Here is a 57,671-nt window from a genome sequence, read left to right on the forward strand (position 1 = left end):
GCACATGGAGCAGACGGAGCAGATGCAGTGGGCGTGACGACCGACCAGGACGAGCAGACCGACGCGCCCGCGCACGGCCCCCACCACGGCGCCCGGCACCAGCGCGCGCCGGGCACCGGCGCCCTCGCGGGCCACGCTCGGCGTCGAGGCCATGGACGCCGCATCCGGCGGCGCGCTCCTGGTCGGCGTGCACGTCCCGGGCCCGGGCCACACAGCGGGTCTCGTGCGCGGCGACGTCGTGCTCGCCCTCGACGCGACGCGCCTGCGCTCGGCCACCGACCTCGCGCGGGCCCTAGCCGCCGCCCTCCCCGGCACCACCGTCACCCTCACCGTGCGCCATGCGAACGGCAGCCGCCTGCGCCTGGCCGCGACCCTCGGCGTCCTCACCTGAGCCTTGCCGCCGCGCCGGCCCACCACCGCGCGCGCCGCGGACCGTCATCGGCGCGATGGGCTCGCATCCGCCCCGGCGGAAGGGCAGGATGCTGCCCGTAGACCCTGGGAGCACCGGACCCGCGGAGGTTATGGATGACCGGCACGCCCGCGCCGCCCGACAGCGGCGGCCCCGCACCCTTCACCGCCGACGACTACGCGGCCCGGATGCGGCGCGCCGCGGAAGCCGCCGACGCGGCCGGGCTCGCCGGGCTGCTGATCGCACCCGGGCCCGACCTGGTGTGGCTGACGGGATACCGGCCGGTGGAGACCGAACGCCTCACCCTGCTGGTGCTGCGGGCGGGACACGAGCCCGTCCTCGTCGTGCCCACCCTGGAGGCGCCCGACGCGGCGGCGGCGGCCGGTGCGCCCGCGCTGACGCTGCGCGACTGGACCGACGGCAAGGACCCGTACGAGGCCGCCGCCTCCCTGCTGCGCCCCGACGGCCGCTACGGCATCAGCGACAACGCCTGGGCCCTGCACCTGCTCGGCCTGCGCGAGCGGCTCCCGCACGCCGGGCACGTCGCCCTCACCCGCGCCCTGCCGATGCTGCGGGCCGTCAAGGACGCCGCGGAACTCGACCGGCTGGCGGCCGCCGGGGCCGCCGCGGACGCCACGTACGAGGAGATCAGGAAGGTCCCCTTCGCGGGCCGTCGGGAACGGGAGGTCGCCGCGGACCTCGCCGGTCTGCTGCGGCAGTTCGGACACACACAGGTCGACTTCACCATCGTCGCCTCCGGGCCCAACGGCGCAAATCCCCACCACGAGGCCGGGGAACGCGTCATCGAGCGCGGTGACATGGTCGTCCTCGACTTCGGAGGCCTCAAGCACGGCTACGGCTCGGACACCTCCCGCACCGTCCACGTCGGCGAACCGACCGACGAGGAGCGCAGGGTGCACGACCTGGTGCGCGCGGCCCAGGAGGCGGGCGTCCGCGCGGTCCGGCCGGGTGCCGCCTGCCAGGACGTGGACCGTGCGGCCCGCGCGGTCATCGCCGACGCCGGGTACGGCGAGTACTTCATCCACCGCACCGGGCACGGCATCGGCGTCACCACGCACGAGCCGCCGTACATGATCGAGGGAGAGGAACAGCCCCTGGTGCCCGGCATGTGCTTCTCCGTGGAGCCCGGAATCTATCTGCCCGGCCGCTTCGGTGTCCGGATCGAGGACATCGTGACGGTGACTGAGGACGGCGGGCGCCGCCTCAACAACACCCCCCGCCAGATGGCGGTGGTCGACTGAGAGGGCAGGGGCCGGCCGCGCGCCCCGACCGCGAGACGTCGGACGGCCGGCCCCGGCACCCGCAGCTCCCCGCAGGCCCCCGAGACGACAACGGCGCGATCATGACCCAGGCACCGACACCGACGGCGGAGACCGTACGCCGACTGGTCCGCTCCCTGCTTGTGGAGGGGGACCTTCCAGAGGCGGACGGACCGGATGTGACGCCCGCCGCCGAGGGCCCGGGACACTCCACCTGGTGGGTGGGCACACGCCATGTGCTGCGGCTGGCCACCGATCGCGACGCCTCCGCGCGCCGGCGCCGCGAACTGCGGCTGCGCCCCCTGGTACGGCCGCACGTCCAGGTCGCGGTCCCGACGAGCGTCGCGCACGGGGAGTGGGCCGCGGGGCTCAGCTACACCCTGGACACGCGGCTGCCCGGCAGCACCGGCGAGGAACCGGACGTCTCCGCGCTCGGCGAGGCGGACCTCGCGGCACTGCTCACCGGGCTGCGCGAGGTGCCCGTGCGGCAGGCCGAGGCGATCGGCGTGCTCCGGGTGCCGCCCCGCTCCCTGGAGGCGCTGCGGTCCGCCGCCGCGAGCGCCGCCGACCGCCTCGCGGAGGCCGACGAGTTCGACCCCGCGCGGCTCGCCCAGCTCACCGCGCCCGCCGCCCGCCAGCTGGTCACGCAGCCCGGCGCCGCCGTCCTGGTCCACCACGGCCTCAGCGGCGACCACCTCCTGGTGAGTGGCGACGGGCGGGTGCGCGGCGTTCTCGGCTGGGCCGACGCGGTCATCGGCGACCCGGCCGAGGACATCGCCATGCTCGCGATCGCCGTCGGCGCACCCGCGGCGGTGCGCGCCGCGACCCTCGCGGGCTACGGTGCCCGCCCCTGCCTGCGCGGCCTGTGGCTCGCCCGCTGCGACACGCTCACCCGCCTCACCGAGGGCCTCGAGGGCGGCAAGGCCACCCCGCCGCCCGTTCTGCGCGCACGGCTGCGGCGCGCCTGGGAGGCGATCCTGCTGGAGCGGGTCACGGAACTGCCCGGCGACGAGACACCGTAGGCGCCCGGGCCCGGGACGACCGTCCCCTCAGCGGTCCCGGCGCCCCGTCACCCCCGTGCCGCTCCCCTCACCCCTGGGTCAGCACCACACACGACTCGCCCGGAAGGCGCAGCACGCCCTCCTCGTCCGGCGGCTGCACGGGCTCCCACGCGGCCAGTACACGCGCGTGAGGGACGCCGAGGGCGATCCGCGCGGGCTCCCCGGCCAGGTTCAGGGCGACCCGGACATCGCCGCGGCGGAAGGCGAACCAGCGGCCCTCCTCGTCGTAGGCGACCTTCACGTCCTCCAGGTCGGGGGCGGTGAGATCGGGCTGGGCGCGGCGCAGGGCGATCAGCTCCCGGTACCAGGCCAGCACGCGAGCGTGGGGCTCGCTCTCCGGCTCGGACCAGTCGAGGCAGGAGCGGTCGCGGGTCGCCGGGTCCTGGGGGTCCGGCACGTCCTCCTCCGCCCAGCCGTGGGCGGCGAACTCCCGGCGCCTGCCCCGTCGTACGGCCTCGGCCAGTTCGGGATCGGTGTGGTCGGTGAAGAACTGCCAGGGCGTCCCCGCGGCCCACTCCTCGCCCATGAACAGCATCGGTGTGAACGGTGCGGTGAGCACCAGCGTCGCCGCGCACGCCAGCAGCCCGGGGGAGAGGGAGGCCGAGAGCCGGTCCCCGAGGGCGCGGTTGCCGATCTGGTCGTGGGTCTGGGCGTAGCCCAGCAGGCGGTGCGCGGACACGCGGGCACGGTCCAGCGGGCGCCCGTGCCGCCGGCCGCGGAAGGTGGAGTAGGTGCCGTCGTGGAAGAAACCGCCCGTCAGCGTCTTGGCGAGGGCCGCGAGGGGCGCCCGGGCGAAGTCCTCGTAGTAACCCTGCGATTCGCCGGTCAGCGCGGTGTGCAGGGCGTGATGGAAGTCGTCGTTCCACTGGGCGTGCAGTCCGAGTCCGTGCTCCGCGCGCGCGGTGACGACCCGGGGGTCACCGAGGTCCGACTCGGCGATCAGGAAGAGCGGCCGACCGGTCTCGGCGGCCAGCGCGTCCACCGCCGACGACAGCTCCTCCAGGAAGTGCAGCGCGCGCGTGTCGTGCAGTGCGTGCACCGCGTCCAGGCGCAGCCCGTCGAGCCGGTAGTCACGCAGCCAGGCCAGCGCGCTGCCGATCAGATACGCGCGCACCTCGTCCGACCCCGGCGCGTCCAGGTTCACCGCGGCGCCCCAGGGCGTGTGATACGTCTCCGTGAAGTACGGGCCGAACGCGGGCAGGTGGTTGCCGGACGGGCCGAGGTGGTTGTGGACCACGTCCAGCACGACCCCGAGGCCGAGTTCGTGGGCCCGGTCGACGAACCGTTTCAGCGCCTCGGGCCCGCCGTACGGCTCATGCACCGCCCAGAGGCTGACGCCCTCGTAGCCCCAGCCGTGCCGCCCCGGGAACGGGCACAAGGGCATCAACTCCACGTGCGTGACGCCCAGTTCCACAAGGTGTTCCAGCCGCCGCGCCGCCGCGTCCAGCGTGCCCTCGCGGGTGTACGTCCCCACGTGCAGCTCGTACAGCACCGCGCCGGGCAGTCCGCGCCCGGCCCACTCGGCACGCCATGCGTACCGCCCCTGGTCGACGACCGCGCTCAGCCCGTCCGGACCGTCCGGCTGACGGCGCGACCGCGGATCGGGCAGCACCGGGCCGTCGTCCACGGCGAACCCGTACCGCGCGCCGTCCCCGGCCTCCGCCTCACCGGTCCACCATCCCGACCGCTCCGGATCCCGTGCCAACGCCCGCCTGTCGCCTTCACAGTGAAGCGTCACCCGGGCAGCCTGCGGTGCCCACACCTCGAACCGCACGGACGGTCCCCCCTCGTCTGCTCATCGTGATGTAGCGCGTCCATGGTGCTTCATACGAGATCAATCGGCCGCCGTATCCACCCTTTTGACACGCCCGAAGGACCCCGACGGCGCCGGCGATCCTTTTGTCGTTTCCTGGACACGAAACGCCGGCTGACCGACAATCAGCCCCGTGACGTCGTCTTTCGAGTTCCATACGTACCCGGCGCGGCTCTCGGACGCCGAACGCGACAGGGCGCTGAAGGCGCTCAGCGACGGCGTCGCCCTGGGGCGTCTGTCGCACGACACGTTCCTGCGGCGCATGGAGCTGGCCCTTGTCGCCCGGCAGCCGCACGAGCTGGCCGCGCTCACCGCCGACCTGACCACCGACAAGCGCTGGTCGCGCCTCGTCTTCGGGACCGTCGAGGCGGTCTCCGGTTTCACCGTGCGGCTGCGCCGGGCCTGGCAGGCCGAGCGGCTGCCGAAGCTGCTGCTGCCGAGCCCGGGCCACCCCTATCCGCTGCGGATCGGCCGTGATCCCGCGAGCGGACTCAGGCTCAGTCACGAGACGGTCTCCCGCGTGCACGCCGAACTCCGGCACCAGGGCGGGCTGTGGGTGCTGCGCGATCTCGGCTCCACCAACGGCACCACCGTCAACGGCCGCCGGGTGATCGGCGCCGCGGTCGTCCGCGACGGGGACCAGGTGAGCTTCGGGAGGATGACCTTCCGGCTGGCGGCGCAGTAGCCGGCCACCGTGCGGCGCCGGAGCGGCCCCCGGCGCCCGCCGTGCCGCACCGGGGCTCGTTGCGCCGTCAGAGTGCCGTCCCACCCCCACCCCCGCCGCGTACCCGCCGCGGTGTTGACGAAGCCTCCCGGGCCGTGACTGACTGTGCGTACACCGTGTACACCAGGTGAATCGACGGCACCACATAGTGGAGGTGTGCCCTGTCGCCACTCCTCCGCTACCCGACGGTGGACGAGCTCGGCGCGCACGCGGCCGCGCTCGTCGCCCGCCGCCCCCGCGATGCCCGGTTGCGCCGTGTGGGCACGTCACGGGGCGGCACGCCCCTGTGGCTGCTCTCCGTCGGCCATGGCGGCCGCCACGCCCTCGTCGTCGCCGGACCCCATGCCAACGAACCCGTCGGCGGAGCCACCGCCCTGCGCCTGGCCGAACGGGTGCTCGCCGACCCCCGCCTGAGCACCGGCATCGACACCACCTGGAACCTGCTGCTCTGCCTCGACCCCGACGGCGCTCGCCGCAACGAGGGCTGGCTGGCGGGCCCGTACACCCTCGGCCGGTACTTCCGGCACTTCTTCCGGCCCGGCTTTCTCGAGCAGCCCGAGTGGCTGCCCGACGGCGCGGAGCGCGCCGCCCTGCCCGAGACCCGCGCCCTGCTGGACCTCCAGGACGAACTGCGGCCCTTCTTCCACTGCTCCCTGCACGGCGTCGACGTCGGCGGCGGCTTCGTCGAGCTGACCCGCGACCTGCCGGGCATCGCCCAGCGGCTCGCCGAGGCCGCCGCCCGGCTGGGCATCCCCCGGGAACTCGGCCCCTACGACACCCTGTACTGGCCGGCCCTCGGCCCCGCCGTGTACCGCATCCCGCCACCCCGCCGCGGCGACCTGGCCGCGGCGATCACGGAGGCCGCGGTCGAGTCGACCTGGTTCCACCCGCACCGCTACGGCACCGTCACGGCGGTCGTCGAGGCACCCATGTGGGGTGTGACGGCCGTGGAGGACGCCTCGCCGCTCCCCGACCCGGAGGCGGTGCTCCGGGCCGTCAGCGGGACGCTGCGCCGTGACACCCGGCTGCTGGCGGGATTCCTGGACCGCATCCGCCCCCACCTGGCCGCGGTCCCGGACGCCGACCGGCTGCTCGCCCCGGTCGACGACTATTTACTGGTCGGCCCCGGACTCGCCGACTCCTGGGACCCCGACGTCCACGGCGCCGGGCAGCGGCCCCTGCCGCCCCTCGACACCGCCCGACTGACCGCCCTGGGGATTTCCGGGCGGCGCGTCGCGCTGCGCACCGCCGGACTGCTCCACCAACTCGCCCGGGCCGCCGGGCGCGAGGCGGGCGGGGTGCTGCCGGAACTCGACAGGCTCATCGACGCCTGGTGCGCCGACTACCGCGACGGCTACCGGGCGCGCTGGATCCCGGTCGCGCGACAGGCCGAGTACCAGGCGCGCGTGGTGCTCGCCGCCGTCGAACTCGCCGGGCGGTACGCGCCCGTGCGCTCCCATTCGGGTGAGTCCGGCTGGGGCCCGGAGGCCGCGGTGCCGATGCATACGGAATGACGACGAAGACCACACTGGCCCTGCGCGGTGCCCTGATCGCCGCGGCCGTCCTGCTCCCCGTGGTGCCGGCCCAGGCCGCGCCCCGGCCGGCCGCCACCGGCAACTGGCTCTATCTGACCGTCACCAACGGCGACGAGCGCTCCCGGGACATCAGCGGAACGCTGCTGCTGTGCGACCCGCCCCAGGGGCACTCCGAGGCCGCCGAGGCCTGCGCGGAACTCGACGCGGTGCAGGGGGACATCGGCCGTATCCCGCCCGACGACTCCCTCTGCCCGATGCTCTACGCCCCCGTGACCGTCTCCGCGCGCGGCGAGTGGGACGGCCGTCCGGTCGAGTACAGCCACACCTTTGCCAACGCGTGCGAGCTCCAGGCCAGAACCGGATCGGTGTTCGCGCTCGTGGACCGAGGGGTTCCGGGCGTACGGGACCGAGCGGTTCCCGGAGTGCAGGGCCGGGCGGTTCCGGGCCTACGGCACCGGGCGGTTGCGGGCGCAGGGCACTGAGCCGCGCCCCGCGCGCGTGGACGGGGTCCGGCAAGCCACGCGCGCGGGGCGGTGCCCGTGTCGCCCGGCGACGGCGCAGGCGCTGTCAGCGGCGGGGCGCCGGATCCGGTTCGCCGGGCGGCGGGCCCCTCAGTCCCCGGCGACTCGCTCCAGCAGTGCGACCGGCAGCCGTGTGAAAAGGTCCTCCACGCGCGCGTGCCCCTCGAACCGGCGCTCGGGGAGGAGCACGTCCGCCCACCGGCCGGGCGGCAGCGTGAGGGACGTGTCGTGCCAGCCGCCCGCCTCCGCGAGACGCAGCGACAGCCGGGTGACCACCGTGAGCACCTCCCCGGACCGCACGAAGGCCACGCAGTGCGCGGCGGCCGGGCCCTCGGCCCCGAGCGGGGTGTAGGCCCCCGACGCGCCGAAGACCTCCGGGCGCCGCCTGCGCAGCCGCAGCGCGGCCCCCGTGAGCTCAGCCTTCTCCGAGGACGCCGCCCGCGGTGCGAACGGCAACCGGTTGTCCGGGTCGACCAGCGCCCGGTACTCGCCCTCCGTGCCCTGGTAGACGTCCGGCACGCCCGGCATGGTCAGCTGGACCAGTGCGGCCCCGAGGACGTTCGCCCGGATATGCGGCGCCAGCGCGTCCCGGAACTCCATGACGGGCCGCCCCGGTGCACCGCACGGCCCCTGGGCGACGAACGCCGACACCGCCTCCTCGTAGGCCGGTTCCGTCTCGGTCCACGTGGTGTGCAGCCCGGCCTCCCGTACGTGTTTGAGCAGTGCCCCGGACAGGCGCTCCCGGTCGGCCCGGCCGAGCCCGAAGAGCGTCTGCCAGGCGGCCCACGCCAGGTGTGGATCGGGCCCCGTGCCGCCCGCGCGGGTCACCTCGGCCAGCACGTCGGCCCAGCGCTCCGGGCACTGGGTGAGCACCGAGACAGCGGCCCGCACGTCCGCACTGCGCTTGGTGTCGTGCGTCGACAGCACGGTCCCGGTGGCGGGCCAGTCGCGCCGCACGCGCGCGCAGTACGCGTGGAAGTCCTCCGGGGCGACGGCCGGGGCGCCGGGATCGCCACCCACCTCGTTCGCGGACAGCAGTGGCACATAGCGGTAGAACGCCGTGTCCTCCACGGACTTGGCGCGCAGCGCCGACGCCGTCTGCGCGAACCGTGCCCGGAATTCGGCGTGGAGGGGCCCGTCCCCGGCACGTCCCAGCGCGAGGTCCCGTACGACGGTCACCGCGTGGGCCTCCTCGGGCACGGTGAAGGCCGCGCGGGCCTCGGCGGCGGCCTCCTCGGTGACGACCGCGGCGGCGTCCTTCGAGGTGTACGGCCGGTACACCTCCAGGCGGACGAGGAGTTCGCGCAGCGCGGTCCGCAGCGCCCAGGGCGCGTGGTCGCGCAGCGCGGGGTCCGGGGAGGTCTCGCACAGGCGGCTCGCCACGCGCGTGAGGCGGTCCACCTCGGCCGCCAGCTCGTGGGTGACCACCCGGTAGGCGGCGCGCCGCACGGTGGAGGCCCAGTGCCCACCGCGGTCGCCCAAGGGGGCCGCGAACCGCCGGTAGTGGCCGAGCAGGTCTCCGGCGCCCACGGGGTCCGCGAACAGCCCGTCCACATGACGCAGGGCGTCGTACCCCGTGGTGCCCGCGACCGGCCAGGAGGAGGGCAGGTGCTCGTCCGCCGCGAGGATCTTCTCCACGACCGTCCACCGCCCGCCGGTGGCCTCGTGCAGCCGGCGCAGATACCCCTCCGGGTCGGCCAGCCCGTCAGGGTGGTCCACGCGCAGACCGTCGATCACATGCTCGTCGAGCAGCCGCAGGAGCGTCGCGTGGGTCGCCGTGAAGACCTCCGGGTCCTCCACGCGTACCCCGATGAGCTCGGAGATGCTGAAGAACCGCCGGTAGTTCAGTTCCGTACGGGCCAGCCGCCACCACACCGGGCGGTACCACTGGGCGTCGAGCAGCTGCGGCAGCGGCAGCGTCGCGGTGCCCTCACGCAGCGGGAACACATGGTCGTGGTAGCGCAGCACATCCCCGTCGACCTTCAGCTGCCCGATCTCCTCGCCGAGCCGGCGCCCGAGAACGGGCAGCAGCAGTTGCCCGCCCCCCGCTTCCCAGTCGATGTCGAACCAGCGTGCGTACGGCGACTCGGGTCCCTCGCGCAGCACCTCCCACAGGGGGCGGTTGTGGCGCGGGGAGGCCGCCATGTGGTTGGGCACGATGTCCACGACCAGGCCCAGCCCGTGCTCCCGGGCCGTGCGGGCCAGGGCGCGCAGCCCCGCCTCACCGCCGAGTTCCTCCCGTACGCGCGCGTGGTCGACGACGTCGTAGCCGTGTGTCGAGCCGGGGACCGCCTCCAGGACGGGGGACAGATGCAGATGCGAGACGCCGAGTGCGGCCAGGTACGGCACGGCCGCCTCGGCCGCGCCGAACGGGAACTCCGGCTGCAGCTGGAGCCGGTACGTGGCCGTGGGCACCGGCGGGGCGGGACGCTCAGGTGTCATGAAACCTACGTACCCGTCCCGCCGGCTTTAGTGCCGGAAACGCGCCGCCGGACCCCTGGGGGGTCTCGTTTGGATCAGCCCGGGTCCGCGACGCCCGGTGCGGCACCTCGCCGCGTTGTCGGACCACCCGAATGCATCCGGTACGCGGGAGGCCCCCCGCCTTGCGATCTTCCCCCGGCTACCGCTGGGAGGTGCCCCCTGCCCCGGACGCCGCGGCCTGATCCGAACCGATCCAAACGAAAAACCCCCTAGGCGGGCCGCTGGAGCACCACGAGGCTCCGGTCCACCAGGGTCAGCCGGCCCCCCGCCGCGACCTTGTCGCCGGTGCCCGGTACGAGCCCCTCCTGGAGGGAGGTGTCGACGACCACCTGCCACTGGCGTCCGTGGTCGACCGGCACCACGAATTCCAGCGACTTCGGCGAGGCGTTGAACATCAGCAGGAAGGAGTCGTCGGTGATGCGCTCCCCGCGCGGGCCGGGCTCGGAGATCGCGTTGCCGTTGAGGAACACGGTCAGCGCGCCCGCCTGTGCCGACGTCCAGTCCCGCTGGGTCATCTCCTGGCCCTGCGGGGTGAACCAGGCGACGTCGGACAGCTCGTCGTTCGTGCCCTGCACCGGGCGTCCGTGGAAGAAGCGGCGCCGGCGGAAGACCGGGTGGTCCCGGCGCAGCCACACCATCGCGCGCGTGAACTCCAGCAGCTCGCTGCCGTCCTCGGGCCACTCCACCCAGGACAGCTCGTTGTCCTGGCAGTAGGCGTTGTTGTTGCCCCGCTGGGTCCGTGCGAACTCGTCGCCGTGGCTGAGCATCGGCACGCCCTGGGAGAGCATCAGCGTGGCGATGAAGTTCCGCATCTGGCGGCCTCGCAGCTGAAGCACCGCCGGGTCGTCGCTCTCGCCCTCGGCCCCGCAGTTCCACGACCGGTTGTAGCTCTCCCCGTCGCGGTTCTCCTCGCCGTTGGCCTCGTTGTGCTTGTCGTTGTACGCGACGAGGTCGTGCAGCGTGAAGCCGTCGTGGCAGGTCACGAAGTTGATCGAGGCGAGCGGTCGGCGGCCGTCGTCCTGGTAGAGGTCCGAGGAGCCGGTCAGCCGGGAGGCGAACTCCGCGAGCGTGCGGGGCTCGCCGCGCCACAGGTCCCGTACGGTGTCGCGGTACTTGCCGTTCCACTCGGTCCACAGCGGCGGGAAGTTGCCCACCTGGTAGCCGCCCTCGCCCACGTCCCAGGGCTCGGCGATCAGCTTCACCTGGGAGACCACCGGGTCCTGCTGGACCAGGTCGAAGAACGACGACAGCCGGTCGACCTCGTGGAACTGGCGGGCGAGCGTCGCCGCCAGGTCGAAGCGGAATCCGTCCACGTGCATCTCGGTGACCCAGTAGCGCAGCGAGTCCATGATCAGTTGCAGCACGTGCGGGGAGCGCATCAGGAGGGAGTTGCCGGTGCCGGTCGTGTCCATGTAGTAGCGCGGGTCGTCCGTCAGCCGGTAGTACGAGGGGTTGTCGATGCCCCTGAAGGAGAGCGTCGGGCCGAGGTGGTTGCCCTCCGCGGTGTGGTTGTAGACGACGTCGAGGATGACCTCGATGCCGGCCTCGTGCAGCGCCCGAACGGCCGACTTGAACTCCAGGACCTGCTGGCCGCGGTCGCCCCAGGAGGCGTAGGCGTTGTGCGGGGCGAAGAAGCCGATGGTGTTGTAGCCCCAGTAGTTGGCGAGGCCCATGTCCACCAGACGATGGTCGTTGACGAACTGGTGTACGGGCATCAGCTCCAGCGCGGTGACACCCAGCTCGGTCAGGTGTTCGATGATGGCCGGGTGGGCGAGCGCCGCATAGGTGCCGCGCAGCTCGTCGGGGAGCGCCGGATGGCGCATCGTCAGGCCCTTCACATGGGCCTCGTAGATCACCGTGCGGTGGTACTCGGTGTGCGGCCGGCGGTCGTCACCCCAGTCGAAGTACGGGTTGATCACCACGGACGCCATGGTGTGGGGTGCCGAGTCCAGGTCGTTGCGCTTGTCGGGTGAGCCGAAGGGATAGCCGTACACCTCCTCGCCCCATTTCACGCTGCCGCTGATGGCGCGTGCGTACGGGTCGAGCAGCAGCTTCGCCGAGTTGCAGCGCAGCCCGCGCTCGGGGGCGTACGGGCCGTGCACCCTGAACCCATACCGCTGCCCCGGCATCACGCCGGGCAGATACGCGTGCCGTACGAACGCGTCGGTCTCCCGCAGTTCCACCGCCGTCTCCGAGCCGTCGTCGTGCAGCAGACACAGCTCGATCCGGTCGGCGGTCTCCGAGAAAACCGCGAAGTTGGTCCCTGCGCCGTCGTAGGTGGCGCCGAGCGGATATGCCTCTCCAGGCCAGACCTGCATGGACACGACTCTCCCAGTTGTCCTGGCCCCGAGGGGCGCCCTGAAGCCGAGTCTTCCCCGAAAGTGAGGGAACCTCCTATGACTTACACCCCTCTTAACAGCCGACCAGTGCATACGTGGTGCCGCGCAGCCACCTGTGCGACCGCGTATGCCGAACCAGTGGGGCTCGATCCACTCCCAGTGACACAGGGGGAGTAGGGGGAAATGTGCGCAGGATAGTGCGCCGCCATCTGGGCAAGGTGGTGGCGGGTGCGGCCATCGCGGTGACGGGGACCGCCGTGATGGTCGGGATCACGCTTCCGGGCTCGGTGTCGGCCGAGGAGTCCGGAGGCGGGGGCGGCGGACTCGCCGCCCGGCAGACCGACGGGCGGGAGCAGCAGGCGGCTCCCGGCGTCGTCGAGCAGGCCCCCGCCGAGGGGGAGAAGGGCAAGGGCGGCGACCCGCTGACCGGCGACGAGATCAAGCGCGTCGAACGCATCGCCCTGACCCGGCAGCAGTTCGCCGCAGCGGAGGACGTCGAGGGCGGTAAGGGCCCGCAGCGGCTGAGCGTCGGCCTCGCCGAGCCGGACCCTGACCACTTCGACGACCCGCGTGCGCCGCGCCGCGCGGACGTGACGTTCTACGACTACAAGGACGACAGTCTCGTCACCAGGACCGTCAACCTGGACACCGGGAAGGTCGAGGGGACCGGCACCCAGTACGGCGTGCAGCCGCCCCTCGCCCCGGACGAGAACGCCGAGGCGGCCAGGCTGCTGATCGCGGATCCGCTCGGCGCGGGCCTCAAGGCCGACTACAAGGACGCCACCGGCAAGGACCTCACCTCCCCCGGCCAGCTGATGCTCACCGGCATCGTCTACCGGGCGGTCCCGGGAGCCCAGCCGGCCGTCCTCGACCAGTGCGGGCGGCACCGCTGTGTGCGGCTCTTCCCGAAGGTCCCGAACGGCTCCTGGATCGACAGCCGTTCCTTCGTGATCGATCTGAGTGCCCGGAAGGTCGGCAAGCTCGCTTGAGCCACGCGCCGCCGCCCGCCGCACCGGACCTCTTCCCGGATCGCGGGCGCGTCGTCCCACCTTCCTGACCCCTCACCTTCTCGCCTCGTCTTTCTCGCTTTGTGCAAGAGGAGTCTCTTCGTCATGCGCGTGAACAGAAACAGCCGTGCCCGCAGGCGGGCCCTGACCGGCCTCCTGGCGGCCGGACTCGCCTTCGGGGGCACGGCCGCCGCACCGGCCGTCGCCCAGCCGCGGGCCGCGGCCCAGCCGGCCGCGGAGTGCAGTGCGGCCTACCGGATCGAGCAGAAGCTCTCCACCGGCACCACCTGGCGGATGTGCTGGCGCTACGACACCTACGCCGGTCTCGTCCTGGACCACGTCTCCTATCAGCCGCCCGGCGAGGCCCGTCCGATCAAGGTCCTCAACAGCGCGCGGCTGGCCCAGATCGACGTTCCCTACGACGACGGATCGGTGGAGTACAGCGACCTGACGGGCGCCGGCTTCGCACAGGGGCTGTCCGCGATGACGCCCGCCGAGTGCCCCGGCGGCACCATCAAGAAGGTCAAGGTGCCGGGCGCCTGGGATCCGCGGCACCCCGACGTCAACGGCCTGTGCACCACGACCCGTTCGCGCGGCCACGCCTACCGCCTTCAGAGCGACACCGGGAACAAGGTCTACCAGGCGCAGGGCAAGGACCTGCTGATCTACACCGTCAACAAGGTCGGCTGGTACGAGTACATAACCGAGTGGCGTTTCCAGGACGACGGCACGGTCAACATGAACGTCGGAGCCACCGGCAGCCTCTCGCCGTTCGACTACGACGCGGGCGACGGCCGCGGCTGGCCGATCGGCAAGGGCGCGAGGGCGTACGCCACCAGCCACAGCCACAACGTCTTCTGGCGGCTCGACTTCGGCCTCGACGGCTCCTCCAGGAACCGCGTCGAGCAGTACGACTCCCAGGTCAGCCCGCCGGCGCGCGGCGCCCAGGCGCCGAGCAACAAGACCACGCGCACGAAGATCACCAAGGAGCTCGCGGGCGACGTCAAGAACATGCGCTGGTGGCGGGTCGTCAGCGACACCGGCAAGAACAAGGACGGTCACGCGCGGTCGTACGAACTCGTCCCCGGCGCCAGCACCAAGTACCTCGGGCACGACTTCACCCGCCACGACGTCTACTTCACCGAGTACAACGGGTGCGAGCGGTTCGCCAGCGACAACCTGGGCAACTGCGGTGCCCGAGCGGGCAAGTCCGTCGACAAGTGGGTCAACGGACAGACGCTGACTCACCCGGTGGTGTGGGTGAACGTCGGTTTCCACCACATCGCGCGCGACGAGGACCAGCAGCCCATGCCGGTCCACTGGCAGGGCTTCTCGATCGCTCCGCGCGACGTCACGGCTATGAATCCCCTCACTCCGCGGGCCCTGGCGGGTCAGAACGGGCAAGTGCGCCCCGGCAGTTGAGAAAACCGCCCTCTCCATCCGGCTGCGTCCCGCCGCTCTCCCGGAGTACTCTTCCTTGATCGTTGGACTGGGGCCCGGCCCCTGAGGAGGCTCGGGGGAGCGGAAGGCGGTGCGCGGGTGGGCTCGGGAGGGCTGGAGCTGCCCCCTGGTGACGAGGGTCACGAGGGGAGCTCCGCGGATGTCCCGCCCGGGGCGGTGTCCCTGGCACGGCCGATGGAAACGGGATCCATCGGACCGGAACTGGACTGGAACGCCGAGGCATGGCGCGAGGTGCGCACCCGTGCCCAGCGGGCGGGACGCGCCTACATCTGGCTGAATCTGGTCGAACAGCGGCTGCGTGCGGTCGTGGCCGCTGTTCTCCGTCCCGTCTACGAACCCGTCCACGGCGACGACTGGGTGGTCGCCGCGGCCGGGCCGGCCGGACAGGAGTGGGTGCAGCGCGCCGTCGCGGTACGCGAAGTCAGCCGCCGCAAGGGCTATCTGCTCGACCCCGCCGACGACAACGTCCTCAGCTTTCTGACGCTGCCGCAGCTGCGCGAGCTGATGGTGCAGCACTGGCCGTGCTTCGAGCCGTACATAGACGAGCGGCGCGACGTCGAACTCGCGCTCGACGAACTCGAAGTGACCCGGAATGTGGTCTCGCGCAACCGGGCCCTGTCGGAGGCGGTGCTCGCCCAGGCCGAGCGCGCCTCCGCCCGGCTGCTGGAGATCCTCGGCGCGGGCGGCGACGTGCCCTCCGCGCGCCGTCTGCCCGTCGACGCGGTCGAGGACCTGGTGGGCGACCGGTACGCGGACGTGGTCGCCGTCCATCCGGACCGGGTACGGCTGCTGCGGCAGTTCCCCGCCGAGGACATCTTCGGCGGTGCCCGCCGCCTCGACGCCATCGGTATCGGCCTCAACCTTCTCGTGCAGAACTTCTCCGGGCGCCGGCTGGTGCGCCTCGCGCAGTCGGGTTGCCGGGTGCGCCTGCTGTTCCTCAACCCCGCCTCCAGCGCGGTCAAACGGCGCGAGCGGGAACTCGGCATCAAAAAGGGCGAGCTGAGCCGGGCCGTCGAGATGAACATCCTGCACATGCGCCGGGTGCGCGCCAGGCTCCGCGACCCGGGTGCCTTCGAGATCCAGGTCTTCGACGAGACGCCCCGCTTCACCGCGTACCTCGTGGACGGGGACGGTGCCGACGGGATCGCGGTCGTGCAGTCCTATCTGCGACGCAGCCGCGGTATGGAGGCGCCGGTGCTGGTGCTGCGCAACGGCAACCGGGTCGTCAAGTCGGACGAGGTCGACGAGGGCGGGCTCTTCCCGACCTACCGTGAGGAGTTCGAACTGGCTTGGGCTGATTCACGCCCCGTGTCCTGAACTGTCCCATGGCGGACGCCTGCGGGGCACCGAGCGGAACGCTGTCCTCGGATTGTCAGTGGCGCATGCGAAGGTGGAGGCCACTGGGGGAAAGCACCACCGAGAAGGGGGGCCGCCATGGCCTGGCACCGACAGCTGCTGATCGGCTTCGACCTGGAGACGACCGGGACGGATCCGTACGAGGCGCGCATCGTCACGGGGGCGGTGATCGAGGTCAAGGACGGGAAGCCGCTCGGCCGACGCGACTGGCTGGCCGACCCCGGCGTGAAGATCCCGGCGGACGCGGTGGCGGTGCACGGGATCAGCAACGAGCGGGCGGCCGCCGAGGGCAGCCCGGCCGACCGGGTAGCGGACGCCATCGCCGACGTCCTGGTGGGGTACTGGAAGACGGGCGTCCCGGTCGTCGCGTACAACGCGTCCTTCGACCTCACCCTGCTCACGGCCGAGCTGCGCCGGCACGGACTGCCCTCGCTGCGGGAGCGCCTGGGTGGACCGGCGCCCGCACCCGTGATCGACCCGTACACCATCGACCGCCGAGCCGACCGCTACCGCCGCGGCAAGCGCACCCTCGCGGCGGTCTGCGCGGAGTACGGCGTCGTGCTGGAGTCGGCGCACAACGCCTCCGCGGACGCCCTGGCCGCGGCCCGGCTCGCAGGCGCGATAGCCGACCGCCACCCGAAGATCGCGGCGCTCGGCCCGGCGGAGCTGCACCGCCTCCAGATCGAGTGGCACGCGGACTGGGCGGCGGACTTCCAGGCGTTCCTGCGTCGCAAGGGCGACACGGAGGCCGTCGTGGACGGGGCGTGGCCGCTGCGGGAGCCGGCGGACCACAAGGTCTGACGGTCAGGCACCGGCTCAGAAGGGATACCAGCGCACGGTCTGGTCCCCGTCCCGCAGTGAAGCCACCCGCCGCTCGAACTCGGCGAGCGCCTTGGGGTTGGTCGGCGCGTGCTGCGCGACCCAGGCGCAGCTGGCGGTCTCGCGCGCCCCGCGCAGCACGGAGCATCCCTCCCATGCGCGCACGTCCCAGCCGTAGGTCCGGGTGAAGGAGTCGTACGCATCGGCGGGCAGCCCGTAGCGATCCCGGGACAGGGCCATGACCACCAGGTCGTGCTCGCGCAGATCCGAGGCGAAGGTCTCCAGGTCCACCAGGACCGGTCCGTCCGGGCCGATGTGCACATTGCGGGGCAGCGCGTCGCCGTGGATCGGGCCGGGCGGCAGATGCGGCGTCAGGGCCGCAGCCGCGGCGGCGAACCCGTCCCGGCGCGCACGCAGATACGCCGCGTCCGCCGGGTCGATCGCGTTGCCCGCCAGCCGCAGCCAGCGCTCCACCCCGCCCAGCAGATCGCGGGACGGCAGATCGAACGGGGGAGAGGGAAGTGCGTGCACGACACGCAACAGTCCGGCCAGGTCCCGGGGCTCGGCGGGGCGAACGGGATCCGGCAGCCGGTGCCACACCGTCACCGGGTGGCCCTCCACCAGGAGCGGTCGGGGATCGGCGGCCCGGACCGCGGGGACGCCCTCCGCGGCGAGCCAGACGGCGATGTCCAGCTCCCGCCGTGCCCGGTCCAGGAGTTCGGCGTCGCGCCCCACCTTGACCACCAGATCACCGGCGGCGAACACGGCGTTCTCACCCAGGGCGAGGAGCCGCGCGTCCCCGGCCGGGCCCGGCAGCACGCCCGCCGCCGCCAGCACCTCGCGCGCCGTTGCCTCGTCCATGTGTTCCCCTCCGTGCCTCGACCCGGCCCTTGCTCCGCTCGCGAACGACCGCCGAGCACATCCACCCGGGAGCGTCTCCCCGGCCGTCCGCCCGCCAGTGTCGCATTCACCCAGCTCGCACCAGGTGCACGGGTCAGCGACGACGGCGCACCGGCCTACCGCCCCGGCGCGGTGGCCGCTCGTCCGCTCGGACCGGCCTTCCGTCCCGGCACGGTCGCGGCGGTCACGGCACTGTGGCCGGGGTGCGTGCACCCCGGCCTCGTGTGCCCTAAGAGGTCCTCGCACTATGAGCGTCCGACCCGTGCTTGCATAGGCAAGGACCCCTAGGAGCTCCGGACAAAATGGGCGCCCGGCTCGCGGCGGGTTCAGGGTCCGTGAGGCCGCTCTATGGTGTCCGCATGACGACGATGTACGCGGCACTGCTGCGCGGGATCAACGTGGGCGGCAACAAAAAGCTTCCGATGGCCGACCTGCGTGCCCTCATGGAGGGGCTCGGCTACGAGGGCGTCCGCACCCACCTCCAGAGCGGCCAGGCCGTCTTCGCCTGTGACCACGGCGACGAGGAGTCCCTGGCCGCCGAGCTCACCGAGGCGATCGAGCAGCGCTTCGGCTTCCTGGTCGATGTCATCGTGCGTGACCACGCCTATCTGACGTCCGTACGCGACGCCTGTCCGTTCCCCGCGGACCGAGTGGAGGGCAGGCAGCTGCATGTCACGTACTACTCGCACCCGGTCGACGCCGAGCGGTTCGCCGAGATCGACCCGGCCGCGTATCTGCCGGAGGAGTTCCGGCTGGGCGAGCGCGTCCTCTATCTCTACGCCCCCGACGGGCTCGGCCGGTCCAAGCTGGCCGAGCAGCTGTCCAGGCCCCGGCTGACCAAGGGGCTCATCGCCACCACACGGAACTGGAACACCGTCGTGAAGCTGGTCGAGCTGACCGCCCACGGAGGGTGACCTCCGGCGGTCCGCGTCATGACCTCTCCGCCACCGGCGGAGAGGTCAACGGACGGCTGTGCGAGGCTGTTTGACATGCGCTACATCATCATCGGAACAGGGGCGGTCGGCGGAACCATCGGCGCGCGGCTCGCCGAGGCGGGGCGCGAGGTGGTCCTCGTGGCGCGCGGCGCGCAGTTCACCGCGCTCAGGGAGCACGGACTGCGCTTCCGCGCCCCGGACGGCGAGCGCATCCACCGGCTGCCGGTCGTCGCCGGGCCGGACGCTCTGGGCGAGCTGCGTCCGGACGACGTGCTCGTGCTGACCGTCAAGACGCAGGACACCGAGGCCGCGCTGGACACCTGGGGCCGGGCGCCCGTGGCGGGCGGCGGGACGGCCGCCGAGCGGCTGCCCTTGCTCTGCGCGCAGAACGGCGTGGAGAGCCCCCGGCTCGCGCTGCGCCGCTTCCGCCGGGTGTACGGCGTCTGTGTCTGGCTGCCGTGCACGTTCGTCGAACCGGGGGTCGTCTCCGCGGCGGGCACCCCGCTCACCGGCATCCTGCACCTGGGCCGTCACCCTCGCGGCACCGACGACACCGTCCGCCGGATCGCCGCCGACCTGGAGAGCGCCCGGTTCGAGGCACCGGTCGTGGAGGATGTGGCGCGCTGGCAGTACGCCAAGCTGCTGGGCAACCTCGCCAATGCCCTGGAGGCGGTGAGCGGGACGATCGCCGGCCAGGAGGCGCAGCGGCTGTACGAACGGGTGCGCGCCGAGGGCGAGACCGTGCTCCGGGCCGCCGGGATCCCGTATGCGAGCGTGACGGAGCAGAAGGAGGCGCGGGGCGACAAGGTGCGTCTGGAACCGCTCGGTGGCGCCGAGCGGGGCGGTGGCTCCTCCTGGCAGTCGCTCGCCCGCGGCACCGGCACGATCGAGTCCGACTACCTCAACGGGGAGATAGTCCTTCTGGGCCGGCTCCACGGCGTCCCCACCCCGTTGAACGAGCTGCTGCAACAGCTCGCCACCACGTTCGCACGTGAGCGGCGTCCGGCCGGGGCGCTGCCGTTGGACGAGCTGGCGCGACGCGCCGAGGAGGCGGAGCGGGTGGCCGGGGCCGCCGCGCCCGTCCGGGAGGGCGCGGCAGACCGTTCCTGACACTCGGGGGCCGGGCCGTGCCGGGCCCGGCACGGCCTCGGGGCCGTGCCAACCTGTTTCGTCAGGCTCCGAGGGCCGTCAGTCTCGGCAGCCGGGCCTGGTCGTAGCGGTCCACCACGACCCGCGCCACCTCCGGCGCGGGCCCCAGGACCCCGGCGAGGACGTCCGCCTCGGCGGCGCCCCGCGCGATGCGGTCCGGCAGGAAGCCGGGGGCCAGGACGTACGGCGCCACGGCCACGCGGGCGCAGCCGGCCGCCCGCAGTTCGCGCACCGCGTCCTCGGTGCGCGGGAGGGATGCGGAGGCGAACGCAGGCCGCACGGCGCACCAGCCGGTGTGCCGCCACTCCCGCGCGATGTCAGCGATCACTGCGATCGCCTCCGGGTCCGTGGACCCCGCCGAGGCCAGCACGACCCCGGTCGAGGACTTGTCGGCGGGGGCCAGCCCCGCCTCGTACAACCGCCGGTCCAAGGCGTGCAGCAACAGCGGCGAGGGGCCCAGTACGTCCGCCTGCCGGATCCGCAGCCGGAAAGGCGCCTCCCGCAGAACCGCCGGGATGTCCGCCTTGGCGTGGAACGCGCGGGTCAGCAGCAGAGGGAGAGCCACGACATCGCGCACACCCTCAGCCGCCAGGGACTCCAGCACCCCGTGCACCGAGGGCACGTTGAAGTCCAGGAAACCGGTCTCCACGCGCAGCCCGGGCCGCAGCGACCGTACCCGCCGGACGAGGGCGTGCACGGTGGCGGCATGCCGCGGATCGCGGCTGCCGTGGGCGATGACGAGAAGAACAGGGTTCGGATGCATGGGACTTCGGCTCTTTACGGACGTCAGCTCTTCACGAGGAGACCGCGGCTGCGCAGCACCCACCGCTCCAGCGGACTGAAGATCAGCAGGTCGATCGCGATGCCGACGATCAGGATCAGGATCACGGCCTCGAACACCATGGACATGGAACTGGCGTTGCGGCCGTTCTCCAGCAACGCGCCCAGGCCGATGCCGAGGTCGGGCGAGGAGGCGATGATCTCCGCCGCCATCAGCGAGCGCCAGGAGAAGGCCCAGCCCTGCTTCAGCCCCGCCAGATACCCCGGCAGGGCGGCCGGCATGACGATGTGCCAGGTGCCCCGGAGCCCGGTGGCGCCCATCGTCCGCCCCGCCCGCAGGAACAGCGGCGGCACCTGGTCGACGCCCGACACCAGGCCGTTGGCGATCGACGGCACGGCACCGAGCAGGATCACCGCGTACATCATCGAATTGTCCAGACCCAGCCAGATGACCGCCGGCGGCACCCAGGCCACCGACGGGAGCGACTGCAGACCGGACAGGATCGGGCCGATGGCCGCGCGCACCACCTTCACCCGGGCCACCAGCAGACCCAGCGGGGTGCCGATCGCCAGGGCGAACAGGAAGCCCAGCAGACCGCGCGAGACGCTGGTCCAGATGTAGCCGAGCAGTTTGCCCTGCAACCAGGCGTCCCGCACCTCGCCCCACACGTCGGCGGGAGCCGGCAGCTTGGCCGGATCATCGACGATCTTGAAGGAGACCAGCGCCTGCCACACCACGAGGACCACCGCGATCGCGAGGACCGGCGGCAGGATCTTGCCGGTGAAGGTCTGCCGGAAGGGCGTCCGGCCGGTGTCGGACACCTCCAGGGCGTCGAGGCCCGCCTCCAGGCCGCCCAGCCCGGCCCCGGCGCCGCCCTCGACGGGCGAGCCCGCCGTCGTGTCGGTGGTCTCAGTGCTGGCCATGACGGCGGATCTCCCCACGCAGTACTTCGGTGATCTCGACGGACAGCTCCGCCACCGGGGCGTCCTCGATGCGGCGCGGCTGCGGAATGCCGACCGTCCACTCGCGCGCCACCCGGCCCGGACGGGAGGAGAGGAGCACGACACGCTGCGCCAGCCGGACCGCTTCGCGCACGTTGTGCGTGACGAAGAGGACGGACAGGCCCGTCTCCGCCCAGATGCGGGTCAGTTCGTCGTGCAGCACGTCCCGGGTGATCGCGTCGAGCGCCGCGAACGGCTCGTCCATGAGCAGCAGCTGGCTGTCCTGGGCCAGGGCGCGGGCCAGGGCCACGCGCTGACGCATACCGCCGGACAGTTCGTGCACCCGCTTGCCGTAGGAGCCGCTCAGGCGGACGAGTTGGAGCAGTTCCTCGGCCTCGCCGCGCCGCTCGCTCTTAGGAACCCCCCTGAGCTTCAAGGCGAGCTCGATGTTCTTGCCCGCGGTCAGCCACGGGAACAGGGCGTGTTCCTGGAACATCAGGGCCGGGCGCCCCTGGGTCGTGATGCTGCCGGCGGAGGGCTTGTCGAGCCCCGCCACCAGGTTCAGCAGGGTGGACTTACCGCAGCCCGAGGCCCCCAGGAGGGTGACGAACTCACCCGGCGCGACATCCAGGGTGATGTCGTCGAGGACGAGCTGCTGCCCGGCGGGCCCGGCGAAGGACTTGGAGACGTGTTCGATCCGGGCGGCATGCTCCACCGACGCGGCGCTTTCGGCGGCCTTGGCGAGGGCGGTTGCCATGGTCGTCACCTCCTGGGTACTCATCGGGACGGGCTTACTTGACGCCGAGACCGGCGTCGTCGACCGTGCTGTCGCCCTCGGCCTGGAGGACCTTGTTCAAAAGGGTCAGATCGTAGATGCCGTCCAGCTTCGGGGCCTGAAGCAGACCGGCCTTGACCGCGTGCTGCGCCTCGGTGTCGAGGGTCGAGGCCAGCGGGTCGTCGGTGATCTGGATGGACTTCCACGCCGGGTCCAGCACCTTCGCCGGCAGGGCCTTGCCGGAGTCGGCCTCCAGCTGCTTGTTCGCCGCGGCCTTCGCCTCGTCAGGGTTGGCGTTGATCCACTTGTTGGTGTCGACCGATGCCTTCAGTACCGCCTCGACGGCCTTCGGGTGCTCATTGAGGAACTTCTGCGACACGACGATGTTCGTGATCACGAACTTCTTGTCGGGCCACAGCGACGACTCGTCCAGGAGGACCTTGCCGCCCTCGGCGACCAGTTTGGACGCGGTCGGCTCCGGCACCCAGGCGCCGTCGACCGAGCCGGACTTGAAGGCGTCCGGAGTGACCTTGTTGTCGGTGCGGACGACGGAGACGTCGCCCTGGCCGCTCTCCGCGTCGACCTTCCAGCCCTGCTCCGCGATCCAGTTGAGGAACGCCACGTCCTGCGTGTTGCCGAGCTGGGGCGTGGCGATCCTCTTGCCCTTGACGTCCTTCAGTGACGCGATCTTCTCGGGGTTGACCACGAGCTTCACCCCGCCGGACGCCGAACCGCCGATGATGCGCAGGCTCTTGCCGTCGGACTTGGTGTAGCCGTTGATCGCGGGCGAGGGGCCGATCCAGCCGATGTCGATGGAGCCGGAGTTGAGGGCCTCGATCTCGGAGGGACCGGCGTTGAAGACCTGGTACTTGGCCTGCGTGGCACCGAGCGACTTCTGGAAGAAGCCCTTCTGGACGCCGACGAGCGCGGTCGCGTGGGTGAGGTTGCCGAAGTAGCCGATCTTCACGGAGTCGAGCCCGTCGATCTTCTTGGCCCCGGCAGCGACCTTCTGGCTGGAGTCGCCCGTCTTGGCCTCGGACCCGTAACCGCAGGCGGCGAGGGTGAGGAGGGGGAGAGCGGCGAGTACGGCTATGCCGCCGCGGAGAACGGATGAGCGGGTGGCAGGCACGGGAGGCTGTCCTCTCGTTGGCCCGGCGGTCACGGCCTCTCAGGTCGTGGCCGGGGGTTCGGCAAGGGTCTTCGTCGCTTCCGGAACGATGGGGACGGGGCGCGCAGGCGGTGCGCGTACGTCATCGCGCACATCGCGCCACTCCGCCCTGCCCGCTGCCGAGGGCGCCGCTGCCGACACGGCCGCCCTCCTTCGCGAACATCGAGTAGAAGCAGGTGGTGGTCATGATCAGAAGTCCCACCCGTCGTCGTCGGCGTCGTCCTTCACCGGCTCGGGCGCGGCGAACGACTCACCGACCATGCCCGCGGTGAGCGTGGTGCCGTCGGCCGGGTCGATCAGGATGAACGAGCCGGTGCGGCGGGAGTCCGCGTACGAGTCGATCGGGAGCGGCTCCGCGGTACGGATCTTCACCCGCCCGATGTCGTTGGCGATGAGCTGTCCCGGGTGCGGGTGCAGGGACAGGTCGTCGAGGGTGAGACGGGACGGGATGTCCTTGACGAGCGCCTTGACCGTGCGGGTGCCGTGCTTGAGCAGCACCCGGTGGCCGACCGTCAGCGCCTGGTCGGCGACGTGGCAGACCGTCGCCTCGATGTCCTGGGTGGTCGCGGGCGCGTCCTCGCTCGGCACGATCAGGTCGCCGCGCGAGATGTCGATGTCGTCCTGGAGCAGGAGGGTCACCGACTGCGGGGTCCAGGCCACCTCGACCGGCTCGCCGAGCAGGTCGATACTGGTGATCTTCGTGGTCCGGCCGGAGGGCAGGACGGTGACCTGCTCGCCGACGCGGAAGGTGCCGGCCGCGATCTGGCCCGCGTACCCCCGGTAGTCGGGGAGTTCGGCGCTCTGCGGGCGGATCACGTACTGCACGGGCAGCCGCGCGTGGCAGTGCGCGAGATCGTGGCTGACCGGGACGCTCTCCAGGTGCTCCAGGACGGTGGGGCCGCCGTACCAGTCCATGTGCGCGGACGGCTCCACCACGTTGTCACCGGCCAGCGCCGAGATCGGGATGGCGGTGACCTCGGGGACGCCCAGCTCGGTCGCGTACGCCGTGAACTCCTTGGCGATCGCCGCGAACGCGGGCTCCTGGTAGTCGACGAGATCCATCTTGTTCACGGCGAGGACCACGTGCGGGACGCGCAGCAGGGCGGCGATCGCGGCGTGGCGGCGGGTCTGTTCGACGACGCCGTTGCGGGCGTCGACGAGGATCACCGTCAGCTCGGCGGTGGAGGCGCCGGTGACCATGTTCCGTGTGTACTGCACATGGCCGGGGGTGTCGGCGAGGATGAAGCGCCGGCGGGGGGTCGCGAAGTAGCGGTACGCCACGTCGATGGTGATGCCCTGCTCGCGTTCGGCGCGCAGCCCGTCGGTGAGCAGAGCGAGGTCCGGGCCGTCCTGGCCGCGGCTCGCCGAGGCGCGCTCCACGGCCTCCAGCTGGTCGGCGAGCACCGACTTGGAGTCGTGCAGCAGCCGTCCGACGAGCGTGGACTTGCCGTCGTCGACCGAACCGGCGGTGGCGAACCGCAGGAGGGTGGTGGCGGAGAGTTCCGTGGTCGTGGTCATGCTAGAAGTACCCCTCGCGCTTGCGGTCCTCCATGGCGGCCTCGGAGAGCTTGTCGTCGGCGCGGGTGGCGCCGCGCTCGGTGAGCCGGGAGGCGGCGATCTCGGCGATCACCTGCTCCAGGGTCACCGCGTCCGAGTCGACGGCACCCGTGCAGGACATGTCGCCCACGGTCCGGTAGCGCACGAGGCGCCTCTCGACCTTCTCACCGTCCTTGGGGCCGCCCCACTCGCCGCCGGTCAGCCACATGCCGCTCCGCCGGAAGACCTCACGCTCGTGGGCGAAGTAGATCTCGGGCAGTTCGATGCCCTCGCGGGCGATGTACTGCCAGACGTCCAGTTCGGTCCAGTTGGACAGGGGGAACACACGGACGTGTTCGCCGGGCGCGTGACGGCCGTTGTAGAGCTGCCACAGTTCGGGGCGCTGGCGGCGCGGGTCCCACTGGGAGAACTCGTCGCGCAGGGAGAAGACGCGTTCCTTGGCGCGGGCCTTCTCCTCGTCCCGGCGGCCCCCGCCGAAGACGGCGTCGAACCGCTCCGCCTGGATCTTCTCCGTGAGAGGGAGCGTCTGGAGCGGGTTCCGGGTGCCGTCGGGGCGCTCCTTGAGGACTCCGCGGTCGATGTAGTCCTGTACGGACGCCACGTGCAGCCGCAGGCCGTGCTTCTCGACGGTGTGGTCGCGGTATTCCAGTACCTCGGGAAAGTTGTGCCCCGTGTCCACGTGCAGCAGCGAGAAGGGCACCGGCGCCGGCGTGAACGCCTTCAGCGCCAGGTGCAGCATGACGATGGAGTCCTTGCCGCCGGAGAAAAGGATCACCGGCCGCTCGAACTCGCCCGCCACCTCACGGAAGATATGGACGGCCTCGGACTCCAGGGCGTCCAGGTGGGACAGGGCGTACGGGCTGTCGGTGCCCTCTGTGGCCTTGGCGACGGTGGTCGTCATGCCAGTCCCCTTTCGCTGAGCAGCGCGTGCACCGCCGCCGCCGACTCCCGCACGGTCTGGTTCTGGGACTCGATCCGCAGATCGGGGGACTCGGGCTCCTCGTACGGGTCGTCGACCCCCGTCAGGCCCGTCAGCTCGCCCGCGGCCTGCTTGGCGTACAGGCCCTTGACGTCACGCACCGAGCACACCTCCACCGGTGTGGCCACGTGTACCTCCAGGTACGCCGTCCCGAGCTGCTGGTGGCGCTTGCGCACCGCCTCCCGGCTGTCCGCGTACGGGGCGATGACCGGGACCAGCGCCTTGACGCCGTTACGGGCGAGCAGTTCGGCGACGAACCCGATCCGCTGCACGTTGGTGTGGCGGTCCTCCCGGCTGAAGCCCAGCCCCGCCGAGAGGAACTCGCGGATCTCGTCCCCGTCGAGCACCTCCACCCGGTGGCCCTCCTCACGCATGCGGCCCGCCAGCTCGCGGGCGATGGTGGTCTTGCCCGCGCTCGGCAGACCCGTGAGCCAGACGGTGGCTCCGCTCGTCACGTATGTCTCCTGAATCTCTGTCATGGTCAGCCGTGCAGCCCGCACTCGGTCTTGGCGCGGCCCGCCCAGCGGCCGGCGCGCGCGTCCTCGCCCGCGAGGACCCGGCGGGTGCAGGGGGCGCAGCCCACGGAGGCGTAGCCGTCCATCAGCAACGGGTTGGTGAGGACGCCGTGTTCGGCGACGTACGCGTCCACGTCGTCCTGGGTCCAGCGGGCGATCGGCGAGATCTTCACCTTCCGCCGCTTCTCGTCCCAGCCGACGACCGGGGTGTTCGCACGGGTGGGGGACTCGTCGCGGCGCAGTCCGGTCGCCCAGGCGTCGTAGCCCGTCAGGCCCTCCTCCAGGGGCTGGACCTTGCGCAGCTTGCAGCACAGGTCGGGGTCGCGGTCGTGCAGCCTGGGCCCGTACTCGGCGTCCTGCTCGGCGACCGTCTGCCGCGGGGTGAGCGTGATGACGTTGACGTCCATCACGGCCTCGACCGCGTCACGGGTGCCGATGGTCTCCGGGAAGTGGTAGCCGGTGTCGAGGAACACGACGTCGACACCCGGCATCGCGCGGGAGGCGAGGTGGGCGACCACCGCGTCCTCCATCGAGGAGGTCACGCAGAAGCGCTGGCCGAAGGTGTCGGCCGCCCATCGGAGGATCTCCAGGGCGGAGGCGTCCTCCAGATCGCGGCCCGCCTGCTCGGCGAGCGCCTTGAGGTCGTCGGTGCCGCGTTCTTCCTGAGTCGTCGTCATATCTCGTTCCCTCCCGTGTCGTCATGCTGAAGTCCCCGGGCCAGCAGGCCCAGGAACTTCAGCTGGAAGGCTCGGTTGCAGGCCCTGCACTCCCATGCGCTTCCCCCGCTCTCGGCTCCGCTCGAGCGGGTGGACCCCCGTCCCTGCTCACTCGGCCGCAGATCCTCGTCGCCGCAGTAGGGGCAGTAGAAGGGAGCCGCGCGCTCGCTCACGACAGGGCCTCCTCGGAAGCGCGGGCCGCCCAGGTCGCGAACCGCTCGCCCTCCTCGCGCTCCGCCTGGAACCGCTTGAGGACGCGTTCGATGTAGTCCGGCAGTTCCTCCGAGGTGACCTTCAGACCGCGCACCTTGCGGCCGAAGCCGGCCTCCAGGCCGAGCGCGCCGCCCAGGTGCACCTGGAAGCCCTCGACCTGCTGGCCCTTGTCGTCGAGGACCAGCTGACCCTTGAGGCCGATGTCCGCCACCTGGATACGTGCGCAGGCGTTCGGGCAGCCGTTGATGTTGATGGTGATCGGCTCGTCGAAGTCCGGGATGCGGCGCTCCAGTTCGTCGATCAGGGAGGAGCCGCGCGCCTTGGTCTCGACGATGGCGAGCTTGCAGAACTCGATGCCGGTGCAGGCCATGGTGCCGCGCCGGAACGACGAGGGCCGCACGGTGAGGTCGAGCGCCTCCAGGCCCTCGACGAGCGAGTCGAGCTGGGTCTCCTCGACATCCAGCACGATCATCTTCTGCTCGACGGTCGTCCGGACCCGGCCGGAGCCGTGCGTCTCGGCGAGGTCCGCGATCTTCGTCAGCGTTGTACCGTCCACGCGGCCCACCCGCGGCGCGAAGCCGACGTAGTAGCGGCCGTCCCGCTGCCGGTGCACCCCGACGTGGTCGCGCCAGCGCTCCACGGGCTGCGCGGGCGCCGGGCCGTCGATCAGCTTGCGGTGCAGGTACTCGTCCTCCAGTACCTGGCGGAACTTCTCCGCGCCCCAGTCGGCGACCAGGAACTTCAGCCGGGCACGGGTGCGCAGCCGCCGGTAGCCGTAGTCGCGGAAGATCGAGATGACGCCCTCGTGGACGTCCGGCACCTCGTCCAGCGGCACCCAGGCGCCGAGGCGCTGCCCGATCTTCGGGTTGGTGGACAGGCCGCCCCCGACCCACAGGTCGAAGCCGGGGCCGTGCTCGGGGTGGACGACGCCGACGAAGGCGACGTCGTTGATCTCGTGCGCCACGTCGAGCAGCGGTGATCCCGAGATCGCGGTCTTGAACTTGCGCGGCAGGTTCGAGTACGCCTTGTTGCCGATGACCCGGCGGTGGATCTCCTCGATGGCCGGGGTTGCGTCGATGATCTCGTCCTCGGCGATGCCGGCGACGGGCGAGCCGAGGATCACGCGGGGCGTGTCACCGCAGGCCTCGGTGGTGGACAGCCCGACGGCCTCCAGACGGTTCCAGATCTCGGGCACGTCCTCGATCCGGATCCAGTGGTACTGGACGTTCTGCCGGTCGGTGATGTCGGCGGTGCCGCGCGCGAACTCCTGCGAGATCTCGCCGATGACGCGCAGCTGCCGTGTGGTCAGCCGGCCGCCGTCGATGCGGACGCGGAGCATGAAGTACTCGTCGTCCAGCTCCTCCGGCTCCAGGATCGCGGTCTTGCCGCCGTCGATCCCGGGCTTGCGCTGGGTGTACAGCCCCCACCAGCGCATCCGGCCGCGCAGGTCGTTGGGGTCGATGGAGTCGAAGCCGCGCTTGGAGTAGATCGTCTCAATGCGTGTCCGCACATTGAGACCGTCGTCGTCCTTCTTGAACTGTTCGTTGCCGTTGAGCGGGGTGAGGTGACCCGCCGCCCACTGCCCCTCGCCACGGTGACGGCTCACCTTGCGGCGGGGCGCGGCGGAATTCTGCGGGGTGGCGGCCATGGTGAGTACGTCCTTCGGACAGACGGGGCAGCGGCTCTGACCTGCGCGTGCGGGCACACGTCACAACGTGCGCGGCTCTGCGCGGGGTGGAGATGAGGAAGGAAAACCGGAACTGGCTGGGGTCTCAGCTCGCCGGACAGATGGCGCTGGACATGCGGCCGAGATCGACGTGCCGTCGACTCACCAAGGCGATTCCAGTTCCAGACATGACGGAAGCGTGTCACGGCGTATTGAAGGCAGTCCAGCTTCGTCCGTCATGTGGACACCCTTGTCCCGGAATGCGGAATGCGGGTGTCCTGGGTCACAGGGCCGCAAGAGGCTGGTGTCGATGCAGGTCAGGCCAAGTAGGCCCCGGCCCAGGGACCGGGCGGGGGCACGTCGGGTTCCTCCTCGACCTTTGTGTCGAAGAGCCGGAAGCCCCGGCGCTGGTAGTTGTCCATCGCGTGTTCGCCGTCCTTGCTGCACGTATGCAGCCACACCCGCTTCGTCGGGGCGCGCCCCGGCCAGCGGTCCGCGAGGTCCCAGGCGCGTGCCGTGCCGTACGACAGCAGGTGCCCTCCGATCCGCCGCCCACGGAAGGCCGGTATGAGCCCGAAGTAGGCGATTTCCACGACCCCCTCGTCCGCCGGGTCCAGCTCGACGTACCCGGCCGGCGTGCCCCGGTCGAGGGCGACCCAGGTCTCCACGCCCGGCCGGGCCAGGTACTCCTGCCAGCGTGCGTAGCTCCAGCCGAGCCGGTCGGTCCAGCGGATGTCACCGCCGACCGACGCGTACAGGAAGCGGCTGAACTCGGGTGAGGGCACCTCCGCGTGGACGACCCGGACATCGCCCTCCGGAGCCGTGGCAGGCCGCAGATCGGCCGGGGAGGTCTGTTCCAGGGACCATGTGGTCACGGTGAGGGTGCTCATGCGGTCAGGGAATCACGGGCGCGCGCGGCGGGCGGAAGGGGGTCCGGCGTCCGCCCTGCCGGGCGGCTCCGCACGCGCTATCCCAGCGCGTCGTCCACTGACTCCAGCGGTACGGCGAACAACACGCGCCCGTCGGCCGAGGCCGTCCCCGAGCCGTCGTCCTCGTCGGCCGCTCCCTCCGTCAGCGTCCACAGTTCCCCCGTCTGCTGCCAGTACGACAGGGACGTGGTGTGGCGGCCCCAGCATGCGAGGGTCTCGTCGGCCGCGCAGGTGGCCGCCTTGGCCCCGGACGTGGTCTGCCGCCACAGCGTTCCGTGCCGGCCGCCGACCGTGGGCGCGTGGTCGACGTACCAGTCCGCCCGGGCCGCTCCTGCACGCTTGTGCGACAGCACGCCCTGCACTCCGGTCGCGTCGGTCTCGTAGGTCTCGATGGCCCGGACGTCGCCGTGCGCGCCCGTGGCCAGCAGTCCGTCGTGGCCGGGCGCGGTGCTGTAGGCGTACCGCCACAGACGAGCCGGCCGGCTGGTACCCCCGGGCGGGGACCACTCGCTGGCCACCAGGCTGTCCGGGGTCGATGTGCGGTCGAGGGAGAGGGCGGAGAAGCAGGGGACGGTGCGCTCGTCCGCCGTCGAACAGGGGCCGCCGGTCAGGCGGTAGGAGCCGATCGCGGGCAGCACGTACTGGTAGCCGTGTGCCGAGTAGCCGCCCTTCACCCGGCCGATGGCGTCACGGTCGACGTCCGTCTTCAGGATGCGGCGCAGATCGAAGACGATCAGGGAGTCGCGGGCGGTGACGATCAGCTTGTCCTGGTACCACACCATCCCGGACATGCGCGTGCGTACGGCCTCGAAGTCCTTGCCGCCGGCGCTCGGGGCGACCAGCAGGACCCAGCGGTAGGCGAGGTGCGCCGGGTCGTCCGCGTCGATGAAGGCGACCCGGGCGAGACCCCGGCCGGCGGCCGGGGCGCCGGGGCGGCGGTCGTCGTGCGTCCAGCCGGACAGGATGACCCGGTCGGAGCCCCAGCGGCCGTCGTCGTGCGCGTCCCCGGAGGTGGTGACGGACCGCGGCAGCCACTGCGTGGTCGTCGCGTCACCGTTGTCCCAGCAGTAGGCGCGCGTGGCCGTCGGCTTCACCGGCAGCGCGGCCGTCTCGGCGGCGTCGCACGCGGACTGGTCGCGCATCGGGTGGTCGGCGGCCCGGAGGACGTCGTGGACGCCCACGCTGCCGCCCATGGCACGTGTGAGCGAGTCGAGTGCGCGCTGGTCGGTGAGGTTCTCGTGGAGACCGAGCCCGGCGGAGTCGGCCGCCGCGGTGACCGGGGTCAGGCCCCCCGGGTTGTCCCCGCCCGCGGCCTGCGAGGTGCTGATCAGGGTGGCGGCGGCGGTGAGCGCCAGCGCGGTACCGGTCAGCGTGGCCCGCAGCGCACGGCCCCGGCGTCTGCGGCGGTGTCTGCCACGGTGCGTCATACAACCTCCCGGCGTAGGCCAACTGCTCCTCGCGATCCGGACGTTGACCGGGGGAGCGGGTGGGGTGGCCTGTGCAGGGGATGCTACGGCAGATGGATACGGGACCGGTCGAAGACCCGGGAAAAGGAGGGTTATCCCCACCATGAGGGCTAGGGTGCCGCCTCACCGGACTCCGGACTTCGGTGTCGCGGCGGCGCGGCTCTGCGATGTGCTCCTGGCCCGTACCACCCCCGGTGCCACCGAGTGCGGCAGCAGGTCGTCAGGGTTCCGGGGGAGCAGCAGGTCCACCTCCGCCGCATCGCAGAAACGATACGGCCGGTGCTCCAGAAAGGCCCCGAGATACCGCCTGACACGGGACATCTCCGCACGCACCGTGACCGCCCGCGCGGGATCCCCGAACAGGTCGGCGGCCAGGTCGGCGGCCGAGCGGCCCGTGCGGTGGAGGGCGAGGAGGCAGAGCAACTCGGCGTGCCGCGGGCTCAGTTCATGGGACCAGGAACCCGTGTCACCGGACACCGTCACCGACCAGCGGCGCGGGTGCGCCACGTCCAGGGCCACGCGGGTGGCGCGCTCCGGCTCGGGCGTGTCCGCCGCGCGGATCAGCCAGCCGCCCGGCAGCGGCTCCACGGTGCAGGGCCCCAGTGTCGGCAGCAGACAGCGGCCGGGGGCGAGCGACTCGGGCAGGGCCACCCGGGCCACGTACGGCATCCCGGTCATCGCTGCCGTCCAGCCGTCCTTGTCCACGGCCAGTGCCCGGCCGCCGAGCCTGGCCAGCGGCGGCGCCGCCATCGCGCGCAGCCGGTCCAGCGCGGTCAGGTGCAGCTCGCGCAGCCGGGCCTCCGCGAGCTTGGCCACCGCGTTGACCCAGGCGAGCGTCGCCGGGTGCATCGTCTCCAGCGGGCCGCTGACGTCCACGACACCGATCAGACGGCCGTCGCGCGGGTCCGTGATCGGGGCGCCGGTGCACGTCCACGAGGTGTGGGAGCGCACGAAGTGCTCGGACGCGAAGACCTGCACGGGGCGCCGGGTCACCGCCGGGGTGCCCACGCCGTTCGTACCGACGACCCCCTCGCCCCAGTCCGCACCTGGCTCGAAACCCAGGCCGTCGGCCCTGCGCAGGACCGACGGGCTGCCCTCGCGCCACAGCACCCGCCCGTCCGCGTCCGCGACCACCATGATGTGCTGGGCGACGTTCGCGACCGACAGCAGGCCCTCCCGCAGCACCGGCAGCACATGCCTGAGCGGCGAGTCGCGGCGGCGCCGCTCGATCTCGCCAGGGCTGAGCGGAGCGGCCCGCACGTCGTGGTCGGGGTCGAGGCCGCCGCGCCGCACCCGCCCCCACGACGCCTCGATCACCGGGCGCGGCGGGACGGGCGCCCGCCGCCCCGACAGTGTCGCGCTGCGCACCTCGCTGAGTACGCGCGCCGCCTGCCCGACGTCCAGTGCGGCGAGCCGCGGGACGCCTTTCGCCGAGTGCGCCACTGGAATCCTCCCCCAAGGACCTGCCGCAGATGGTGGCTCGTTCGCCGTGGGGACCTCGAGGACTCTCGTCACCGGTGCGCCTCTACGGCTCACTCGCCGTGCCCGTCGACCGTTTCCGGCCAGTTGCGCCCGGTTGCGTGTGGACGGTGGTTCTCATACTGCCCTGTGTCCGAGATGGAGGGGCGCACTCCGGCCAACTCAGCGCGGCGAGTTTGCAACCCTCTGCAACCCTGGCGGACGTCCGCGGGGTGGTTGAAACTTGTGCAACGCCGTTTCGGCGGCGTCCGTGCTCCTCGAGGGGCCAGGAGAGCGGGGGTGGTGCCGTGTCGGCGCAGCACCACCCCCGCGTGGACGCCACCCGGCGACTCGCGATCGGTGTTGAGGCGGCCGGCGTCAGACGGCGGGTTGCGCCCGGTCCAGGCGTCAGACGGCGGGTTGCGCCCGGTCCAGGCGTCAGACGGCGGGTTGTGCCCGGTCCACCACCGCGGCCAGATCCAGGGTGTGCGGCAGCGTGCCGAAGGCCGTGCCCCAGTCGCCGCCCAGCCGGGACGCGCAGAAGGCGTCGGCGACCCCCGGCGGCGCGTACTGAACCAGGAGCACTCCCTGGAGCACCAGCGCCACCCGCTCCACCAGACGGCGCGCCCGTGCCTCGATGCCCTCCAGGTCCGCGAGTTCGGTGAGCAGGTTCTTGATCGCGCCGTCCAGCCGGTGGTCCGCGCCGCGTGCCCGGCCGACCTCGTGGAGGAAGGCGTTCAGTGCCTCCGGCTCGCGTTGTATGGCCCGCAGCACGTCGAGCGCCTGCACATTGCCCGCGCCCTCCCAGATCGAGTTCAGCGGCGACTCGCGCAGCAGCCGGGGCATGCCCCACTCCTCGACGTAGCCGTTGCCGCCGAGACACTCCGAGGCCTCGGCCACCACCGGGGTGCAGCGCTTGGTCACCCAGTACTTGGCGGCCGGCACCGCGAGCCGCAGGAACGCCCGCTCCTGCTCGCTCCCGTCGTCGTACGCCGCCGCCAGCCGCAGCGCCAGCGTCGTCGCCGCCTCCGACTCCAGGGCCAGATCCGCCAGCACATTGCGCATCAGCGGCTTGTCGACGAGCTTGCCGCCGAACGCCTCGCGGTAGGTGCAGTGGTGGATCGCCTGCACCACCGCCTGCCGCATCAGCGACGCCGAGCCGAGGACGCAGTCGAGCCTCGTGGCCGCGACCATCTCGATGATGGTCCGCACCCCGCGCCCCTCCTCGCCGACCCGGCGCGCCCACGTGCCGTCGAACTCGACCTCGCTGGAGGCGTTCGACCGGTTGCCGAGCTTGTCCTTGAGCCGCTGGATCATGAACACGTTCCGGGTGCCGTCCTCCAGCACACGCGGCACGAGGAAACAGGTCAGTCCTTCCGGTGCCTGCGCCAGCACCAGGAACCCGTCCGACATCGGCGCCGAGCAGAACCACTTGTGGCCCGTCAGCTCGTATGCCCCCTCCTCCGCGAGCGGCCGGGCCGCGGTCGTGTTCGCGCGGACGTCGCTGCCGCCCTGCTTCTCCGTCATCCCCATGCCGAAGAGCACACCGGCCTTCTGCTCGGCGGGGCGCAGCTCCTGGTCGTAGATCGTGGAGGTCAGCCGGGGCTCCCACTCGGCGGCGAGCGCCGGGTCCACGCGCAGGGCGGGCACGGCGGCGTGCGTCATCGACAACGGGCAGCCGTTGCCCGCCTCGACCTGCGTCCAGATCACGAACGCGGCCGCGCGCCGCACATGGCCGCCCGGCCGCGCCCAGGCCGCGGTCAGCCCTGCGGCGACACCCTTGCCGAGCAGCCGATGCCAGGCCGGGTGGTACTCGACCTCGTCGATGCGGTTGCCGTAGCGGTCGTGAGTCCGCAGTTTCGGTGGGTACTCATTGGCCTGGACACCCCACTCCTGCACCTGGGCGGAGCCGGCGCTGCGCCCGAACCCCGACAGATCGGCGCGGGCCTCGTCGAGGAGGGCGGGGTCCAGATGCCGCTCGACCGCTTCCACGAGGGCGCGGTCGGCGGTGAAGACGTCGTATCCGACCAGCGGCGGAGCCTGGTTGGTCACGGTGTGCGTGGTGGCTGCCATGGGGCGAACCTACCCCTCGGTACGCCCCGGGTCACCCGCACGGCAAAGGCGGGCGGCCCCGCCCTCCGGGAGGGCCCCACCGGGAGATGAGCGCGGGACCGGGAGGCGGATACCGTAAAGGCGTGCAGTCAGCAGCAAGTGAAACCCCCAAGCGGCCCTCCGGAGGCCGACTCCACCGGGCACGCGCCCTGTACCGGAACGTCTCCAAGCGCAGGACGGCCTGGCTGCTGCTGAAGGACACGGTCAACTCGTGCATTGAGTACCGCATCCTCGGTCTCGCGGCCGAGGCGGCGTTCTTCACGCTGCTGTCCGTGCCGCCGCTGCTGCTCAGCCTCATCGGGCTGCTCGGCTATGTCGACGCCTGGACCGGCGCCGACACCATCCAGAGCCTGGAGCGCAACCTCCTGGAGGCCTCCCGGACGGTCCTGTCCGACAAGGGGGTCACGCAGATCGCCCAGCCGATCCTGCACGACGTGATGAAGGGCGGCCGGCCCGACGTCATCTCGATCGGCTTCCTCTTCGCCCTGTGGTCGGGATCGCGGGCGGTGAACGTGTTCATCGACACGATCACGGTGATGTACGGGCTCGACGGCACCCGGGGGATCGTGAAGACCCGGCTGCTGGCGTTCGTCCTGTTCATCGTGGCACTGCTGATCGGCTCGGTCGCCCTGCCGCTGATGGTCGCGGGGCCGGACGCCGTGGTGAACGTGGTGCCGTGGTCCACGACGGTGGTCCAGATCCTGTACTGGCCGGTGGTCATCGTCCTGTCGATCGTCTTCCTGACGACCCTCTACCACGTGTCCGTGCCGGTGCGCTCCCCCTGGGTGGAGGACGTGCCCGGCGCCCTGGTGGCCCTCGCGATGTGGGTGCTGGGCAGCTTCCTGCTGCGCATCTACCTGACCCACACGATCGAGGGCCCGACCATCTACGGTTCGCTCGCCGCGCCCGTGGCCGTGCTGCTGTGGATCGGAGTGTCCGCCTTCGCGGTGCTGGTCGGCGCCGCCGTCAACGCGGCCATCGACCGGGTGTGGCCCGCCGCGGCGACGGCCGCGGCCCGCGCGGCGAACGCGCGGCTGCGGCAGGAGCAGGCCGCCGAGTACGTGGCCCGCGCGGCCGCGGCCCACGCCGCCGACCCCGACGACCCGGACATGCCCTCCGAGTTCCCGGAGCGCTGGTCCCGTTTCCTGCCCCCCGAGGACGTGACGTCACGCCTGCGGACGCATACGCGCACCGCGCCCGATCAGCCCGGGAAGAAGGGGGAGGGCGCGGGGGACTGACGGCCGCCGCACCGCGCGGGAGGGTGGCCTCGCGGAGCCGCTCCGGGCGTAGCCTGGCCCACGTGGCCGTTGACGAACACTCCGCGGTGCTCGCCCCGGCGTCCACGGCCCCCGGGTATGCCGAACGGGCCTCGCGGCTCGTGGGGGCGGTCGTCTGGACCAACACGCCGTCCGCCGTGGGCCGCCCCGTGTTGCCCGATGGCTGTATGGATCTGCTGTGGACCGAGGGCAGGCTGCTGGTGGCCGGTCCTGATACGCACGCGTACCACCCCGGGAGCTCACCCGCGCGCTGGGCCGGCGTCCGCTTCCACCCCGGCACCGCCCCCGCCCTGCTGGGCGTCCCGGCGCACGCGCTGCGTGACCAGCGGGTCGAGTTGGCCGACCTGCGGCCCGCCGCGGAGGTGCGCCGGCTCACTGGACGCGTGGACGCCGCCGCCGACCCCGCGCACGCGCTGGAGGAGATCGCCCTGGAGTGGGCCGCCAGGTCGCCGCGCCCCGACCCGCTGCTCCGGGCACTGGTCGCGGCCCTTGACGCGGGTCGCCCGGTCGCCGCCATCGCGGACCGACTCGGCCTGAGCGTAAGGCAGTTGCATCGCCGCTCGCTTGCCGCCTTCGGCTACGGGCCGAAGACGCTGGCGCGCGTCCTCCGGCTACAGCGGGCGCTCGCGCTGGCGCGCTCCGGGATGCCTCTCGCCGAGACCGCGGCTCGCGCGGGCTTCGCCGATCAAGCCCATCTTTCCCGCGACGTGAGGGAGTTGGCGGGGATGCCACTGGGTGAGCTACTGGCCCGGGGGTAGGTCGGCGAACAGGTCGACGCCGTTGCCGTCCGGGTCGTGCACCACCGCGTACCGCATGCCCCACACCGCGTCCCACGGCTTGAGTTCGCCGTGGTACCCGGAGCTCACCAGGTCCCTGTAGACGCCGTCGACCTCGGCGGGGGAGTCGCAGCGGAAGGCGAGGGAGACCCGGCCGCCGCCGGACGGCGGCCTCCAGCCGGGGTGGAAGGAGCGGATGATCTCCTCCGTGTCCAGGGCCAGCCGCAGCCCGCCGGGCAGCGCCGCCTCGACGTGTGGCTGGTCCTCGGCCCCCTCGGGAAAGACGAGTCCGAGGCGGCGGTAGAAGGCGAGGGAAGCGGCCAGGTCGGAGACGGCGAGGCCGATCACGGCGCATCGTGGAGTCGTACGAGTCATGCGGCCACCGTAGGCAGGCCGCCGGGACCGGGTCTTGAACGAATCGGACGTGGACCTCCGGACGGGCTTCGCACCTCGGTGGGACCTGTCCCTAGGCTCGGGCCATGTCCTTCCGTGTTCTGGTGTACACCCGGACCACCGGTTACCGGCACGACTCCATCCCGGACGCCGTCGCCGCCGTCCGCGCCCTCGGTGCCGCGTACGGGTTCGGTGTCGATGTCGGCGACGACCCCGGCCTCTTCGAGGAGCCCCTCGACGCGTACGCGGTCGTGGTCTTCCTGTCCACCAGTGGCGAGGTTCTGACGCCCGGGGGCCGTGCCCGGCTGGCGGCGTTCGTGGAGGGCGGCGGTGGTTTCGCGGGCGTGCACGCGGCCGCCTGCACCGAGGAGGACTGGCCTTACTACGGTGAGCTGTTGGGGGCCCGGTTCGCACGGCACCCCGCATACCAGCCGGGCAAGGTGCTGGTGGAGGACCGCGGTCATCCGGTGACCGCGCACCTGCCCGCCGTCTGGGACTTCACGGACGAGTGGTACGACTTCCGCTCCAGTCCCCGCGGCGGGGTGCGCGTTCTCGCCTCCGCGGACGAATCCTCGTACCAGGGCGGCGGGATGGGCGAGGACCATCCGCTCGTCTGGTGCCGCGGGCAGGGCGCGGGGCGGGTCTTCTACACGGCTCTCGGCCATGCCTGCGAGGCCTACGCGGACCCCGCCTTCCGTGCCCATCTGCTCGGCGGTATCCGTTGGGCGGCCCGGGCGGAGTAGAGCGGTGGATGCCGTCGCCGGGGTCCGGCCGGGTGGAAAGGGCGAGATGCCCGGTGGGGCGGGGATGTGATGAGACGCCCCGTCGGACGGGGAAGTGATGAGATGCGGTGAGTCGGGCAGGTGGGTCCCCGGGCGGTGAGGAGAGACCGTATGGAGCGTGCGGACGAGGCGACCACGGCGCCGGGGAACACGGCGGACCCCGTGGTCCGCACTCCCTACGGAGCCGTACGCGGACGGTACGAGAACGGGATCGCCGTCTTCCGCGGTATCCCCTTCGCCGCCCCGCCGTTCGGACCCCACCGTTTCCGCCCTCCCGTACCGCCCGAGCCCTGGCACGGGGTGCGGGACGCGGGCGCGTTCGGGCCGACGCCACCCAAACCGCCGTACTCGGAGTCCTTCGCCCGCTACCTGTCCGACCCGGTGGTCGAGGGCGAGGACTGCCTCAACCTCAACGTGTGGACACCGGCACCGGACCCGGGGGCCCGGCTCCCGGTCATGGTGTGGGTCCACGGCGGCGCGCTGACCCGGGGCTCCTCCGCCGTGCCCGTCTACGACGGCAGCTCCTTCGCCCGGGACGGCATCGTCCTCGTCTCCTTCAACTACCGCCTCGGCGTGGAGGGATACGGCCTGTTCCCGGACGCCCCGCCCAACCCCGGGCTGCGCGACCAGCTCGCCGCGCTGGAGTGGGTGCACGAGGCCGTCACCGCGTTCGGCGGGGACCCGGACCGCGTGACCGTCTTCGGCGAGTCCGCGGGCGCCATCAGCATCGGCGCGCTGCTGGCGAGCCCCCGTGCCCGGGGGCTTTTCCAGCGGGCCGTGCTGCAGAGTGGGCCACCCGAGTCGACGCAGCGGGACAAGGTACGGCGTTTGGTGCGGCGCATGGCGACCCGGCTGAAGGTGCCGGCCACCGCGGCGGCGTTCGCCGCCGTGGACCGCGCGCTGCTGGCCGAGACCCAGGCGGAGGTGGGCCGCCGGGCCAGCCCGATCCTCGGCGGCCCCGCCTTCGGGATCGTCGTCGACGGCGACCTGGTGCCCCGTGACCCGCTGGAGGCGCTGCTCGACGGCGCCGCCGGGGACGTGCCGCTGCTCCTCGGCTGGACCAGCGAGGAGTACCGGCTGTGGCTCGTACCCACCGGGCTGATCGAACGCATCGACAGGCTCGGCGCGGTGGCACTGGCCGGGGCGATGGCCCGCTGCCACTGCGGCCCCGAGGTGCCGCGCGGCTACCGCATCGCCCACCCGGACGCCCCGGTCTCCGACCTGGTGGGCCAGATGGTCACCGACCACCTGCTCCGGTTTCCGCTGCACCGGCTGGCCGGCTCCCGCACCGGCGGGGGTCGCGCCCCCTCCTACGTCTACGAGTTCGCCTGGCGCTCCCGCGTGCCCGGCCTCGGCGCCTGTCACGCCCTGGAGCTGGGCTTCGTGTTCGACAGCGCGGAGGTGCCGGAGTCGGCGAAACTGGCCGGCCCCGGCGCGCCCCGTGCACTCGCCCGCGAGATGCACACGGCGTGGGTGCGCTTCGCGAGGGACGGCGACCCGGGCTGGCCGGCCTGGGACACCACCCACCCCGTACGCGTCTTCGGCGGCGACGGCGCCCCCCTGGCCCACGGCCCCCGGGACGCGGAGATGGCGCTGTGGGAGGCGGCGTCCACCCGGCCGGAGGCCGCGCCCACCGCGTCCGGCGCGGGAAGCGGCACGCTCCTCAGGGGCGCGACTCCGCTGTCGGCCGTACGGCGCTTGCGTCGGCCCGGGGACACCCCCCGGCAGTGAGGCGTCAGGGACGGACGGGTGCGGCGGGGCCCGGGCCTACGCCCTCTCCGTCGACCTTCCCAGCGCGCCCGCGATCGACGTGATCGCCTCCGGGCCCACCCGGCAGCATCCGCCGATCAGCCGGGCCCCGGCCGCGCGCCAGCCCGTGACCTGGGCGGCGGTGAACGTGCTGCGGCCGTCCCAGGCGCGGGACCCGGCGTCCCACCTCTCACCGCTGTTCGGGTAGACCACCACCGGCTTGCCCGTCATCCGCGCGGCCGTCTCCACCGCGGCGTCCACGTCCTCGGGAGCGCAGCAGTTCACGCCGACCGCGATCACCTCGTCCGCGTCGGCGGCCAGGGCGAACGCCTCCCGAAGCGGCTGCCCGGCGCGCGTGCGGTCGCCGGAGACGCTGTACGACAGCCAGGCGGGGACGCCCAGACCGCGCACCGCCCGCAGCAGGGCCGTGGCCTCGTCCGCGTCGGGGACCGTCTCCAGGGCCAGCACGTCGGGACCGGCCGCGGCCAGCACCTCCAGGCGCGGGCGGTGGAAGGCCTCCAGCTCGGCGACGGTGAGTCCGTAGCGGCCCCGGTACTCGGAGCCGTCCGCGAGCATCGCCCCGTACGGGCCCACGGACGCCGCCACCCACAGCGGCCGCACGACGCCCCCGGCGCGCGCCCGCGCCGCCGCCTCGCGGGCCAGGCCGACGCTCAGGGCGAGCAGCCCGGCCGCGCGGCCATGGTCGATACCGCGCTTCGCGAAGCCTTGGAAGGTCGCCTGGTAGCTGGATGTGATCGCCACGTCCGCGCCCGCCTCGAAGTACGCCAGGTGCGCCTCGGTGATCGCCTCGGGCCGCTCCGCGAGCAGCCGCGCCGACCACAGCGCGTCGCTCAGGTCGTGCCCGGCGGACTCGAGCTGGTTCGACAGGCCGCCGTCCAGGACGACCGTCCCGGCGGCGAGGGCCTCGGCGAGGGTGGGAGTGGTCTTGCCGGCCATGACATGACGCTAACCGAAGGACGGGCGGACGCCCCGGCGCGTCCGGTAGGTGGGCAACCGGCCGGGCGGCCGTCCGTCGGTTTCGGACCCGAACTGATCCAGACGAAACCCCCTAGCCGACCCGGATGCCCACGATGCAGGTGTCGTCGTCGGTGTCCGACTTGCTGTACGTCAGGAGGCGGTCCAGTTGCTGGTCCAGCGTGGGGGGCACCATCCGCGCGGCGGTCAGCAGCTGGGCCAGGGACTCCTCCACGGAACGGTCACGGCGCTCGATCAGACCGTCCGTGTACATCAGCAGCGTGTCGTCGACGGCCAGCTGGACCTCGTGCTCCTCGTACACCGTGTCCGATACGACACCCAGCAGCATGCCCCTGACCAGGGGAAGCGGCGCCGCGTCGGTGCCGCGCACCAGGACGGGCGGCAGATGGCCCGCCCTGGCCCAGCGCAGGGTGTGGCGGTGCGGGTCGTACAGTGCGCAGACCGCGGTGGCGGTGACCGCGCCGGTCAGATGGTGGGCCACCATGTTGAGCCAGGACAGCAACTGGCCCGGCCCGGCGCCCGTCACGGCGAGCCCGCGCAGCGCGTTGCGCAGGACGACCATGCTCGTGGCCGCCTCGATACCGTGCCCCGCGACGTCGCCCACGCACAGCAGCACCAGCCGGGACGGCAGCACGACCGCGTCGTACCAGTCGCCGCCCACCAGCTGTTCCGTCTCGGCGGGCCGGTAGCGCACCGCCACCTGAAGGCCGTCGGCCTCCAGAGGGGCCTGCGTCGGCGGCATGATGGCGTGCTGCAGCTGGAGGGCGAGACGGTTGCGTTCACTCGCCTGCTGTTCGGTGTGCGCGAGCTGGTCGCGGGTCGCGGCGAGCGCGACCTCCGTCCAGTGCTGGGCGGAGATGTCCTGATAGGCGCCGCGCACGACGAACAGCCGCCCGTCGGAGTCGAGGACCGGTTCGGCCACCACGCGGATATGGCGGGTCACCCCGTCGGGGCGTTGCAGCCGGAAGGCCGTGGACGCCGACCGTCGGTGGTGGAGCAGGGTGCGCAGGAACCTGCCGATGGCGACGGCGTCGTCGGGGTGCGCGTGTGCGCTCAGTTCCTCCAGGGGCACCGGAAGGCTCGACGGGGACCTGCCGTAGAGGGCGAACAGCTGGCCGTTCCAGGTGATCTCGCCAGTGAGCAGATTCTCCTCGAAACCGCCGATGCGGCCGAGGCGCTGGGCGTGCTGGAGCAGACTCGCCAGACGGGCCGCCTCGTCCTCGATGCGCCAGATGAGCAGCACGCTGTTGGCGTGCCGGCTGATGCTGATGTCGGCGACCGCCGACAGCGGGACGTCACCCACCAGGGCGGTGAGCCTCATACGGTGGGCGCGGAAGGGCTCGCCCGTGGCGTAGACCCGCTCTATCCGGTCGAACAGCTCGGTGGGCCCGGCGGCCATCGGGTACGCCTCCAGCAGCAGCGCCCCGTTGATGACGCCCCGTGGGCGGCCCGCGGGGTCGAGGAAGCGGCTGTTGGCGTGCTGGATGCGGAAGTCGACGAGGTCCCCGTCGGCGTCGAGGTGCGGCACCAGTACCAGGGCGGGGTCGTGCAGCCCGTCCGCCAGGTCCATCAGCTCCGCGGCGTCCGGTACGACGCGGGGCTTCGCGTTCTCGTCGGGGCGCAGCCGCGCACCGGTCTCCAGGGTGTGGGCGCACAGCTCGGCCAGGGCCTCGATCTGACGGACGATCTGCGGCGGTTGCGGGTCCAGCGGCGCGGGCCAGGCGATCTCCAGCACCCCGTGGATGCGTCCACCGGTACCGGCGGGCAGGGCCACCCTTCCGCCGTCCGGGTGGTGGTGCTGGCCGATGGAGGGCAGACCGGTCTCGGACAGGGAGGCGATCCACTGTCCCGCTCGCTCGGCGAGACCGTGACGTGCCACGGTCGCCACGCCCGGGGGCACGTACCGCCAGCGGTCGGCCTCGGCCGCGGAGAAACCCGCGCTGCCCGCCAGCGTGAGGGAGCCGTCCGAACCCACGGCCCAGATGGCCACGGCCTCCGCGCCGAGCGGGGCCAGGGCGTGCTCCAGCAGGGAGTCGGCGACGGCCTGGGTGTCGTCGGCCGCCAGCGCGCCGCTCTCGGCGGCCCGCAGCCGTACGGCGGAGGACCGGTCCTCGCGCGAGCCCGGGTCCGCGGTGCCCTCCGGGCCGTCCTGGGCCGCCGCGACGGCCAGGAAGGCGGAGGTGACCTCCGAGAGCCGGTCGCGGGACGCCTGGTTGATGACCTCGACCGCGAATTCGAGCGGTGTCGCGCCCGCCTGCTCGGTCAGCTCGGCGAGTTGCCGGGCCGCTTGCGCGGGTCCGCAGCGCAACCGTTCCACCAGGATGCCCTTGGCGAGCTCGATCAGGGCCCGCCCGTCGGCCTCGGCGTGTGCCGCCAGCACCTCATGCCGTAGCCGTTCGACGGTGGCCGCCAGCCTTCCGACGGGCGAGGCGGAGGGCTGCGCCGCGTCGGCGCGCGCCCCGGCACCCGTCTGTGCGGTGCCGCCGTCCGGGCCGACGACGGCGGACTCCGAGCCGGCCGCGTGCGGGGCGGCGGGGCCGGAGTGCTCCCGGGTGGCGGGGAGGAGGCGGGGGCCGGCGGCGGTGAGCCTGGTGTCGGTGGCGGTCGGGGTGTCCGTCGCCGTCTCGGAGGCCGTCGGGTTCGTGGCCGCCGGATCCGTGGCCGCCCGGTCCTTGGCGGCCGGACCGGGGGCGGCCGGACCGGGGGCCGGGTGCGGCGCGGTGGGCTGCCCGGCCACCGGGGTGCCGGTCGTCGGCTCCACAGGTTCCCTCGGTTCGATGCCTGCCGGACCGGTGGAGGCCCGCTCGGGGGGCTGCTGGGGATTGCTCACGGTTGGCCTGTTCCTCGGCTGCTGGGGCGTCCGGGGACGCCATGCTGAGGGCGCCGGTGGGCGCCCGGTCGGCAGGTGCACACGGCGGGCGTCTCCTCTCAGGCGGGCAGCCAGCGTCGGACACAGGCGATGAGATCGTTGGTGTCGACGGGCTTGGTGACGTAGTCGTTGGCCCCGGACGCGAGGCTCTTCTCCTGGTCGCCCGGCATGGCCTTCGCGGTGACGGCGATGATGGGCAGGTCCGCGTACTGGGGCATCTTGCGGATCTCGGCCGTGGCGGCATAGCCGTCCATCTCGGGCATCATCACGTCCATCAGCACCACCGCGATGTCGGGGTGGGAAAGCAGCGTCTCGATGCCCTTGCGGCCGTTCTCCGCGTGCAGCACACGGAAGCCGTGCAGCTCCAGGATCCCGCTCAGCGCGAAGAGGTTGCGCGCGTCGTCGTCGACCACGAGCACCGTACGGCCGAGGAACGCGTCGTCCATCGGCTGCGTCGCCGCGTGCTGCGGCTCCTCGGCGCGGACCAGGGACAGCACGTCTCCCGGCTCCTCGGCGGACAGGTGCAGGGTGATGTGCTCGCGCAGCTCGTCCAGGCTGGACAGGAAGTCCAGCGGCCGGCCCCCGGAGCGGGACCGCAGGGCCTGCTCCTGGGCCAGGTCCACCCGGTGGCCGCTGTGCACGAGCACGGGCACGCTCGCCAGCGCGGAGTCGCCCTGCATCGCGTCCAGGAACCGCGGAGCCTCCCCGTCGGGCATGCCGAGTTCGAGGACGACGCAGTGGCACGGTTCGGCGGCCAGCGCGCTCGCCGCCTCCTGCGCCCCGATGGCGGTGATGATGTCGATCGCGCCGCGCGCGTCACCGGTGTCGCGGTCGTGCGCGATGTCCGAGACCGCGCTCTCCGCGACAAGGGTCAGCAGACCGCGTGGGCGCTCCTCGACGACCAGCAGCCTCCGCCGGCGCTGCCCGGGCACCGCCGGCGGCACGGAGGAGTCCGGATGCGGGGCGGGCACCACCTCGGAGGGCACCGCGGGGATGACCTGCTCCGACGGCCGGCCGCTGCCGTCCAGCAGCTCCTCGAAGTCGGCGCGCGCCACGGGCAGGTAGAGGGTGAACGTGCTGCCCTGGCCCGGTGTGCTGTCGACCGTGACGGCGCCGCCGAGCAGATGGGCGATCTCCCGGGTGATCGACAGGCCGAGGCCGGTGCCGCCGTACTTCCGGCTGGTCGTTCCGTCCGCCTGCTGGAACGCCCCGAAGATCGTCTCCAGTTGCTGTTGGGGGATGCCGATGCCGGTGTCCTTCACCCGGAAGGCCACGATGGTCCCGCCGCGGACGACGCCCTCGGGCACCTCCTTGTCGGCGGCCGGCTCGATGCGCAGCTCGACGCTTCCCTGCTCGGTGAACTTCACCGCGTTCGAGAGCAGATTGCGCAGGATCTGACGCAGCCGGGAGTCGTCGGTGAGCAGGTCGGCCGGAGCGCCCGGAGCCGTGGTCACCGTGAAGTCCAGGCTCTTCTGGGTGGTCATCGGGCGGAACGTCGCCTCGACGTACTCCAGCAGCTGCCGCAGCGAGACCCGTTCCGGGCTGACGTCCATCTTGCCCGCCTCCACCTTCGACAGGTCGAGGATGTCGTTGATCAGCTGGAGCAGGTCGGAGCCCGCGGAGTGGATGATGCCCGCGTACTCGACCTGCTTCGGGGTGAGGTTGCGCGAGGGGTTCTGGGCGAGCAGCTGGGCCAGGATGAGCAGGCTGTTCAGCGGGGTGCGCAGCTCATGGCTCATGTTCGCCAGGAACTCCGACTTGTACTTGGAGGCCAGCGCAAGCTCCTGGGCGCGGGTCTCCAGCTCCTGCCGGGCCTGTTCGATCTGGAGGTTCTTGGCCTCGATGTCGCGGTTCTGCGAGGCGAGCAGGGACGCCTTCTCCTCCAGCTCCGCGTTGGAGCGCTGGAGTTCGTCCTGCTGGACCTGCAGCTCCTCGGAGCGTGCCTGGAGTTCGGCGGTCAGCCGCTGGGACTCCTCCAGCAGCTCGTCGGTACGTGCGTTGGCCACGATGGTGTTGAGGTTGACGCCGATGGTGGGCATCAGCTGGCCCAGGAAGTCCAGGTGGATCTGGGTGAAGCGGGTGACCGAGGCCAGTTCGATGACGCCGAGCACCTGGTCCTCGACCACGATGGGCAGCACCGTCAGGGCGCTCGGCACGACCTGGCCGAGACCCGAGGAGATGGTCACGTACCCCGGAGGAAGCTCCTCCACGGTGATGGGGCGGCGGTTGCGCGCGGCCTGGCCGACCAGGGAGCGGCCGACGGGGATACGGGTGGGCCGTTCCTCGTCGTCCGGGAAGCCGTACGAGCCGACCAGCCGCAGTTCGGGCCGGCGCTCGGTGTCCTCCGCGAGGTAGAAGGCGCCGTACTGGGCCGACACCAGGGGCGTCAGCTCGTCCATGATCAGCTCGGCGACGACGGGCAGGTCTCGGTGCCCCTGCATCAGGCCGGAGATCCGGGCGAGGTTGGTCTTCAGCCAGTCCTGCTCCTGGTTGGCCCGCGTGGTCTCGCGCAGGGACTCCACCATGGAGTTGATGTTGTCCTTGAGCTCGGCGACCTCGCCGGAGGCCTCCACGGTGATCGAGCGGGTCAGATCGCCCTCGGCGACCGCGCTCGCGACCTCGGCGATGGCGCGGACCTGCCGGGTGAGGTTCCCGGCCAGCTCGTTGACGTTCTCCGTCAGCCGCTTCCAGGTGCCCTCGACGCCTTCCACCTCGGCCTGCCCGCCGAGCCGCCCCTCGCTGCCGACCTCCCGCGCCACGCGGGTGACCTCGGCGGCGAACGACGAGAGCTGGTCGACCATCGTGTTGATGGTGGTCTTGAGTTCGAGGATCTCTCCGCGGGCGTCGACGTCGATCTTCTTCGACAGGTCGCCGTTGGCCACCGCGGTCGTCACCAGCGCGATGTTGCGCACCTGGCCGGTGAGGTTGTTGGCCATCGAGTTGACGTTGTCCGTGAGGTCCTTCCACGTGCCCGCCACGTTGGGCACGTGCGCCTGGCCGCCGAGCCGCCCCTCGGTGCCGACCTCGCGGGCGACGCGGGTGACCTCGTCGGCGAAGGCGGAGAGTGTGTCGACCATGGTGTTGATGACGTCCGCGAGGGCCGCGACCTCGCCCTTCGCCTCGACGGTGATCTTCTGCGACAGATCGCCGCGCGCCACGGCGGTGGCGACCTGCGCGATGGAGCGGACCTGGCCGGTCAGGTTCGACGCCATCACGTTGACGTTGTCCGTGAGGTCCTTCCACGTGCCCGACACGCCCCGGACGATGGCCTGTCCGCCGAGGTTGCCCTCGGTGCCGACCTCGCGGGCGACGCGGGTGACCTCGTCGGCGAAGGCGGAGAGCTGGTCGACCATCGTGTTGATGGTGTTCTTGAGTTCGAGGATCTCGCCGCGGGCGTCGACGGTGATCTTCTGGGAGAGGTCGCCCTGGGCGACCGCCGTGGCCACCTGGGCGACGTTGCGGACCTGCGCGGTGAGGTTGCCCGCCATGAAGTTGACGGAGTCGGTGAGGTCGCGCCAGGTGCCCTTGACACCCTTGACGTCCGCCTGGCCGCCGAGCCGCCCCTCGGTGCCGACCTCGCGGGCGACGCGGGTGACCTCGTCGGCGAAGGCGGAGAGCTGGTCGACCATCGTGTTGATGGTGTTTTTGAGTTCGAGGATCTCTCCGCGGGCGTCGACGGTGATCTTCTGGGAGAGGTCGCCCTGGGCGACCGCCGTCGTCACCTGGGCGATGTTGCGGACCTGGGAGGTCAGGTTGCCCGCCATGAAGTTGACGGAGTCGGTGAGGTCGCGCCAGACACCGCCGACGCCGGGCACCTGGGCCTGACCGCCGAGCCGCCCCTCGCTGCCGACCTCCCTGGCGACCCGGGTGACCTCGGCGGCGAACGACGAGAGCTGGTCGACCATCGTGTTGACGGTCTCCTTCAGCTGGAGGATCTCGCCGCGCGCGGGCACGTCGATCTTCTGCGAGAGATCTCCCTTGGCCACCGCCGTCGCCACCTGGGCGATGTCGCGGACCTGGGTGGTCAGGTTGCCCGCCATGGCGTTGACGGAGTCGGTCAGGTCGGCCCAGGTGCCGGAGACCCCGGGCACCTCCGCCTGGCCGCCGAGCGTGCCCTCGGTGCCCACCTCGCGCGCCACACGCGTCACCTCGGAAGTGAACACGGACAGCTGGTCCACCATGCCGTTGAAGACGGTGGCGATGTCGCCGAGCAGGCCCTCGCCGTCGGACGGCAGCCGTGTGCCGAAGTCGCCGTCCCGTACCGCGGTCAGTCCGGCCAGCAGCTGCCGCAGCTCCTGCTCGCCCGGAGCCCGCCGTGCGGTCTCGGTCGTCTTGCTGGTCATGCGCACCCTCGTTCCGCTCCCCAGGAGTCCCCACGCCGAGGACTCGGAACCGCGCCGGGTCCATGGCCGGCCCCATTCATCGCCCCCGCATTTCCGCAGTTCACGGACTGCCCGATGAGAAAATCGGTCGCAGGGTAACTCAGTTGTCGTGCGACAACCAAAGTCTCGCGCAAAGATCTCAGCCGGTCGCGTCGGTAGGCGAGAAGTGCGCATGCCGACGGCGATCGGGGGTACTGAGGAAAGTTTGCCGCCGATACCGTGGGCGCGATCGTGCTTTCACGGTGATTCCGGCAATGGGGCAAGGCCCGCCGGACCCGTTGACCTCTTCCCGGGACGCCCTTACCTTTTCAGCGTTCGGTGTGACGGATTTGGTTCGAAATATCGAACACTCCTGCCCCTGTGCCACACCGACGTGACCACACGCACGCGTCCGTTCACGGTGTGCGGTGCATTTGGGTCTGGTGTGTGACGCCCTGGTGGCGCAGGATTTGATACCGGAGGGTCTTTCACGTTAGCCGTGGGACTCCGACGCGCGGGGCGAGCGCGCCGCCGCGCCCCCCGCCCGCAAGCCCCTGGGGCGTCCCGACCGGAACCGGGGCGCCCCAGGTCCTGTCGCCTCTCCGCGCTGTGGACCGGCAGGCCACGTCGCACCGGAGATCAGCCGTCGGCCTTCTTCTTCTCGCGGGGCCAGTGTTCCAACGCCGTGTGCAGAGCCTCGACGGCCTGGTCCCAGGACGCCTGTACGTCCCTCGGGGCGCCGAAGCCGCCGCTCGCCTCCAGGGCGCAGTAGCCGTGGAAGGTGCTCCGCAGCAGGCGGACGGCGTCGGTGAGGTCGGGCTCGTCGAGGCCGTAGCCGCGGAGCATGCCGCAGGTGATCTCGGCGGTGCGGCGCAGGGCGGGGGAGTCGGCGACGAGGGACTGGTCGATGCGGATCTGGGCGGCCGCGTACCGGCCCGGGTGATTCAGCGCGTACTCCCGGTAGGCGCCCGCGAAGGCGGCCAGCGCGTCCCTGCCGGCCCGCCCGGCGACGGCCGCCGCGATGCGGTCGATCATCTCCGCGCCCGCCAGCAGAGCCAGGCGTGTCCGCAACTCGCCCAGGTTCCTGACGTGCGAGTACAGGCTCGCGTCCTTCACCCCGAACTGCCGCGCCAGGGCGGACAGGGTGAGCTTGTCGAAGCCGACGTCGTCCGCGAGCTCGGCGGCGGCCGCGACGATCCGTTCGACGGTGAGACCGGCACGGCCCATGGCCAGCTCCTTGCCTAGGCGAGGCGGCCGGGGTCGTGCGTGGCGAACCCTACGAACTCCTCCCACGCGGTGGTGGTGAGGGCGAGCCGGGGGCCGGCGGGGTTCTTGGAGTCGCGGACGTGGATGGCGGTGGGGCCGGTGGCCACCTCGACGCAGTCGCCGTCACCGCTACTGCTGTAGCTGCTCTTGAACCAGGCCAGTTCGGTGGTGCTCATAGCGCTCCTCGCATCCGTTCGAGCAGGCTCCGGGAGTCGCCCGGGGAGAGAGCCTGTGAGCGCAGTTTCGCATAGCGCATGTGGAGCACACTGATTGCTTTCGGGTCCGCGACGAACTGGCCGCTTCGCTGTCCTTCGCAGTACCCGAACCACTCGTTCTCCGGGGTTTCCAGCAGTTGGATGGGACCGGCCAGCCCCGCATGGGCGCCGAGTGACATGGGGAGCAACTGGAGCTCCACGTTACGGGCCTTCGTAATCTCCAGGATGCGGCAAATCAGCTCGCGAGTGATGTCCCGCCCGCCGGTGCACCGTTGGATGACGTACTCCTCCACGACGAAGCTGAACGCCGCGTCGGGTCGGTCGGTCAACAGGCGCTGTCGTTCCTCGCGCGCGGCGAGCTGGGCCTCGATCTGAGAATCCGTGAGTACAGGCACGCGCTCGTCGAACAGCACCCGCGCATACGCCTCCGTCTGCAAAAGCCCCGGCACCAACCGGCTTTCGAACGTGTACAGACTGATCGCCTGCTCCTCCAGCTCCGCCCACTGCCGGAACCAGGACGCCAGCCCCTTCTCCCGCCCGACGTGCTTGTAGGCCCCCTTCAATGCCCCGAACGCGTCCAGCACCTCTTCCGCGCGCTCCACGAAAACACGTGGCGGGAAGCGCCGTCCCTGCTCGATCGACGCGACCGTCGACGGCTGGTACCGCACCAGCGGCGCGTACTCCTCCTGTGTGAGTCCCGCGCGCTTGCGGAAGGCCTTGTGGACCGCCCCGAAGCCTTTCAGACTGTCGGACGACCCCGGCTCGTTCGTGGTGCCGATGGTGCTGTCGGTCATGGCGCGAACCCCCCGAGTGCACTGGTGCCAACCCCGCCAAGTCCCTTATGGTCACGCACCGTTATGCGCACTGTCCACTCGGTGAACTCGTACGGTCAGCGGCGTACGAGTGCCGTACCTGGTGCGACTGCCGTGACCCGGCGACGGTTGGGCCATGCACGCAGACCCACAGCTCCACGACCCCGTCACCGTACGTACGTTCACCCAGCTCTTCAGCTGTACGCCGCGCGGCGCGCGCCTCGCGCGGCGGCTCGTGGCGAACCGTATGGACGTCTGGGGATTCCCGTACGACAGCGGTCCCAGCGAGAACGTGACTCTCGTCGTCGCCGAACTGGCCGCCAACGCCGTCCGCCACGGCCGCGTGCCGGGTCGTGACTTCCGCGTGCGGCTGGTGCTGCGGGACGGTGTCGTACGCGTCGAGGTGGCCGACGGGCGGACCGAGCGGCTGCCCGTGCTGCGGGAGCCCGGGGGCGAGGGCGGGCACGGGCTGCTGATCGTCGCCGCGATCGCCGAGCGGTGGGGCGCGGACCCGCGGCCGGGCTGCGCGTACAAGGTGGTCTGGGCGGAGGTGCGGGTGCGGCGACGGTGACGTCGCCCTGCTCACGCCGGTACGCGTACGCCGTCCTGAGGCCGCCGGCGAGGCCGCCTGACGGGGCCGGGCGGACCCGACGGGCGGCCTCCGGACCGTGTCCGTCGGCCCGTCAACCGATCGGCGAGAAGACGAAGGTGAACTCCGCGGGCTCGGCCCGCAGGAAGTACCGCGGCAGCGGGCCGGGACCGCACGACTGGGAGCCGATGCCGTGCTGGCCGTGGTCGAGGTTCACCCACACCGTGTCGCCGGGCGTCAGGTCGGTGAGGTGGCGGGCCGCGTCCAGCTGCTCGTTCGTCCAGCGCCGGGCGCTGAACCAGAACTCGGGGTCACCCTCGACCCTGAGGCAACCGATCTCCACCCAGCGGACGTCGGCGCGGGCGCCGTTCTCCTGCGGGCGGACGTACGGCGTCTGCAACTCCTCGACCGTGGACTCCCAGCGGCCGATCCGGGAGGCCGACCTGGAGTCCGGGTACGCCTCGCCGGGCCCGCCGCCGAACCACCGCACGCGGTCCGCCGGGCCCGGCAGCCCCAGCCGGATGCCGAGCCGGGGCAGCGGCACCGCCCAGTCGCCCTCGGGCACGACGGACACGGTCAGCTTCAGCCGGTCCCCGTCGGACGTCCAGCGGTACACCGTGGCGAGGCCCACGTCCCGGGCGGCGGGCGCGACCCGCGTCCGCACGGTCAGCGCGTCGTCGCCCGGCTCCACGGCGTCCAGCCGGTGCCGCATGCGGTGCAGTCCCAGCTTGCGCCACAGCGGGCCGTGGCGGAGGTCCGGCTGCCATGCGGCGCCGTCGTCGTTGTCGGTGGGGGCCCGCCACACATCCAGGCGCAGACCGGCCACGTCCACTCCGCCGACGGCCCTAAGCGCGCCGGTGCGGCCGTCGAAGGAGGCCGGCCCCAGGGTGATCCGTCCGTCGTCGAGGGCCGGGGCCAGGCTCGGGGCGACCCGCACCGAGGGCCGCCGGGTCACGGGGAACTGGCCCCACGCCACCTCGTGCCCCTTGGGCGCCCATCGGGTGTCGGCCGCGAGCACCGCCCGCACCGTCCAGTGGGCTTCGGCGTCACCCGCCTCGGGCGGCTCCGGCAGCTTCACGTCCGCCGACTCGCCCGGAGCGAGCACCGGCACCGGCAGCACGCCCGACGCGACCGTCTCGCCGTCCGCCTGGAAGGACCACTCGAAGGCCAGTGCCGAGAGGTCGGCGAAGTCGTGCCCGTTGCGGATCCGTACGGTGCCGCCGCGGCCCTCGCCCTCGATCCGGACCGGCTCGATGACCTTCTTGTACTCGGTCAGGCCCGGAGAGGGCCTGCGGTCGGGGAACAGCAGCCCGTCACAGACGAAGTTCCCGTCGTGCAGCTCCTCACCGAAGTCGCCGCCGTAGGCGAAGCCGAACCGGTCGTCCTTGATGCCGTGGTCGATCCACTCCCAGATGAAGCCGCCCTGAAGCCGGTCGTATGCCTCGAAGAGCCGCTGGTAGTCGGCGATGCCGCCGGGGCCGTTGCCCATGGCGTGCCCGTACTCGCAGAGAACGAAGGGGAGTTCGCGACGCCTGCCGTTGCCGCCGTCCAGCCTCCGGCCGATCCTCTCGACCTCGTCGTGGAAGGCGTACATCCGCGAGTACATGTCCGTGTCCCGGCAGGTGACGTCACCCTCGTAGTGCACGAGCCGCGAGCCGTCCCGGCCGCGGATCCACTCGGCCATCGCCGTCAGGCCGCGGCCGGTGCCGGCCTCGTTGCCCAGGGACCAGACGACGATCGACGGGTGGTTCTTGTCGCGTTCGACCATGCGGGCGGCACGGTCGAGGAGTGCCGGGGTCCAGCGGTCGTCGTCGACGGGGTTGTCGCGCCAGGCCTGCTCGGTGAAGCCGTGGGTCTCCAGGTCGCACTCGTCGATCACCCAGAGGCCGAATTCGTCGCACAGGTCCAGGAAGGCGGGATGCGGCGGGTAGTGCGAGGTGCGTACGGCGTTGACGTTGTGCCGCTTCATCAGCAGCACGTCCTCGCGCATGGTCGCCAGGTCGAGCGCCCGGCCCTTCTCGGGGTGCCACTCGTGCCGGTTGACGCCCTTGAAGAGCACCGGCCTCCCGTTGACCTTGATCAGGCCGTCCTCGAGCGCGACCGTGCGGAAGCCGATCCGCAGCGGCACCCGCTCACCTTCGGTGGCCAGCACGCCGTCGTACAGCTTCGGGGTCTCCGCCGTCCACGGCTCCACGGGAACGGTCACCGGCTCGCCGGTCGCGACGTCGATGCCGAGGGCGGGCACGGTGACCCGGCCGTCCACGTCCGAGTCGACCTTCAGCGTGCCCTCGCCTGAGAGGTGGTCGTACGAGGAGTGCACGAAGAAGTCGGGGACGCAGCCCTCCGGTCGGTGCAGCAGCGTCACGTCCCGGAAGATGCCGGGCAGCCACCACTGGTCCTGGTCCTCCAGGTAGGAGCCCGCGGACCACTGATGGACCCGGACCGCGAGCACATTGCCGGTCGGCCTCAGCAGATGCCCGACGGCGAACTCGTGCGGCAGCCGGGATCCCTTGAACTCGCCGATGTCGGTTCCGTTCAGCCACACCCGGGCACAGGACTCCACGCCGTCGAAGCGCAGGGTCGCCCCGCCGTCCGACGGCCAGCCGGACGGCAGGTCGAACAAGCGCAGATGGTCGCCGGTGGGGTTCTCCGTCGGGACGCGCGGCGGGTCGACCGGGAAGGGGTAGAGGTGGTTGGTGTACGCGGGGGATCCGAAGGTGCCGCCGCCCTGGAGCACCCAGTGGCCTGGCACGGCGACCTCCGTCCAGCCCCCGGCGTCGTATCCGGGCTCGGCGAACGAGTCGTCGTGGGCGTCCGCCGTCGGCGACAGACGGAAGCGCCACCTGCCGTTCAGGGAGAGGCGGGCGGCGTCCGAGGACGCGTACCAGGCCCGTGGCGGCAGGCTGCCGCTGCCCGGTGCCACGTCCTCGACGTAGTCGACGGCCGACGGCGATGAAAGCGAAAGCTCGGGGGACGTACGGAAGGACATCGCTCTCCTAGGTCCTCGCGGGGGCTGTGCCGGTCGTGGGGCCCCGCCGCCCGACCGACCGGAGAGCGCCTTCGAGGGCGAAGGTCGCGGCTCCGAGGCACACCGGGTCGGTGGGGATGGGGGACAGGACGATCTCGGTGGCGGCGAACGGGCGTCCGAGCGCATACCGTCCGACGGCCTCGCGCACCTCGTGCAGCAGGGGCTCGCCGAGCGTGGCCGCGACCCAGCTGCTGAGCACCACCACCTCGGGGTTGAGCAGGTTGACCAGGTCGGCGATCCCGGCGCCCAGATAACGGGCGGTCTCCCGGACGACCTTGAGGGCGTCGGGGTCCCCGTCGGCGGCCCCGCGCCCCAGGGCGTCGATCGTGGCGGTCTGGTCCCCGGGGTGCAGCAGGGGGCTGCGGGGGCTGAGTTCTTGTAGGTTCCGCATGATCCCGGGCGCCCCGACGTAGGTCTCCACACAGCCGTGTCCGCCGCAGTGGCACGGCCGCCCGTCCAGCACCAGCGTCGTATGGCCCCATTCACCGGCGCTGTTGCTGACACCGCGGTGCACCCCGCCGCCCAGCGCGAGCCCCGCCCCGACGCCCGTGCCCAGATTGACGACCACGGCGTCCCCGCGCCCCCGGGCCGCGCCGAACCACAGCTCGGCGACCGCGCAGGCACGCAGCGGGTTGTCCAGGTACAGGGGAGGGGAGAGGTGCTCGGCGAGCAGGTCGAGCAGCGGGACGTCGTGCCAGTCCCAGTTCGCGGCGTACTCGCAGACGCCGCGGACGCGGTCGACCTGGCCCGGCACGCTGACGCCGGTGCCCAGCACACGGGCACCCGCCACGCCGGCCCGGGCGGCCACGGAGGTGACGGCGGCGGCCACATGGGCGACCACCTGTTCGGGGCGGTTCTCACCAGGTCGCATGTCCTCGTCGGCGCGGGCCAGCGCGTTCAGCGCCAGGTCGAACAGCTCGACGCGGACGTACGTCTCCGCGATGTCGACGCCGATCAGGGCGCCCCCCGACGCGTCGACCGCCACCAGGCCGCGCGGCCGGCCGCCCGCCGAGTCCTCGAAACCGACCTCGTTCAGCATGCCGAGACCGATGAGCTCGCCGACGAGCGTGGCCACCGTGGGCAGACTGAGCCCGGTCGCGGCCGCCAGCTCCTGCCGGGACGTCGGCGACCGGGCGATGATCCGGCGCAGCACCTCGTACCGGTTCGCGGTCCGGATGTCGCGTGAGGTGCCGTGCCTCATATGACTCCTCCCACCGACTCCCCGGCCGACTCCCCGACACGGCGTCCCCCCGTGCCCACCCCGGACACGGCGGAGCCCGCCGCCTCGGCGCGGCGCGAGCCTATGACCGGCGAACCATTTCTACAAGGGGTTAGGAAAGGGGTTGTACGAAGTGCGGGGGGAGACCACGGTCAGGCCGCCGTCCCCGCGGACCCCAGCACCTCCCGAACGAACGCGTTCCGGAACTTCCCCGCCGGGTCCAGCTCGGCCGCCAGCGCGGCGAAGTCCTCGAGCCGTGGGTAGCGCGCGCGAAGCGTCCGCGCGGGCACGGTGAACACCTTGCCCCAGTGCGGGCGGGCCTCGAAGGAGTCGAGCGCCTCCTCCACCCGCCGTACGACGGGCAGCACGGCCGCCGTGTCCTCGACCCAGGTGAAGTGCAGCGCCACCGAGTCCCGCCCGTAGGCGGGGCTCAGCCACTGCGCGTCGGCGGCGACCGTCCGCACCTCGCAGGTCTGGAGCACGGGTGCCACCGTGCCGCGGATCGCGTCCAGGGCGTGCAGCGCGTCCAGGGCGTGCCGGCGCGGCAGCAGATACTCCGACTGGAGTTCGGCGCCGCTGCTCGGGGTGAACTCGGCCCGGAAGTGCGGGAGCCGCTCGTGCCAGGGCCCCGGGACACCGGACTGCCGGGTGCAGTTGACCGCGGGCATCCCGGGCACCGGGTGCAGTGCCTCGGTCGCCGGCCGCGCCCACGGGAAGTTTGGCAGCGGCTGGTCGGTGCGCCGCTTCAGCCACACCTGTCTGAAGCCCGGCGCGCGCCAGTCGGTGAACAGGCTCACGCTGTACGCCGTCGCCGCCACGGCCTCGAAGTCCAGCCCGTCAAGCGGCAGTTCGGTGAACACATGCTGCTCGACCCGGAAGTCCGGCTCCAGGTCGAGCGTGAGCGCGGTGACCACGCCGAGCGCCCCGAGCGCGGTCACGGCCCCGTCGAAGCCGCGCTCACCCCGGCCTATCCGCAGCGTCGACCCGTCCGCCGTGACGAGCTCCACCTCCCGCACGGCCGAGGCGAGTGAGCCGTTCGCCACGCCCGAGCCGTGCGTGCCGGTCGCCACCGAGCCGGCCACCGAGATATGCGGCAGGGAGGCCATGTTGTGCAGTGCGAGCCCGTGCTCGTGCACCACCCGGGCGAGTTCGGCGTACCGCACGCCTCCGCCCACCCGTACCGTACGGGCCGCCGTGTCGACCTCCACCTCACCGGGCAGCCCGGACAGCGAGACCAGCACGCCGTCGGGACCGGGTTCGGCGATCTCGTTGAAGGAGTGCCCACTGCCCAGGACGCGTACCCTCGTGCCGGCGGCGACCAGCGCGGCCAGCGCGTCGAGAGAGCGCGGTCGGTGCAACTCCTCGGCGGTGTACCTGATGTTGCCCGCCCAGTTGGTCACGCTCCCGGTCATCGTCGTCCCTCCTCGCGGCCTCGCGAGCCACGTGTCCACCACGCTTCCACCGCCGCGCGTCCGCAACCACGCACCCACAACCGCGTATCGGCAACGGCGCGTCCCGCAACGGCGCGTCTCGTCCGCGGCGCATCCCGCGACGGCGCATCCACCGGGAACCTATATCGGTAGCCTCGCCGGTCATGACACAGCCTCCGCCGCTCCCCGCCACCCTCCCGCTGACCGAGCCGACCAGGCGCCGCCGCCTGAGCGATCAGGACAGCCTCCGGCGGGCCGGTCTCCAGGCGATCCTCGACGCCGGGTTCGTCCGCCATCCCGGCGTCGTCGTCGACGGGCGGCCGCTGGTCGTGCCCACGGTGTACGGGCGGGACGAGCGGCAGCTCCACCTCCATGGCTCGGTCGCCGGCCGCAGCCTCGCGGGCGGCGCCCCGGTCTGCGTGACGGTGACGGGCCGGACGCGGAGCTGGGCCCGTGGGCCGGTGTGCCGCCGCTCACCTCGGCGTGGGCCACGCCCGTGCCGGACCCCCGGATGTCCCCGGACATCGCCGTACCGGAGCACATCGCGCGGCGCGGGGGACCCGGTACGGCTGACGCGCGGGCGGGGGCATACCGTGAGAAGTCGAACGCCTGAGCCGGGAGGAGACACGGGATGGGCAGCCGCACCGCACTGGTCGAGGATCTGATGGAGCGATTCCCGCACGTACCGCGGGAAGCCGTCTTCAAAGAGGATCTGCTCCGCGGGGGTGTGGCCTTCGATGCGTCGGCGCTCTCGGACAACGAGAACGGCGAGGTCAAGCCGAAGTCGTACTTCATCTTCTCCTTCGACCACGGCACCCTGCCCGAGCTCGGCGAGGCGGCGCT

Annotated in this window: 47 protein-coding genes and 1 pseudogene (1 of these 48 running past the window's edge); 19 read left to right on the plus strand and 29 right to left on the minus strand. The window is 72.2% G+C overall.

The window, feature by feature from the left end:
• Positions 1-148: 148 nt before the first annotated feature.
• The 3 genes and pseudogenes from ABZ823_RS20890 to ABZ823_RS20900 form a co-directional block, all read left to right on the plus strand.
• Positions 149-391, plus strand: a pseudogene (locus tag ABZ823_RS20890) (PDZ domain-containing protein); the annotation flags it as partial.
• Positions 392-525: 134 nt separating this feature from the next.
• Positions 526-1,671 carry an aminopeptidase P family protein gene (locus tag ABZ823_RS20895; RefSeq protein ID WP_361662234.1) on the plus strand — a complete coding sequence of 382 codons (1,146 nt, stop codon included), beginning with the start codon at positions 526-528 and terminating at the stop codon, positions 1,669-1,671.
• Positions 1,672-1,772: 101 nt separating this feature from the next.
• Positions 1,773-2,711 carry an aminoglycoside phosphotransferase family protein gene (locus ABZ823_RS20900; protein WP_361662236.1) on the plus strand — a complete coding sequence of 313 codons (939 nt, stop codon included), beginning with the start codon at positions 1,773-1,775 and terminating at the stop codon, positions 2,709-2,711.
• Positions 2,712-2,778: 67 nt separating this feature from the next.
• Here ABZ823_RS20900 and treZ read toward each other — a convergent pair whose 3' ends face one another.
• Positions 2,779-4,524 carry a malto-oligosyltrehalose trehalohydrolase gene (gene treZ / locus ABZ823_RS20905; protein ID WP_361662239.1) on the minus strand — a complete coding sequence of 582 codons (1,746 nt, stop codon included), beginning with the start codon at positions 4,522-4,524 and terminating at the stop codon, positions 2,779-2,781.
• Between the two features lie 172 nt (positions 4,525-4,696).
• On the opposite strand from treZ, the gene ABZ823_RS20910 reads away from it, so the two are divergent.
• The 3 genes from ABZ823_RS20910 (at position 4,697) to ABZ823_RS20920 (ending at position 7,304) form a co-directional block, all read left to right on the plus strand.
• The gene (locus tag ABZ823_RS20910; RefSeq protein WP_361662242.1) at positions 4,697-5,248 is read left to right on the plus strand and encodes a DUF1707 and FHA domain-containing protein; all 552 of its coding nucleotides are present in this window, start codon (positions 4,697-4,699) and stop codon (positions 5,246-5,248) included.
• A 227-nt stretch (positions 5,249-5,475) separates the two neighbouring features.
• On the plus strand, positions 5,476-6,801 hold the full coding sequence (locus ABZ823_RS20915) for a M14 family zinc carboxypeptidase (RefSeq protein ID WP_361662245.1): 1,326 nt from the start codon (positions 5,476-5,478) through the stop codon (positions 6,799-6,801).
• Positions 6,798-7,304 (plus strand): SSI family serine proteinase inhibitor, encoded by a 507-nt coding sequence (locus ABZ823_RS20920; RefSeq protein ID WP_361662248.1) that lies wholly within the window; start codon positions 6,798-6,800, stop codon positions 7,302-7,304. The genes ABZ823_RS20915 and ABZ823_RS20920 overlap by 4 nt, the downstream gene beginning before the upstream one ends.
• A 129-nt stretch (positions 7,305-7,433) precedes the next feature.
• On the opposite strand, the gene treY is transcribed toward ABZ823_RS20920, so the two are convergent.
• Both treY and glgX read right to left on the minus strand, forming a co-directional pair.
• Entirely contained in the window at positions 7,434-9,785 is a 2,352-nt protein-coding gene (treY, locus tag ABZ823_RS20925; RefSeq protein WP_361662251.1) for a malto-oligosyltrehalose synthase, read from the minus strand.
• A 248-nt stretch (positions 9,786-10,033) separates the two neighbouring features.
• Positions 10,034-12,142 (minus strand): glycogen debranching protein GlgX, encoded by a 2,109-nt coding sequence (gene glgX / locus ABZ823_RS20930; protein WP_361662254.1) that lies wholly within the window; start codon positions 12,140-12,142, stop codon positions 10,034-10,036.
• Between the two features lie 206 nt (positions 12,143-12,348).
• Here glgX and ABZ823_RS20935 point away from each other — a divergent pair, with 206 nt between their 5' ends.
• The 4 genes from ABZ823_RS20935 (at position 12,349) to ABZ823_RS20950 (ending at position 16,788) form a co-directional block, all read left to right on the plus strand.
• Positions 12,349-13,152 carry a Tat pathway signal sequence domain protein gene (locus tag ABZ823_RS20935; RefSeq protein ID WP_361662257.1) on the plus strand — a complete coding sequence of 268 codons (804 nt, stop codon included), beginning with the start codon at positions 12,349-12,351 and terminating at the stop codon, positions 13,150-13,152.
• Positions 13,153-13,275: 123 nt separating this feature from the next.
• Positions 13,276-14,592: a copper amine oxidase gene (locus tag ABZ823_RS20940; protein ID WP_361662260.1), complete on the plus strand. Its 1,317-nt coding sequence runs from the start codon at positions 13,276-13,278 to the stop codon at positions 14,590-14,592.
• A gap of 117 nt (positions 14,593-14,709) precedes the next feature.
• Positions 14,710-15,948, plus strand: a complete 1,239-nt coding sequence (locus tag ABZ823_RS20945; RefSeq protein WP_361662263.1) for an SAV2148 family HEPN domain-containing protein — start codon at positions 14,710-14,712, stop codon at positions 15,946-15,948.
• Between the two features lie 117 nt (positions 15,949-16,065).
• Positions 16,066-16,788, plus strand: coding sequence for a 3'-5' exonuclease (locus ABZ823_RS20950; protein ID WP_361662266.1), 723 nt, complete (start codon positions 16,066-16,068; stop codon positions 16,786-16,788).
• 15 nt (positions 16,789-16,803) lie between these two features.
• Here ABZ823_RS20950 and ABZ823_RS20955 read toward each other — a convergent pair whose 3' ends face one another.
• Entirely contained in the window at positions 16,804-17,667 is an 864-nt protein-coding gene (locus ABZ823_RS20955) for an aminoglycoside phosphotransferase family protein (protein WP_361662269.1), read from the minus strand.
• Positions 17,668-18,065: 398 nt separating this feature from the next.
• Here ABZ823_RS20955 and ABZ823_RS20960 point away from each other — a divergent pair, with 398 nt between their 5' ends.
• Both ABZ823_RS20960 and ABZ823_RS20965 read left to right on the plus strand, forming a co-directional pair.
• Positions 18,066-18,620: a DUF1697 domain-containing protein gene (locus ABZ823_RS20960; protein ID WP_361662272.1), complete on the plus strand. Its 555-nt coding sequence runs from the start codon at positions 18,066-18,068 to the stop codon at positions 18,618-18,620.
• 75 nt (positions 18,621-18,695) lie between these two features.
• Positions 18,696-19,751 (plus strand): 2-dehydropantoate 2-reductase, encoded by a 1,056-nt coding sequence (locus ABZ823_RS20965; RefSeq protein ID WP_361662275.1) that lies wholly within the window; start codon positions 18,696-18,698, stop codon positions 19,749-19,751.
• 61 nt (positions 19,752-19,812) lie between these two features.
• Here the strand turns inward: ABZ823_RS20965 and ABZ823_RS20970 are convergent, their stop codons facing one another.
• The 15 genes from ABZ823_RS20970 to ABZ823_RS21040 all read right to left on the minus strand — a co-directional run bounded on the left by ABZ823_RS20970 (position 19,813) and on the right by ABZ823_RS21040 (position 35,027).
• Positions 19,813-20,553: a sirohydrochlorin chelatase gene (locus ABZ823_RS20970; protein ID WP_361662278.1), complete on the minus strand. Its 741-nt coding sequence runs from the start codon at positions 20,551-20,553 to the stop codon at positions 19,813-19,815.
• 23 nt (positions 20,554-20,576) lie between these two features.
• Positions 20,577-21,494: an ABC transporter permease gene (locus tag ABZ823_RS20975; protein WP_361662281.1), complete on the minus strand. Its 918-nt coding sequence runs from the start codon at positions 21,492-21,494 to the stop codon at positions 20,577-20,579.
• Positions 21,481-22,269, minus strand: coding sequence for an ABC transporter ATP-binding protein (locus tag ABZ823_RS20980; protein ID WP_361662603.1), 789 nt, complete (start codon positions 22,267-22,269; stop codon positions 21,481-21,483). Before ABZ823_RS20980 ends, ABZ823_RS20975 begins: the two co-directional genes overlap by 14 nt.
• Before the next feature lie 34 nt (positions 22,270-22,303).
• Positions 22,304-23,416: an aliphatic sulfonate ABC transporter substrate-binding protein gene (locus tag ABZ823_RS20985; protein WP_361662284.1), complete on the minus strand. Its 1,113-nt coding sequence runs from the start codon at positions 23,414-23,416 to the stop codon at positions 22,304-22,306.
• A 228-nt stretch (positions 23,417-23,644) separates the two neighbouring features.
• Positions 23,645-24,973 carry a GTP-binding protein gene (locus ABZ823_RS20990; RefSeq protein ID WP_361662286.1) on the minus strand — a complete coding sequence of 443 codons (1,329 nt, stop codon included), beginning with the start codon at positions 24,971-24,973 and terminating at the stop codon, positions 23,645-23,647.
• Between the two features lies 1 nt (position 24,974).
• Positions 24,975-25,913 (minus strand): sulfate adenylyltransferase subunit CysD, encoded by a 939-nt coding sequence (cysD, locus tag ABZ823_RS20995; RefSeq protein ID WP_361662288.1) that lies wholly within the window; start codon positions 25,911-25,913, stop codon positions 24,975-24,977.
• Complete coding sequence (gene cysC / locus ABZ823_RS21000) at positions 25,910-26,446, minus strand: adenylyl-sulfate kinase (RefSeq protein WP_361662291.1); 537 nt, start codon at positions 26,444-26,446, stop codon at positions 25,910-25,912. The genes cysD and cysC overlap by 4 nt, the downstream gene beginning before the upstream one ends.
• A gap of 26 nt (positions 26,447-26,472) precedes the next feature.
• A complete protein-coding gene (locus tag ABZ823_RS21005) occupies positions 26,473-27,183 on the minus strand; it encodes a phosphoadenylyl-sulfate reductase (RefSeq protein WP_361662294.1) in 711 nt (236 codons plus the stop codon).
• The gene (locus tag ABZ823_RS21010) at positions 27,180-27,395 is read right to left on the minus strand and encodes a hypothetical protein (RefSeq protein ID WP_361662297.1); all 216 of its coding nucleotides are present in this window, start codon (positions 27,393-27,395) and stop codon (positions 27,180-27,182) included. The genes ABZ823_RS21005 and ABZ823_RS21010 overlap by 4 nt, the downstream gene beginning before the upstream one ends.
• Positions 27,392-29,083: a nitrite/sulfite reductase gene (locus tag ABZ823_RS21015; RefSeq protein ID WP_361662300.1), complete on the minus strand. Its 1,692-nt coding sequence runs from the start codon at positions 29,081-29,083 to the stop codon at positions 27,392-27,394. Before ABZ823_RS21015 ends, ABZ823_RS21010 begins: the two co-directional genes overlap by 4 nt.
• 124 nt (positions 29,084-29,207) lie before the next feature.
• Positions 29,208-29,291, minus strand: a complete 84-nt coding sequence (locus ABZ823_RS21020; RefSeq protein WP_309486338.1) for a putative leader peptide — start codon at positions 29,289-29,291, stop codon at positions 29,208-29,210.
• Positions 29,292-29,418: 127 nt separating this feature from the next.
• Positions 29,419-29,991, minus strand: a complete 573-nt coding sequence (locus ABZ823_RS21025) for a GNAT family N-acetyltransferase (RefSeq protein ID WP_361662303.1) — start codon at positions 29,989-29,991, stop codon at positions 29,419-29,421.
• A 77-nt stretch (positions 29,992-30,068) separates the two neighbouring features.
• Positions 30,069-31,457, minus strand: a complete 1,389-nt coding sequence (locus tag ABZ823_RS21030) for a hypothetical protein (RefSeq protein ID WP_361662306.1) — start codon at positions 31,455-31,457, stop codon at positions 30,069-30,071.
• Between the two features lie 162 nt (positions 31,458-31,619).
• Complete coding sequence (locus tag ABZ823_RS21035; RefSeq protein ID WP_361662309.1) at positions 31,620-32,939, minus strand: GAF domain-containing protein; 1,320 nt, start codon at positions 32,937-32,939, stop codon at positions 31,620-31,622.
• A 453-nt stretch (positions 32,940-33,392) separates the two neighbouring features.
• A complete protein-coding gene (locus ABZ823_RS21040; RefSeq protein ID WP_361662312.1) occupies positions 33,393-35,027 on the minus strand; it encodes an acyl-CoA dehydrogenase family protein in 1,635 nt (544 codons plus the stop codon).
• A 122-nt stretch (positions 35,028-35,149) separates the two neighbouring features.
• Between ABZ823_RS21040 and ABZ823_RS21045 the strand changes: the two genes are divergently transcribed.
• Both ABZ823_RS21045 and ABZ823_RS21050 read left to right on the plus strand, forming a co-directional pair.
• Positions 35,150-36,304 carry a YihY/virulence factor BrkB family protein gene (locus ABZ823_RS21045; protein ID WP_361662315.1) on the plus strand — a complete coding sequence of 385 codons (1,155 nt, stop codon included), beginning with the start codon at positions 35,150-35,152 and terminating at the stop codon, positions 36,302-36,304.
• Positions 36,305-36,366: 62 nt separating this feature from the next.
• Positions 36,367-37,101: a helix-turn-helix transcriptional regulator gene (locus tag ABZ823_RS21050; protein ID WP_361662319.1), complete on the plus strand. Its 735-nt coding sequence runs from the start codon at positions 36,367-36,369 to the stop codon at positions 37,099-37,101.
• Here the strand turns inward: ABZ823_RS21050 and ABZ823_RS21055 are convergent.
• The gene (locus tag ABZ823_RS21055; protein ID WP_361662322.1) at positions 37,084-37,494 is read right to left on the minus strand and encodes a VOC family protein; all 411 of its coding nucleotides are present in this window, start codon (positions 37,492-37,494) and stop codon (positions 37,084-37,086) included. The two genes, ABZ823_RS21050 and ABZ823_RS21055, sit on opposite strands and share 18 nt — an antisense overlap.
• 104 nt (positions 37,495-37,598) lie before the next feature.
• Here ABZ823_RS21055 and ABZ823_RS21060 point away from each other — a divergent pair, with 104 nt between their 5' ends.
• A complete protein-coding gene (locus ABZ823_RS21060; protein ID WP_361662324.1) occupies positions 37,599-38,255 on the plus strand; it encodes a ThuA domain-containing protein in 657 nt (218 codons plus the stop codon).
• 150 nt (positions 38,256-38,405) lie between these two features.
• On the plus strand, positions 38,406-40,025 hold the full coding sequence (locus ABZ823_RS21065; protein ID WP_361662327.1) for a carboxylesterase family protein: 1,620 nt from the start codon (positions 38,406-38,408) through the stop codon (positions 40,023-40,025).
• A gap of 36 nt (positions 40,026-40,061) precedes the next feature.
• Here the strand turns inward: ABZ823_RS21065 and mmuM are convergent, their stop codons facing one another.
• The 6 genes from mmuM to ABZ823_RS21095 form a co-directional block, all read right to left on the minus strand.
• Positions 40,062-41,000 (minus strand): homocysteine S-methyltransferase, encoded by a 939-nt coding sequence (gene mmuM / locus ABZ823_RS21070; protein WP_361662330.1) that lies wholly within the window; start codon positions 40,998-41,000, stop codon positions 40,062-40,064.
• A gap of 112 nt (positions 41,001-41,112) precedes the next feature.
• Positions 41,113-43,869, minus strand: coding sequence for a SpoIIE family protein phosphatase (locus ABZ823_RS21075; protein WP_361662333.1), 2,757 nt, complete (start codon positions 43,867-43,869; stop codon positions 41,113-41,115).
• Between the two features lie 98 nt (positions 43,870-43,967).
• Positions 43,968-48,251, minus strand: coding sequence for a HAMP domain-containing protein (locus ABZ823_RS21080; RefSeq protein ID WP_361662336.1), 4,284 nt, complete (start codon positions 48,249-48,251; stop codon positions 43,968-43,970).
• 657 nt (positions 48,252-48,908) lie between these two features.
• Entirely contained in the window at positions 48,909-49,496 is a 588-nt protein-coding gene (locus tag ABZ823_RS21085) for a WHG domain-containing protein (protein WP_361662339.1), read from the minus strand.
• A gap of 14 nt (positions 49,497-49,510) precedes the next feature.
• Positions 49,511-49,711 carry a DUF397 domain-containing protein gene (locus tag ABZ823_RS21090; protein WP_361662342.1) on the minus strand — a complete coding sequence of 67 codons (201 nt, stop codon included), beginning with the start codon at positions 49,709-49,711 and terminating at the stop codon, positions 49,511-49,513.
• The gene (locus ABZ823_RS21095) at positions 49,708-50,544 is read right to left on the minus strand and encodes a helix-turn-helix transcriptional regulator (protein WP_361662345.1); all 837 of its coding nucleotides are present in this window, start codon (positions 50,542-50,544) and stop codon (positions 49,708-49,710) included. The genes ABZ823_RS21090 and ABZ823_RS21095 overlap by 4 nt, the downstream gene beginning before the upstream one ends.
• Positions 50,545-50,698: 154 nt before the next feature.
• On the opposite strand from ABZ823_RS21095, the gene ABZ823_RS21100 reads away from it, so the two are divergent.
• Positions 50,699-51,133 carry an ATP-binding protein gene (locus tag ABZ823_RS21100; RefSeq protein ID WP_361662348.1) on the plus strand — a complete coding sequence of 145 codons (435 nt, stop codon included), beginning with the start codon at positions 50,699-50,701 and terminating at the stop codon, positions 51,131-51,133.
• A 112-nt stretch (positions 51,134-51,245) separates the two neighbouring features.
• Here the strand turns inward: ABZ823_RS21100 and ABZ823_RS21105 are convergent, their stop codons facing one another.
• The 3 genes from ABZ823_RS21105 to ABZ823_RS21115 form a co-directional block, all read right to left on the minus strand.
• On the minus strand, positions 51,246-54,140 hold the full coding sequence (locus ABZ823_RS21105; RefSeq protein WP_361662351.1) for a glycoside hydrolase family 2 TIM barrel-domain containing protein: 2,895 nt from the start codon (positions 54,138-54,140) through the stop codon (positions 51,246-51,248).
• A 7-nt stretch (positions 54,141-54,147) separates the two neighbouring features.
• A complete protein-coding gene (locus tag ABZ823_RS21110; RefSeq protein ID WP_361662354.1) occupies positions 54,148-55,380 on the minus strand; it encodes an ROK family transcriptional regulator in 1,233 nt (410 codons plus the stop codon).
• 170 nt (positions 55,381-55,550) lie between these two features.
• Positions 55,551-56,810, minus strand: coding sequence for an FAD-binding protein (locus tag ABZ823_RS21115; RefSeq protein ID WP_361662357.1), 1,260 nt, complete (start codon positions 56,808-56,810; stop codon positions 55,551-55,553).
• 182 nt (positions 56,811-56,992) lie between these two features.
• On the opposite strand from ABZ823_RS21115, the gene ABZ823_RS21120 reads away from it, so the two are divergent.
• Both ABZ823_RS21120 and ABZ823_RS21125 read left to right on the plus strand, forming a co-directional pair.
• Complete coding sequence (locus ABZ823_RS21120) at positions 56,993-57,493, plus strand: pyridoxamine 5'-phosphate oxidase family protein (protein WP_361662360.1); 501 nt, start codon at positions 56,993-56,995, stop codon at positions 57,491-57,493.
• On the plus strand, positions 57,460-57,671 hold the 5' portion of the coding sequence (locus ABZ823_RS21125; RefSeq protein ID WP_361662363.1) for a radical SAM protein. The gene runs 1,159 nt beyond the window's last position; the window shows 212 of its 1,371 coding nt (coding positions 1-212); the start codon lies at positions 57,460-57,462; its stop codon lies beyond the right edge, outside the window. The genes ABZ823_RS21120 and ABZ823_RS21125 overlap by 34 nt, the downstream gene beginning before the upstream one ends.

Source organism: Streptomyces sp. NPDC047079 (assembly GCF_040643755.1).
Lineage (GTDB): Bacteria > Actinomycetota > Actinomycetes > Streptomycetales > Streptomycetaceae > Streptomyces.

Coding starts and splice junctions, on each gene's coding strand:
- ABZ823_RS20895 (WP_361662234.1), top strand. CDS start 526: ATGACCGGCACGCCCGCGCCGCCCGACAGCGGCGGCCCCGCACCCTTC.
- ABZ823_RS21055 (WP_361662322.1), bottom strand. CDS start 37,494: ATGACTCGTACGACTCCACGATGCGCCGTGATCGGCCTCGCCGTCTCC.
- ABZ823_RS20950 (WP_361662266.1), top strand. CDS start 16,066: ATGGCCTGGCACCGACAGCTGCTGATCGGCTTCGACCTGGAGACGACC.
- glgX (WP_361662254.1), bottom strand. CDS start 12,142: ATGCAGGTCTGGCCTGGAGAGGCATATCCGCTCGGCGCCACCTACGAC.
- ABZ823_RS20920 (WP_361662248.1), top strand. CDS start 6,798: ATGACGACGAAGACCACACTGGCCCTGCGCGGTGCCCTGATCGCCGCG.
- ABZ823_RS21015 (WP_361662300.1), bottom strand. CDS start 29,083: ATGGCCGCCACCCCGCAGAATTCCGCCGCGCCCCGCCGCAAGGTGAGC.
- ABZ823_RS21115 (WP_361662357.1), bottom strand. CDS start 56,810: ATGACCGGGAGCGTGACCAACTGGGCGGGCAACATCAGGTACACCGCC.
- ABZ823_RS20975 (WP_361662281.1), bottom strand. CDS start 21,494: ATGGCCAGCACTGAGACCACCGACACGACGGCGGGCTCGCCCGTCGAG.
- ABZ823_RS21105 (WP_361662351.1), bottom strand. CDS start 54,140: ATGTCCTTCCGTACGTCCCCCGAGCTTTCGCTTTCATCGCCGTCGGCC.
- ABZ823_RS21080 (WP_361662336.1), bottom strand. CDS start 48,251: ATGACCAGCAAGACGACCGAGACCGCACGGCGGGCTCCGGGCGAGCAG.
- ABZ823_RS21095 (WP_361662345.1), bottom strand. CDS start 50,544: ATGACCGACAGCACCATCGGCACCACGAACGAGCCGGGGTCGTCCGAC.
- ABZ823_RS21025 (WP_361662303.1), bottom strand. CDS start 29,991: ATGAGCACCCTCACCGTGACCACATGGTCCCTGGAACAGACCTCCCCG.
- ABZ823_RS21040 (WP_361662312.1), bottom strand. CDS start 35,027: ATGGCAGCCACCACGCACACCGTGACCAACCAGGCTCCGCCGCTGGTC.
- mmuM (WP_361662330.1), bottom strand. CDS start 41,000: ATGGCCGGCAAGACCACTCCCACCCTCGCCGAGGCCCTCGCCGCCGGG.
- ABZ823_RS21005 (WP_361662294.1), bottom strand. CDS start 27,183: ATGACGACGACTCAGGAAGAACGCGGCACCGACGACCTCAAGGCGCTC.
- ABZ823_RS21065 (WP_361662327.1), top strand. CDS start 38,406: ATGGAGCGTGCGGACGAGGCGACCACGGCGCCGGGGAACACGGCGGAC.
- ABZ823_RS20900 (WP_361662236.1), top strand. CDS start 1,773: ATGACCCAGGCACCGACACCGACGGCGGAGACCGTACGCCGACTGGTC.
- treY (WP_361662251.1), bottom strand. CDS start 9,785: ATGACACCTGAGCGTCCCGCCCCGCCGGTGCCCACGGCCACGTACCGG.
- ABZ823_RS21100 (WP_361662348.1), top strand. CDS start 50,699: ATGCACGCAGACCCACAGCTCCACGACCCCGTCACCGTACGTACGTTC.
- ABZ823_RS20980 (WP_361662603.1), bottom strand. CDS start 22,269: ATGGCAACCGCCCTCGCCAAGGCCGCCGAAAGCGCCGCGTCGGTGGAG.
- ABZ823_RS20965 (WP_361662275.1), top strand. CDS start 18,696: ATGCGCTACATCATCATCGGAACAGGGGCGGTCGGCGGAACCATCGGC.
- ABZ823_RS20960 (WP_361662272.1), top strand. CDS start 18,066: ATGACGACGATGTACGCGGCACTGCTGCGCGGGATCAACGTGGGCGGC.
- ABZ823_RS21060 (WP_361662324.1), top strand. CDS start 37,599: ATGTCCTTCCGTGTTCTGGTGTACACCCGGACCACCGGTTACCGGCAC.
- ABZ823_RS21090 (WP_361662342.1), bottom strand. CDS start 49,711: ATGAGCACCACCGAACTGGCCTGGTTCAAGAGCAGCTACAGCAGTAGC.
- ABZ823_RS20940 (WP_361662260.1), top strand. CDS start 13,276: ATGCGCGTGAACAGAAACAGCCGTGCCCGCAGGCGGGCCCTGACCGGC.
- ABZ823_RS21030 (WP_361662306.1), bottom strand. CDS start 31,457: ATGACGCACCGTGGCAGACACCGCCGCAGACGCCGGGGCCGTGCGCTG.
- ABZ823_RS20955 (WP_361662269.1), bottom strand. CDS start 17,667: ATGGACGAGGCAACGGCGCGCGAGGTGCTGGCGGCGGCGGGCGTGCTG.
- ABZ823_RS21085 (WP_361662339.1), bottom strand. CDS start 49,496: ATGGGCCGTGCCGGTCTCACCGTCGAACGGATCGTCGCGGCCGCCGCC.
- ABZ823_RS21110 (WP_361662354.1), bottom strand. CDS start 55,380: ATGAGGCACGGCACCTCACGCGACATCCGGACCGCGAACCGGTACGAG.
- ABZ823_RS20970 (WP_361662278.1), bottom strand. CDS start 20,553: ATGCATCCGAACCCTGTTCTTCTCGTCATCGCCCACGGCAGCCGCGAT.
- ABZ823_RS20990 (WP_361662286.1), bottom strand. CDS start 24,973: ATGACCACGACCACGGAACTCTCCGCCACCACCCTCCTGCGGTTCGCC.
- ABZ823_RS21120 (WP_361662360.1), top strand. CDS start 56,993: ATGACACAGCCTCCGCCGCTCCCCGCCACCCTCCCGCTGACCGAGCCG.
- cysD (WP_361662288.1), bottom strand. CDS start 25,913: ATGACGACCACCGTCGCCAAGGCCACAGAGGGCACCGACAGCCCGTAC.
- ABZ823_RS21020 (WP_309486338.1), bottom strand. CDS start 29,291: ATGTCTGGAACTGGAATCGCCTTGGTGAGTCGACGGCACGTCGATCTC.